The 57,671-nt window shown below is 68.5% G+C and carries 38 protein-coding genes, 29 pseudogenes and 1 riboswitch (1 of these 68 running past the window's edge); of the genes and pseudogenes, 28 read left to right on the top strand and 39 right to left on the bottom strand.

The annotated features are described in order from the left end of the window. Positions 1–91 carry part of the coding region annotated (locus UG55_RS37565) for a tetratricopeptide repeat protein (RefSeq protein WP_242424493.1) on the top strand (this coding region is incomplete at its 5' end). The annotated region extends 405 nt beyond the left edge of the window, so 91 of the 496 annotated nt are shown. 322 nt (positions 92–413) lie between these two features. On the opposite strand, the pseudogene UG55_RS37560 reads toward UG55_RS37565, so the two are convergent. The 5 genes and pseudogenes from UG55_RS37560 to fxsA all read right to left on the bottom strand — a co-directional run. After that, a pseudogene (locus tag UG55_RS37560) lies at positions 414–853 on the bottom strand (HEXXH motif domain-containing protein); the annotation flags it as partial. A gap of 1 nt (position 854) precedes the next feature. Then, positions 855–1,122: pseudogene (locus tag UG55_RS37555) on the bottom strand (aKG-HExxH-type peptide beta-hydroxylase); the annotation flags it as partial. A gap of 1 nt (position 1,123) precedes the next feature. Continuing rightward, a pseudogene (locus UG55_RS37550) lies at positions 1,124–1,942 on the bottom strand (HEXXH motif domain-containing protein); the annotation flags it as partial. Further along, on the bottom strand, positions 1,939–3,177 hold the full coding sequence (locus UG55_RS15395) for an FxsB family cyclophane-forming radical SAM/SPASM peptide maturase (RefSeq protein ID WP_066068950.1): 1,239 nt from the start codon (positions 3,175–3,177) through the stop codon (positions 1,939–1,941). The gene UG55_RS15395 and the pseudogene UG55_RS37550, both read right to left, overlap by 4 nt. Positions 3,178–3,207: 30 nt before the next feature. Beyond that, the gene (fxsA, locus tag UG55_RS15390) at positions 3,208–3,378 is read right to left on the bottom strand and encodes an FxSxx-COOH cyclophane-containing RiPP peptide (protein WP_066068947.1); all 171 of its coding nucleotides are present in this window, start codon (positions 3,376–3,378) and stop codon (positions 3,208–3,210) included. Between the two features lie 302 nt (positions 3,379–3,680). On the opposite strand from fxsA, the pseudogene UG55_RS37545 reads away from it, so the two are divergent. The 7 genes and pseudogenes from UG55_RS37545 to fxsT (UG55_RS37520) form a co-directional block, all read left to right on the top strand. Next, positions 3,681–4,280 (top strand): annotated as a pseudogene (locus tag UG55_RS37545) (TIR-like protein FxsC); the annotation flags it as partial. 1 nt (position 4,281) lies between these two features. Then, a partial coding sequence (gene fsxC / locus UG55_RS15385) for an FxsC protein (RefSeq protein WP_242424492.1) occupies positions 4,282–5,246 on the top strand: 965 nt, incomplete at its 5' end. Further along, positions 5,246–5,452: pseudogene (locus tag UG55_RS37540) on the top strand (AAA family ATPase); the annotation flags it as partial. The gene fsxC and the pseudogene UG55_RS37540, both read left to right, overlap by 1 nt. 1 nt (position 5,453) lies before the next feature. Next, a pseudogene (locus UG55_RS37535) lies at positions 5,454–6,842 on the top strand (TIR domain-containing protein); the annotation flags it as partial. 1 nt (position 6,843) lies between these two features. Next, positions 6,844–7,530, top strand: a pseudogene (fxsT, locus tag UG55_RS37530) (FxSxx-COOH system tetratricopeptide repeat protein); the annotation flags it as partial. A gap of 1 nt (position 7,531) precedes the next feature. After that, positions 7,532–7,634 (top strand): annotated as a pseudogene (locus tag UG55_RS37525) (hypothetical protein); the annotation flags it as partial. A gap of 1 nt (position 7,635) precedes the next feature. Then, positions 7,636–9,178, top strand: a 1,543-nt coding sequence (gene fxsT / locus UG55_RS37520) for an FxSxx-COOH system tetratricopeptide repeat protein (protein ID WP_242424491.1), incomplete at its 5' end; no start/stop codon positions are given. Between the two features lie 30 nt (positions 9,179–9,208). Here the strand turns inward: fxsT (UG55_RS37520) and UG55_RS15375 are convergent. From UG55_RS15375 to UG55_RS15355, 6 genes and pseudogenes are all read right to left on the bottom strand, one after another. Further along, complete coding sequence (locus UG55_RS15375; protein WP_157901517.1) at positions 9,209–9,475, bottom strand: hypothetical protein; 267 nt, start codon at positions 9,473–9,475, stop codon at positions 9,209–9,211. A 193-nt stretch (positions 9,476–9,668) separates the two neighbouring features. Beyond that, positions 9,669–9,855, bottom strand: a pseudogene (locus UG55_RS37515) (alkaline phosphatase PhoX); the annotation flags it as partial. A 1-nt stretch (position 9,856) separates the two neighbouring features. Next, a partial coding sequence (locus UG55_RS15370; protein ID WP_242424545.1) for an alkaline phosphatase PhoX occupies positions 9,857–11,051 on the bottom strand: 1,195 nt, incomplete at its 3' end. A gap of 264 nt (positions 11,052–11,315) precedes the next feature. Then, positions 11,316–13,472, bottom strand: coding sequence for an RNA polymerase recycling motor ATPase HelR (helR, locus tag UG55_RS15365; protein WP_066068935.1), 2,157 nt, complete (start codon positions 13,470–13,472; stop codon positions 11,316–11,318). Positions 13,473–14,162: 690 nt separating this feature from the next. Next, on the bottom strand, positions 14,163–14,753 hold a 591-nt coding region (locus tag UG55_RS15360), incomplete at its 3' end, for a class I SAM-dependent methyltransferase (RefSeq protein WP_242424489.1). Between the two features lie 46 nt (positions 14,754–14,799). After that, positions 14,800–15,309 (bottom strand): dihydrofolate reductase family protein, encoded by a 510-nt coding sequence (locus UG55_RS15355; protein ID WP_066069119.1) that lies wholly within the window; start codon positions 15,307–15,309, stop codon positions 14,800–14,802. Between the two features lie 217 nt (positions 15,310–15,526). Here UG55_RS15355 and UG55_RS29490 point away from each other — a divergent pair, with 217 nt between their 5' ends. The 6 genes and pseudogenes from UG55_RS29490 to UG55_RS15325 all read left to right on the top strand — a co-directional run. Next, a complete protein-coding gene (locus tag UG55_RS29490; protein ID WP_199865143.1) occupies positions 15,527–16,204 on the top strand; it encodes a DUF2637 domain-containing protein in 678 nt (225 codons plus the stop codon). Beyond that, positions 16,201–16,542, top strand: coding sequence for a hypothetical protein (locus UG55_RS15345; protein WP_066068929.1), 342 nt, complete (start codon positions 16,201–16,203; stop codon positions 16,540–16,542). Before UG55_RS29490 ends, UG55_RS15345 begins: the two co-directional genes overlap by 4 nt. A 96-nt stretch (positions 16,543–16,638) precedes the next feature. Then, a pseudogene (locus UG55_RS47335) lies at positions 16,639–16,866 on the top strand (hypothetical protein); the annotation flags it as partial. A 1-nt stretch (position 16,867) separates the two neighbouring features. Next, positions 16,868–17,341, top strand: a pseudogene (locus UG55_RS47330) (hypothetical protein); the annotation flags it as partial. A 3,031-nt stretch (positions 17,342–20,372) separates the two neighbouring features. Next, positions 20,373–20,452, top strand: a pseudogene (locus tag UG55_RS37495) (hypothetical protein); the annotation flags it as partial. Between the two features lies 1 nt (position 20,453). Beyond that, a partial coding sequence (locus UG55_RS15325) for a transcriptional regulator (protein WP_242424484.1) occupies positions 20,454–21,506 on the top strand: 1,053 nt, incomplete at its 5' end. Positions 21,507–22,708: 1,202 nt separating this feature from the next. On the opposite strand, the gene UG55_RS47325 is transcribed toward UG55_RS15325, so the two are convergent. The 7 genes and pseudogenes from UG55_RS47325 to UG55_RS46270 all read right to left on the bottom strand — a co-directional run. Then, a complete protein-coding gene (locus UG55_RS47325) occupies positions 22,709–23,125 on the bottom strand; it encodes an HNH endonuclease (protein WP_128423004.1) in 417 nt (138 codons plus the stop codon). Between the two features lie 3,810 nt (positions 23,126–26,935). Beyond that, the coding region (locus UG55_RS30065; RefSeq protein WP_206779376.1) for a hypothetical protein at positions 26,936–27,193 on the bottom strand (258 nt) is incomplete at its 3' end. 108 nt (positions 27,194–27,301) lie between these two features. Continuing rightward, a partial coding sequence (locus UG55_RS30060; RefSeq protein WP_242424543.1) for a bifunctional DNA primase/polymerase occupies positions 27,302–27,919 on the bottom strand: 618 nt, incomplete at its 3' end. 317 nt (positions 27,920–28,236) lie between these two features. Beyond that, the coding region (locus UG55_RS15310) for a hypothetical protein (RefSeq protein WP_206779374.1) at positions 28,237–28,464 on the bottom strand (228 nt) is incomplete at its 3' end. 533 nt (positions 28,465–28,997) lie between these two features. Further along, a partial coding sequence (locus tag UG55_RS47320; protein ID WP_396230919.1) for a recombinase family protein occupies positions 28,998–30,471 on the bottom strand: 1,474 nt, incomplete at its 3' end. Between the two features lie 26 nt (positions 30,472–30,497). After that, a pseudogene (locus UG55_RS47315) lies at positions 30,498–30,563 on the bottom strand (deaminase); the annotation flags it as partial. 1 nt (position 30,564) lies between these two features. Then, a pseudogene (locus UG55_RS46270) lies at positions 30,565–30,656 on the bottom strand (deaminase); the annotation flags it as partial. A gap of 310 nt (positions 30,657–30,966) precedes the next feature. Continuing rightward, a riboswitch (SAM riboswitch) is annotated at positions 30,967–31,083 on the top strand. Between UG55_RS46270 and UG55_RS37490 the strand changes: the two are divergent. From UG55_RS37490 to UG55_RS15280, 5 genes and pseudogenes are all read left to right on the top strand, one after another. Then, positions 31,058–31,338 (top strand): annotated as a pseudogene (locus tag UG55_RS37490) (aminotransferase); the annotation flags it as partial. (Overlaps the previous riboswitch by 26 nt.) A 1-nt stretch (position 31,339) precedes the next feature. Then, on the top strand, positions 31,340–32,545 hold a 1,206-nt coding region (locus tag UG55_RS15295; RefSeq protein WP_242424481.1), incomplete at its 5' end, for an aminotransferase class V-fold PLP-dependent enzyme. 84 nt (positions 32,546–32,629) lie between these two features. Further along, positions 32,630–33,583 (top strand): TIGR03564 family F420-dependent LLM class oxidoreductase, encoded by a 954-nt coding sequence (locus UG55_RS15290; protein WP_066068901.1) that lies wholly within the window; start codon positions 32,630–32,632, stop codon positions 33,581–33,583. 396 nt (positions 33,584–33,979) lie between these two features. Next, positions 33,980–34,297, top strand: coding sequence for a PH domain-containing protein (locus UG55_RS37485; protein ID WP_255360487.1), 318 nt, complete (start codon positions 33,980–33,982; stop codon positions 34,295–34,297). Between the two features lie 309 nt (positions 34,298–34,606). Further along, positions 34,607–35,470, top strand: coding sequence for an acyl-CoA thioesterase II (locus UG55_RS15280; RefSeq protein WP_066068893.1), 864 nt, complete (start codon positions 34,607–34,609; stop codon positions 35,468–35,470). Between the two features lie 13 nt (positions 35,471–35,483). Here UG55_RS15280 and UG55_RS15275 read toward each other — a convergent pair whose 3' ends face one another. The 7 genes and pseudogenes from UG55_RS15275 to UG55_RS15255 all read right to left on the bottom strand — a co-directional run bounded on the left by UG55_RS15275 (position 35,484) and on the right by UG55_RS15255 (position 39,491). Next, positions 35,484–35,981, bottom strand: a complete 498-nt coding sequence (locus tag UG55_RS15275) for a hypothetical protein (RefSeq protein ID WP_066068889.1) — start codon at positions 35,979–35,981, stop codon at positions 35,484–35,486. Beyond that, positions 35,978–36,500: pseudogene (locus UG55_RS37480) on the bottom strand (mechanosensitive ion channel family protein); the annotation flags it as partial. The gene UG55_RS15275 and the pseudogene UG55_RS37480, both read right to left, overlap by 4 nt. Before the next feature lies 1 nt (position 36,501). Beyond that, positions 36,502–36,859: pseudogene (locus UG55_RS37475) on the bottom strand (mechanosensitive ion channel family protein); the annotation flags it as partial. Positions 36,860–37,053: 194 nt separating this feature from the next. Continuing rightward, the gene (locus UG55_RS15265; protein WP_242424479.1) at positions 37,054–38,139 is read right to left on the bottom strand and encodes a GDSL-type esterase/lipase family protein; all 1,086 of its coding nucleotides are present in this window, start codon (positions 38,137–38,139) and stop codon (positions 37,054–37,056) included. A gap of 200 nt (positions 38,140–38,339) precedes the next feature. After that, a pseudogene (locus UG55_RS37470) lies at positions 38,340–38,499 on the bottom strand (NUDIX hydrolase); the annotation flags it as partial. A gap of 1 nt (position 38,500) precedes the next feature. Then, the coding region (locus tag UG55_RS15260) for an NUDIX hydrolase (RefSeq protein ID WP_242424476.1) at positions 38,501–38,834 on the bottom strand (334 nt) is incomplete at its 3' end. 102 nt (positions 38,835–38,936) lie between these two features. After that, complete coding sequence (locus UG55_RS15255; protein WP_066068879.1) at positions 38,937–39,491, bottom strand: type 1 glutamine amidotransferase domain-containing protein; 555 nt, start codon at positions 39,489–39,491, stop codon at positions 38,937–38,939. A gap of 267 nt (positions 39,492–39,758) precedes the next feature. Here UG55_RS15255 and UG55_RS15250 point away from each other — a divergent pair. Further along, the coding region (locus UG55_RS15250) for an NAD-dependent epimerase/dehydratase family protein (RefSeq protein WP_396230918.1) at positions 39,759–40,824 on the top strand (1,066 nt) is incomplete at its 5' end. A 5-nt stretch (positions 40,825–40,829) separates the two neighbouring features. Here UG55_RS15250 and UG55_RS15245 read toward each other — a convergent pair. The 4 genes and pseudogenes from UG55_RS15245 to UG55_RS15230 all read right to left on the bottom strand — a co-directional run. Beyond that, positions 40,830–42,413, bottom strand: a pseudogene (locus UG55_RS15245) (protein kinase); the annotation flags it as partial. Between the two features lie 245 nt (positions 42,414–42,658). After that, the gene (locus tag UG55_RS15240; RefSeq protein WP_066068876.1) at positions 42,659–44,287 is read right to left on the bottom strand and encodes a GGDEF domain-containing protein; all 1,629 of its coding nucleotides are present in this window, start codon (positions 44,285–44,287) and stop codon (positions 42,659–42,661) included. 564 nt (positions 44,288–44,851) lie between these two features. After that, complete coding sequence (locus tag UG55_RS15235; protein ID WP_066068873.1) at positions 44,852–45,070, bottom strand: hypothetical protein; 219 nt, start codon at positions 45,068–45,070, stop codon at positions 44,852–44,854. Positions 45,071–45,232: 162 nt separating this feature from the next. Next, positions 45,233–45,969, bottom strand: a 737-nt coding sequence (locus tag UG55_RS15230; RefSeq protein WP_242424474.1) for an SDR family NAD(P)-dependent oxidoreductase, incomplete at its 3' end; no start/stop codon positions are given. A 232-nt stretch (positions 45,970–46,201) separates the two neighbouring features. Between UG55_RS15230 and UG55_RS15225 the strand changes: the two genes are divergently transcribed. From UG55_RS15225 to UG55_RS15215, 4 genes and pseudogenes are all read left to right on the top strand, one after another. Next, positions 46,202–46,828: a peroxiredoxin gene (locus tag UG55_RS15225; protein WP_066068868.1), complete on the top strand. Its 627-nt coding sequence runs from the start codon at positions 46,202–46,204 to the stop codon at positions 46,826–46,828. Positions 46,829–46,954: 126 nt separating this feature from the next. Continuing rightward, positions 46,955–47,556: pseudogene (locus tag UG55_RS15220) on the top strand (response regulator transcription factor); the annotation flags it as partial. 1 nt (position 47,557) lies between these two features. Continuing rightward, positions 47,558–47,650 (top strand): annotated as a pseudogene (locus UG55_RS37465) (response regulator transcription factor); the annotation flags it as partial. Then, entirely contained in the window at positions 47,643–48,764 is a 1,122-nt protein-coding gene (locus UG55_RS15215) for a HAMP domain-containing sensor histidine kinase (RefSeq protein WP_066068863.1), read from the top strand. The pseudogene UG55_RS37465 and the gene UG55_RS15215, both read left to right, overlap by 8 nt. 101 nt (positions 48,765–48,865) lie before the next feature. Here the strand turns inward: UG55_RS15215 and vanX are convergent, their stop codons facing one another. From vanX to UG55_RS15200, 3 genes are read right to left on the bottom strand one after another with little or no spacing between them, the layout of a single operon-like run. Beyond that, on the bottom strand, positions 48,866–49,501 hold the full coding sequence (gene vanX / locus UG55_RS15210) for a D-Ala-D-Ala dipeptidase VanX (protein WP_066068860.1): 636 nt from the start codon (positions 49,499–49,501) through the stop codon (positions 48,866–48,868). Further along, positions 49,498–50,538 (bottom strand): D-alanine--(R)-lactate ligase, encoded by a 1,041-nt coding sequence (vanA, locus tag UG55_RS15205; RefSeq protein ID WP_066068857.1) that lies wholly within the window; start codon positions 50,536–50,538, stop codon positions 49,498–49,500. The genes vanX and vanA overlap by 4 nt, the downstream gene beginning before the upstream one ends. After that, positions 50,531–51,499, bottom strand: a complete 969-nt coding sequence (locus tag UG55_RS15200; RefSeq protein WP_066069102.1) for a D-isomer specific 2-hydroxyacid dehydrogenase family protein — start codon at positions 51,497–51,499, stop codon at positions 50,531–50,533. Before UG55_RS15200 ends, vanA begins: the two co-directional genes overlap by 8 nt. 533 nt (positions 51,500–52,032) lie before the next feature. Between UG55_RS15200 and UG55_RS37460 the strand changes: the two are divergent. From UG55_RS37460 to UG55_RS37445, 4 genes and pseudogenes are all read left to right on the top strand, one after another. Then, positions 52,033–52,192, top strand: a pseudogene (locus UG55_RS37460) (catalase); the annotation flags it as partial. 1 nt (position 52,193) lies between these two features. Further along, a pseudogene (locus UG55_RS37455) lies at positions 52,194–52,368 on the top strand (catalase); the annotation flags it as partial. A gap of 1 nt (position 52,369) precedes the next feature. Next, positions 52,370–52,591 (top strand): annotated as a pseudogene (locus UG55_RS37450) (catalase); the annotation flags it as partial. Position 52,592: 1 nt separating this feature from the next. Next, positions 52,593–53,556, top strand: a 964-nt coding sequence (locus tag UG55_RS37445) for a catalase (protein ID WP_242424469.1), incomplete at its 5' end; no start/stop codon positions are given. Between the two features lie 228 nt (positions 53,557–53,784). Here the strand turns inward: UG55_RS37445 and UG55_RS37440 are convergent. The 7 genes and pseudogenes from UG55_RS37440 to UG55_RS37425 form a co-directional block, all read right to left on the bottom strand. Beyond that, positions 53,785–53,910: pseudogene (locus tag UG55_RS37440) on the bottom strand (hypothetical protein); the annotation flags it as partial. A 1-nt stretch (position 53,911) separates the two neighbouring features. Further along, the coding region (locus UG55_RS15190; RefSeq protein ID WP_242424468.1) for an MSMEG_6728 family protein at positions 53,912–54,234 on the bottom strand (323 nt) is incomplete at its 3' end. Positions 54,235–54,378: 144 nt separating this feature from the next. After that, complete coding sequence (locus tag UG55_RS15185) at positions 54,379–55,257, bottom strand: neutral zinc metallopeptidase (RefSeq protein WP_066068852.1); 879 nt, start codon at positions 55,255–55,257, stop codon at positions 54,379–54,381. 130 nt (positions 55,258–55,387) lie between these two features. Then, positions 55,388–56,021, bottom strand: a pseudogene (locus tag UG55_RS15180) (SDR family oxidoreductase); the annotation flags it as partial. A gap of 9 nt (positions 56,022–56,030) precedes the next feature. Further along, positions 56,031–56,203 (bottom strand): annotated as a pseudogene (locus tag UG55_RS37435) (SDR family mycofactocin-dependent oxidoreductase); the annotation flags it as partial. 47 nt (positions 56,204–56,250) lie between these two features. Beyond that, a pseudogene (locus UG55_RS37430) lies at positions 56,251–56,791 on the bottom strand (cytochrome P450); the annotation flags it as partial. Position 56,792: 1 nt separating this feature from the next. After that, positions 56,793–57,444 (bottom strand): annotated as a pseudogene (locus UG55_RS37425) (cytochrome P450); the annotation flags it as partial. Between the last annotated feature and the right edge of the window lie 227 nt (positions 57,445–57,671).

The following is a 57,671-nucleotide window of genomic DNA, read 5'->3' as shown; positions in this document are numbered from 1 at the left end:
CCGTCGAGTACTGGGCCCGGGCCATCCCGACGTACAGGCGGGCGAGCGTGGCGAGCGACTCGACTTCGACTTCGAGCCGCCGCCGCTGTAGGGCGGCTCCCCCGTCCCCGTCGGGCCGCCGGAGCCGCTAACTGGTCGTCGCCGACAGCCACGCGGCGAGTGCCTCCGGGTCCGCCGGGCTGCCGGCCAGTTCCTTCACCTGCCGATACAGGTGAAACACCACCTCAGGGCGGGCGGTCAGGACGTCGGCCCCGGGCCGGCCGCTGTCACGGCGGCAGAGGACGAGCCCGGCCCAGGCGTCGAGCCGTTCCGGGTCGTCCGTCAGATCCTCCTTGTAGTGGCTGGCCGCCGAGCCGAGGTCGCCGAAGGCGAGGGCCTGGTCCGCCAGGCCGACGGAGTCGTCGAGGACGTGNGGGACGCCCTGCCGCGCGGCCTCGAAGCGCTTCGGGTCTGTCAGGCGCAGCTGCGTGAGGGCGAGCCGCTGGTTGTGCACGAGCCCGCGGCCGCTGGGGCGCGGATGCGAGATCACCGCCTCCGGTGGCGGCGGTTCCCGGCCCATCCAGGCCTGCGCCAGCGCGGTCACCTGTGCCCGCGCCGGCCGCAGGTTCCGCAGCCGCCAGGAGATCCAGGTGTCGGCGGTGGTGAGCTCGGCGAGTGCCTGTGGCCCGGCCGGCACCGGCGCCTGCCGGTGCCGCGCGACGGCGGCTCGCATGCCGTCGAGGAAACGCAGGCCCAGCGGGGTCATCGCGCCGGAGAGCCGCAGTGTGCTCAGCACCCGCCACACCTCCTCGCGCCAACGGGCGAACTCGAAGTGCGCGTAGCCGGCTCCCTGTTCCTCCTGGCGGCGAGAACCNCAGAGGGCGGTCAGCCCGAGGTAGGCATACGCACCTTGGAGAAGGCCGGCAACCGGCCGTGGATCACTGCGCCACGGGGCGTAGTAGAGCCGGCTGTGGGTGGGGTCCGTCAGCGACACGAGATCGATCAGTGCGGAGAGCTTCGTGTGCTGGAACTCGTGCACGAGAGCCGACGCGAAGGAGAGCCCGTCCTTCGGAAGGGTCAGTGCCACGGCGCCGAACGCCTCCCCGGACGATGCGCTCAGCTCCGCCGCCTGCTCGGTCGGCCNCAGTGGGTAGACCGCGCGCAGGCCGGTCGCGACAGCGCCCGCGGTGGCCAGGTCGTAGTCGCAGAGGATGCGCCAGCCCTCGTCGAGACGGTGCTGCCAGGTGTCGATCTCCTCCTCGCCGACCCCGGCCGACATCGGGAGATCGAGCAGCCCGCGAGCGGGATCGGTGTCGTCGAGTGCCAGGTGGATCCGCTGACCCCAGCTTGAGCTCGTCAGGACGCGCAGCGGGTGCCACCGGCGGCCGCACTGCCCGGGTCCGGCCGTCGGGATGGTCGCCGCGGCTCGCGACGCGGACAGTTCGCCGTCGCGGCGGATGGTCACGCCCCCCGCTTCGACCCGGGCGACGGCCCACCCCTCCCGGCCCGTCCGGATGCGCCCCAGTGAGGGCACGACAAGGTCGCCGGCCGGCAGGAACACCCGGATCTCCATGTCCAGGCCGGTCCGCAGGGCGGCCGCGACCGCGAACGCGGCCAGCAGACTCAGATCCTGCGCCAGCGGCCCGGGAGGCTCCGCTGCTCCGCGCAGGCGGCGCAGGCAGTGCATCGCCCACAGCCCGAGCCCGGGTGTGAGCAGCAGGTGCTCGAGCTGGCCGGGATCCCTGTGCTGCGCGGCGGAAAGGGCTTTGTACGCCTCGGCGAGCCCACTGCTGGAAAAGGCGTCCGGGGCCTGTCGCGCGGCGTCTTCGAGAACAGCGCGCAGCGCGAGCAGGCGTTTACTGAGCTGCGTTCGCCGGAGGTAGCGGACGAGATCCGCCCGCCCGCCGCCGGCGGCCAGTTCGTCGAAATCGGCCAGGGCCAGCCGATGGAAATCCACGTTCACGCCGGGTGCCGGACCCCGCCGACATCCGCCCGTATCCGCCGCTCGATCATCGTGATCAGCGCGAACAGATCTGGACAGTACACGGATCTGTTCTTGAAACCGCTACCGGCGCGGTACCGGTGGGGGTAGTAGCCGCCGCCGCAGACACGGTGCACCGGGCAGGCGGAGCACTCGGGGCCGAGCGCCGCGGCACCGATCTGGCGGGCGCGGATGCCCGGGTGGCGGAATGCCTCGTCGAAGTCGTCCCGCAGGACGGTGAGGCCGGTGGCGGCCGCGCCGGCATAGGCCGACTTCAGCGCGTCGACCTGCTCGATCGCGCCGTCCGTCTCGATGACGAGAACGGCCGACGGGGAGAGCCCGATCGTCTCCACCTGGCTGCTGCCGCCGAGGAGAAGAACGAGGATCTCCAGGAACAGGCGGATGTCCGTCTCGTGCTCGGGCGCGGAGTACCAGCGTTCGAAGAGGGCGCCCAGCCAGTCGCCGTAGGGCGTCGAGCGCTCGTCGGCGTCCCGACCGGGAGGGCGGGAGGTCCAGTTCCCATGGGGGAGGAGAAAATCCATCGAGGGTGGTCGCCAGGCCAGCAGGTTCTCGTAGATCGTGCGTGGGTCGCCGGCGAGGTCCACCACACAGAGCAGGCCGGAGAGCAGCGGCCGGAACTGTTCGGAGGTGAGCAGGCGGAGACCGGCCTCGACGCTGGCGTGACTCCCGCCCCCGTCGTGTCGGACGCGCCGCCGATCATTGTCGGCGGCGCCGCCGTCCACGCTCACGCCGACCTTCATTCCGACCTCCGCGCACAGGTCGAGGAAGGCCGGTGTCAGGAGCGTGCCGTTCGTCTGCACCGTGAACTCGACGGCGGTGCCGGGATCGACCGCGGAACGGACCTGCCTGGCGACGTGGCCCAGGAAGCCCGCGCCGGCCAGCAGGGGCTCCCCGCCGTGGAGGATGACCTCGACCCGGGTGAGCCCGTGCCGTTCCGCGTGCCTCGCTATTCCGCGCGCCGTCGCCGCGACGATCTCCGGGCTCATGGTGACGGGCTGCCGGCGCCAGCTTTGATCCGCCAGGTGATAAACGTAGCAGTACGTGCAGGAGAGATTGCACCTGCTGTTCACCTTGAGGACGAACTGGCGAAAGGGGACCGGCTGCCATTCCCGGCCGATCAGCCGGGCACGTGTGAGCTCGCTGCCCGGCCATTCGCCCGCATGCCAACCGGGACCCCCGGTGTGGGCGGTATTCAATTTGCTGTCACCGTCCGGTCGCTGCCCGGGTCAGCCGGAGGACTGAAACCCGGCCGTGGTCGAATCCAGTCGGGCGGCCTCCCGCGCGAGCCGGCGTCGCACCTGCTGGAGGATCCTGTTCCCGGACCCGTCCAGCTCGTCGAGGTAACAGCCGCCGACATCAGGTAGGCGTGTCTCGATCTCGGGCGATGACCGGTCCATCTGCTACCGCCTCCTCCACCTCGGATCCTCCAATCTAGCCGGTTAGGGCGGCCGGCGCCTCGACCGTGTATGACTCCGTCGCCGCGCGCCGCTTCCGCGCTTGTGCGTTCGTGGGTGATCCCGTCGTTTGCTGGTTTCGTGAGAACCTTCACCGTATTCACGGTCCCGCGGCGCGCGCTGGGCTCCCACGGGAACCGCAGGTACGGGCCGATGTCCTCCGCACGTGTGCGGAGGACATCGTAGAATCTGTTCCCACCCCTCGGGGCGGTCGACTCGGCTCAGGAGGACCCACCTGAGCCTGTGTGCGCGGTACGGCGGGACGACACCGCGGGAGAGGGGCCAATCGATGCCGGGGGAGCGCGTCGGGCGGCAGGCTGTCCTGTGCTTATCCGGAGCACGGCGAATGCCCGGGTGGCGAGCCTGTCCGGAGATCCACATCAGGCCGGGCGGCGCCGGTGCCCGCAGGCGTGTCTGACGGGCCCGCAGCCCAGCCGCTTTACTTCTTCCTCAGCTACGCGCGGGCGGACAGCGGCGACGACCCCTATCTCGAGAAGTTCTATCGGGAGCTGAGTGTTGAGGTGCGGGCGCGTGCGGGCGCCCTGGACGCCCGCACGGTGGGATTTTTCGACCTTCGCACCATCGAGCCGGGCCAGTCGTGGTCTACGGAGATCGGCGCGGCCCTGGCCCGCTGCCGGACGTTCATTGCGATGTGTTCTCCAACCTTCTTCACGAGCGAATACTGCGGCCGTGAGTGGGCCGCGTTCGACGAGCGTCTCCGCGCCGCGGCGGATGGTGGGCACGACAGCCCCGCCGCGCTGCTGCCGGTCATCTGGACGCCCTTACCGGAAACCCCGCAGGTGCTCGCCCGGTTGCAGTACGATCACGGCGAGTTGGGAAAGGTCNACGCCGGGAACGGCCTCCGGTACCTCATGCAGCTGGACCGCAACCGGGATGAGTACCAGGATTTCCTGGTGGCCCTGTCGACGCGAATCGTCCAGCTCGCGCACGGATCACCGTTGCTCCCACGCAAGGAAATCCTCAGTCTTGAGCAGGCGCCCAACGCGTTTCGCGTCGTGACCACGGTTCCGCCCGTACTCCCGGCCCCGCCGGAGCGGCCGGCGCTGCCGACGTCCTCGCCGGCCGGCGGCGCGGCATGGCCGGCCCGGCGGGATCTGCCCGAGTTCCCCGCGCGGCCAGCGCCGCCCGGTCCGCCCACGCCGCCGGAATCGACCGGTGAGGCGGCGGCGGAAGCGGCGACGGAGTCGCAGGGCGGGCCCCGCCGCGTGACGTTCGTCCTCGCCGCGGCCTCCGCCGGGGAGATCGCCGCGCTGCGGCAGCAGCTGGACTTCTATGGAGACGACTTCGACGAATGGACTCCCTATCGCCCGCATCACCGCGACCGGGTGTGCGTGATCGCCCAGATGGTCGCCGCCCAGCAGGGCATGACCTCGAGGATCAAGCGGTTGGACGGCGGCATCTCCGATCTGCTGGAAAGTTCGACCGCCCGAAACGAGATCGTCGTCCTCCTGGTCGACATGTGGGCGGCCAAGCTGGACGAGTTCCGCCTCGCGCTGTCGGCGTACGACCGGCGAAACGAGCCGACGTCCGGCGTGCTCGTGCCCTTCAATCCCGACGACGCCGAGACACATGACAACGTCCAACACCTGCGGGAGACGCTGGCGGAGGCGCTCCGGAAGAACTTCACCCGCCGGGACAAGCTGTTCCGGATGGACGTGCGCACCCGGGAGGAGTTCGATCGGGCGCTCGTCCAGATCATCGTCGACTCCCAGGCGCGAATCTTCGATCTCCAGCGGGTCTTCCGGCCACTGGGGGAAACCCGCCGCCCACCACGTCTGTACGGGCCGTGATGCCGATGTCCGAAGCGATGCCGGGTACGGTCGTCACTTTCTACTCGTACAAGGGTGGAACCGGGCGCTCGATGGCGCTCGCCAACACCGCGTGGCTGTTGGCGAGCAACGGATTCCGGGTGCTCGTCGTGGACTGGGACCTCGAGGCCCCCGGCCTGCACCGTTACTTCCATCCTTTTCTGCACGACCCCGACCTCCGCTCCACCNGCGGGATCATGGACATGATCTGGGACTTCTCGATCGCCGTGATGTCGCCGCTCGGTCCCGGCGACGAGGGGTGGTTCGGCCGGGCGACCGCGATCACGCGGTACGCGGTGTCGCTGACCTGGTCATTCGCGTCGGGTGGGACCATCGACTTCGTCTGCTCGGGTCGCCATGACGCCGCCTACGCCCAGCGAGTGAACACCTTCGACTGGAACTCCTTCTACGCCGAGAAGGGGGGCGGTGAGTTCATCGACGCGCTGCGGGCCGACATGCGCGCGTCCTACGACTGGATCCTCGTCGACAGCAGGACGGGGCTGAGCGACACCGCCGGTATCTGTACGGTGCAGCTTCCGGACGTGGTGGTGAACTGTTTCACCCTGAGTACCCAGAGCATCGAGGGCGCCGAATCGGTGGCGCGGTCCATCGACACGCAGGCGGAGGGCCGGCGTATTCGGCTGATGCCGGTGGTCATGCGGGCGGACGACGGTGAGCAGCGCCGGCTGGAACTGGGCCGGGACGTGGCGCGGGCTGCCTTCAACTCCTTCCTCGGGGGTATGGACGATCTGGCGAGGGAGCGCTACTGGGGTGACGTCGAGGTCCCCTACAAGCCGTACTACGCCTATGAGGAGATCCTGGCCGTCTTCGGTGACCGCCCGCATCAGGAGGGCACGTTGCTCGCGGCCTACGAGCGGCTGGTCTCGCACCTCACCGACGGGGTGGTGAGCGAGCTCCCGCCGCAGGACGAGCAGCGGCGACGGGAGACGCTCCGGATTTTCGAACGAGCCCGGGTGACCATTCCCACGGAGGTGGTGCTCAGTTATGCCGCCGTCGACCGTCCGTGGGCGGACTGGATTGCTGCGGAACTGCGGAACGCCGGCTTCCGGGTAATCCTGGATTCAGTCGGGTTCACCGCCGCGACCGCTGGGGCCGAGGCCGGCCCCAGCGCCGAGGCCGGTGGGCGGCGCCGCATGGTCGCGGTCCTGTCCCGAGCCTTCCTGCGTGAACCCGAGGCGCTGGAGCGGTGGCGGCGGATGCTCTCGCTGGATCCGGACGGAGCGCAGCGACTGCTGATCCCCGTGCGGGTCGAGGAGATGTGGCTGCCGCCGGAGACCGCCGGCCGGGAGGTGGTGGACCTCGTCGGTCTGGACGCCGCCGGCGCCCGCCGGGCGCTGTCGGTGGCCGCCGACAGGCCGACCCACCCGACCGCCACGTTGCCGCCGGCCCTCGGTGAGGAGTTCCGCTTTCCAGGGTCGCCGCCGCGGATCTGGGAGGGTGTGCCGGCGCGCAACCCGGCCTTCATCGGCCGGGAGGCGCTTCTCGCGAGCCTGCGTGACCGCTTCGTCGGCCAGGACGGAACACCGGTCCACTGCCAGGTGCTACAGGGCCTCGCCGNGGTCGGCAAGACCCAGCTGGCGGCCGAGTACGTCTTCCGGTTCGGCTCCTCCTACGACCTCGTCTACTGGATCGGGTGCGACCAGATGGCGCTCGTCCGCAGTGGGCTGAACCGGCTGGCGGCCGACCTGCGGCTGCCCTCCAGGCCGGGGCGGGAGGGCAGCGCGGATGTCGTCGACGCGCTGCGCCGCGGGGAGCCCTATCGGCGTTGGCTGCTGGTCTTCGACAACGCCGAGATGCCCGGCGAGATCATGCCGCTGATACCTCCCGGGCCCGGGCACGTGATCGTCACCTCTCGCAGTCGGGACTGGGGGCAGCAGCTTCTCCGGGAAATCGACGTGTTCAGCCGGCAGGAGAGCGTCGACCTGCTCCTGCGGCGTGCCCCCGGGCTGACGGAGGCGACCGCGGCGCGGCTCGCCGACGTCCTGGGCGATCTGCCGCTGGCGCTGGAGCACGCGGGGGCGTGGCATTCCAAGACCGGCATGCCGGCCGAGCGGTACCTGCAGCTTCTTGAGGACAGCCCGGGGCCGCTGTTGCTGGACGAGGGGGCGCCCGTCTACCCGCCGAGGGTGTTCCGCACGTGGTTGCTCTCGATGCGGCGCCTGCGCGAGCGGGCCCCCGCCGCGGCGAGACTGGCGCAGCTGTGTGCGTTCTTCGGGCCCGAACCGATCAGCCTTGACCTTTTCGCNGGTGAAGGGCTCGCCGTCCTCCCCGACCCGGGTGACCAGCGCTTCCGCAGCGACATCATGTTGGGGGATGCCGTCCGGCTGCTGACGGAGTATGCACTCGCGCNGGTCGACTCGCCGCGGCGGACGCTGGTGATGCACCGCCTCGTCCAGACGGTCATCCGCGAGGACCTGGCGTCCGAGGACAGGAAGCTGATTCGCGAGCGAGTTCACGCCCTGTTGGCGGCCGCCGATCCCGATGACCCCGACGACCCCGACACCTGGCCTCGCTACGCCCAGATCAGGCCGCACCTGGAACCCGCGGGCCTGATCGCGTCCCGCGACGACGCCGCCGCCCGCCTGGTCCGCAACCAGGTCCGCTGTCTGTACACGCAGCGTGACCACAGCGGTTGTCGAGATCTGGCCCGGCGGGCGCTGGCGGTCTGGCGGACGCAGTTCGGCGAGGACGATGCCCGCACGCTGGAACTCTGTCTGGACCTGGCGGACAGCCACCGGGCGCTCGGCGAGGCGGAGCAGGCGCACGAGCTCGACCGGCAGGCACGCGACCGGCTCGACCGCCGTTTCGGCCCGAGCGACCCACTGGCGTTGCGGGCCGCGATGGCGCTGGGTGGCGACCTCCGTGGGAAGGGCAACTACCAGGAAGCCCGCGAACTCGACGAGGTCACCTATCACCGCTATCACCAGATCTCCGGCCTTGACACCCGGGAGAAAATCAAGACCGCGAACAACCTCGCGGTTTCACTGCGTTTCGTCGGTGATTTCAAGCACGCGCTCGTGACCGGTCGCGAAGCCTACGACCGGCAGCGCAACACGTATGGGGATGATGACATCCTCACGCTTCAGTACGCGGACAGTCATGCGAGAGATCTGCGGGAGTTCGGCCGGTACCGGGAGTCGGCGGAACTTCTGGAGAGAATCTTCGCGGACTGCTGCCGGGTTCTCGGCGAGGACCATCCGGACTCTCTGCGCACCCTGGCCAATCATGCGGTCTCGCTGCGCTGGCTGGGGCAGAGCGGGCGCGCTCGGAGTCTGGCGGAGGAGGCTTTCGGGAGCCTTCGCCGATCTGTCGGGGAGAACCAGCCGGTCACCCTGGCAGCCGCGGTCGGGCTGGTGAACTCCCGTTGCCTCGCGGGAGACGCCGCGCAGGCCCGCGACCTGGCCGCCGACACGGTTCGACGTGCCGACGACCGGCTCGGGGTGCGCGACCTCTCCGCTCTCGCGGCGGCCAACGGCCTCGTCGTCGCGACCCGGTTGTGCGGGGATCCCCAGACCGCCTTCGACCTGGCACGGCGGATGAGCCGGCGAATCCGGGCGTCCCTGACGGGGAACCACCCGTTCGCGGTCGCGTGTTCCGCGAACCTGGCGAACTGCCTGTTCGACCTCGGCCAGTTCGCCGCCGCGAGAAAGATCGACGAGGAGGCGGTGCGGGAACTCGGCGCGCAGCTCGGCGAGGAGTCCCCGGCGGCTCTGCTGGTGTCCGCCAATCTGGCGGCCGACCTGCAGGCACTCGGTGACGAGGCCGGTGCCCGCGCGTTGCGTTCGGCGGTGCTCGCCGAACTGGAGACGATCTTCGAGCAGGATCATCCCCTGCTGGTGGCCCTGCGGACGAACGGCCGTGCCGACCTCGGCATCGACCCACCGCCGCCCTGACGGTTGTCAGCACCCGGGCCCGCGGACGCGTTATGCGCTCGACGCGAAGCCGGCCACCGCTCCGTCGGGGTTACGGGCCGCCGCGCGAAGCCGGTCCAGCCCTCGGGCCAGGACGGGACTGCCCGCGTTGTCACCCGGCAGGGTGCCAAGGGAGGCGAGATCGAGATCGGTCAGGTCCGGCAAGGCCGACTCGATCTCGATCTCGATCGCCGCGTCGCCCATGGCCTGCTCGCTTCCGTCCGTCCCGGCATGGTCTGGCAGGTTCCGCGTCTGGTTCGTGGTGCCCCCCTGCGCCAAGGTGAAGCCTACGGCGGCGGGTCAGCCGGCCCGCCCATCTGGTGCGGTTCGTGCGGTCGAGGGGGCGCGGCGCTGGACGCGGTGGTGCCGGACGTGCGGGTGCCGGACGTGCGGGTGCCGGACGCGTGGGCGGGCCAGCCGTGGTCTCGGGCTGGCCCGCTTTCAGGTACCGACGTGACTGGTGGGGTGACGGCTACCGGTGGCCGTGGTCGTCGGGCCGACCCCACGGGCCGGTGATGGCGAGAACGTAGCCGGGGGTCTGGATGTTGGCGAAGAGGATCTTCCCGTCGGCGCTGAAGGTCGGCCCGGTGAACTCGCTGTCGTTGAGGTCGTTACGAGCCAGCGAGTAGGCATTGCCCCGCTCGGTGACGCCGACGAGGNGGCTGACGCCCTCGCCGTCCTCGGCCAGGATCAGCCCGCCGTGCGGCGACACGGTGATGTTGTCCGGGCCGTCGTAGTTGTCGGCGTCCTGCTCGGGGTCGGGGTTCACGCCGAACTGCGTCTTGAGGGTGATGGTCTCCGACCGCGGGTCGTAGAACCACACCTGGCCGTCGTGCTCGTTCACACTGCCGTCGCTCACCCGCGCGTAGCTGGCGACGAAGTACACGCCGCCGTCGCCCCACCAGGTGCCCTCCAGCTTGCGGCTGCGGGTCACCTTGTCGTCGGTGAGCTGCCTGCGGACGGACACGGTGGCGGCGTCCCGGTCGGGCACGTCCACCCAGCTCACCTTGTACCGGGTGCCGACCGTGGTCGCCTCGCTCAGGTTGGCGATGTGCCGGGTGCCCTTGTGGCAGCTCATCGCCTGCAGGGTGCCGGCGGTGGCGCCGCCCTGGCTGATCGCGAGCGCCCGCAGCGCGCCCTTGCCGGCGCGGAACTTCTTCGGCGGCACCCAGCGGTAGAACAGCCCGAGCGGGCTGCCGGCGTCCTCGGTCTCGTAGATCACCGAGGTGTGCGGGTCGACGGAGACAGCCTCGTGGGCGAACCGGCCGAGGAACTTCAGCGGCACCGGGTTCCTGTTCGCGGCCCGGTCCACCGGGTCGACCTCGAAGACGTACCCGTGGTCGAACTGGAATGCCCCACCGGCACGCTGCTCGGTCTCCTCGCAGGTCAGCCACGTCCCCCACGGGGTGAACCCGCCGGCACAGTTGGTGAGGGTCCCGGCGAGGCTGACGTACTCGCGGACCCGCCGGCCGTTGTTGTCGACCTCGATGTTGGTGGTGCCGCCGCGGGCACCCGGGTCGTAGGTCAGACCAGGCAGGGTGGGCACCGGGTACGTGGCGCTGCCACCGATCTCGTGGTTGTTGACCAGCACAGAACCGTTCCGGGTACGGAACGCGGCGGTGCCGTCGGCGCTGGCCGGGGTGGGCTCACCGGTCTCCAGCTTCGTCACGCCCGCCTGGGCGACGATCTTGTAGGAGAAGCCCTTCGGCAGCGCGAGCAGGCCCGCCGGGTCGGCGACGAGATCACCGTAGCCGACCGCCGAACGGCCGCCGCCCGCCTGCGCGGCGGTACCTCCGAGGACGTCCACACTGCCGGCGACGACAAGACCGAGGCCACCCACCGCGCTGGTGCGCATCAGACTGCGGCGGGAAACGGGAGAACTCACAGCGCGGCCTCCAAGGCGTTATCAACTAGGACGCCCTGCACACAATCGAGTCGACCTGACCCCCCGATAGTCGGCGTATGACCAGGCGGCCAACAGCCGAGAAACGCTTGTGACCTGGGGCGGGCGCCAGTCGCACCCGGCGCCTGCCCCAGGCCGTGCGGCGTTCCGGGCGGCTGTCGGCCCACCGGCGCCGGCAGCCCGCCGGCAGCCCGCCAGGAACTCGTCAGGAACTCGTCAGGAACTCGTCAGGATGACGAGTTGCCGGGTCGCCCGGGTCATCGCGACGTAGCGGTCGACCGCGCCTTCGACACCCGTTCCGAATGCCTCCGGATCGACGAGGACGACGAGGTCGAACTCGAGGCCCTTCGACAGCTCCGGCGGCAGCGACTGCACGCGGGACGTGGCCGCGAACGTGCGATCGCCGATGACAGCGGCGGTTCCCTCGGCGTGCGCGGCGAGCCAGCTGGTGAGGATGGAATCCAGGTCGGCGGTCGATCCATGGACCACGGGAATGCCACTGGCGCGGATCGAGGTCGGCACGTTCGCGTCCGGCAGCGCGGCCCGGATGACCGGCTCGGCTGCCGCCATGACCTCCTCGGGCGTCCGGTAGTTGACGCTCAGGGAGGTCAGCCTGATCTGGTCGAGGCCGATCCGGGCCAGCCGTTCCCGCCACGACTCCGTGAAGCCGTGCCGGGCCTGGGCGCGGTCCCCGACGATGGTGAAACTACGGGACGGGCAGCGCAGCAGCAGCATCTGCCACTCGGCGTCGGTCAGTTCCTGCGCCTCGTCGACGACGATGTGCGCGAACGGGCCGGCGAGCCGGTCCAGGTCGGTGCCGGGCAGGGCGGCCTCGTCGACCAGGGCCTCCCGCAGGTCCTGCCCGTGCAGCATCGTCAGCACGCCTTCCCCGTCGTCGTGGACGGCGGAGGCGATCAGGTTGTCGACGACCCCGCTCATGCGCTCGCGTTCGGCCGCCACGGCGACCTTCTGCCGGCGCCTGATCCGGGACGTCTCCGGGTCGCCGAGCCGCTGGCGGGCCGCGTCCAGGAGCGGCAGGTCGGACACCGTCCAGGCCCTGGGGTCCGTTCGCTGTAGCCGGCGGAGTTCGTCGGCGCTGAGCCAGGGCGCGCATCTGCGCAGGTAGGCGGGTACCGACCACAGGTCGGCGACCAGATCCGCCGCCTCGATCAGCGGCCAGGCGTGGTTGAGGGCGGTGAGCAGCTCCCTGTTCCGCAGCAGTGACCTGCGCAGCAGCGGCTCCGGCGCGTCGTCTCCGCCGTGCTTCTCCACGATGATCCTGACCAGCTGTTCCAGGACCGCCCCGCGCGCCTCGTTGTGCGGGACGCCGGGTTCGGCCGCCTCGAACGCCTCGGCCCACTCCTCGGCACTCAGCCAGACGTCGGACCAGTGGGTGGTGATTGTCATCCCCTTGCCGGGCGGTTCCTCGTAGAAGCCGACGGCCGCCTCGATCGCCGTCACCAGCTTCGCCGACGCCTTCAGGCGGGCGACTTCCGGGTCGGTCTCGGTCGCCGCCGTGGCTCCCTCGGCGACGAGGTCCCGCAGGGTGCAGGTCTGGACGCCCTCCTCGCCGAGGCTGGGCAGGACGTCGGCGACGTAGTTCAGATAGGGCCGGTGCGGGCCGACGAAGAGCACACCTCCCCGGCGGTGGCCGAGTCGCGAGTCGGCGTAGAGAAGGTAGGCGGTGCGGTGCAGGGCGACGACGGTCTTCCCGGTGCCCGGGCCGCCGTCGACGACGAGCGGGCCGCCGGACCCGGCGCGGACGATCGCGTCCTGGTCGGCCTGGATGGTGCCGAGCACGTCGCGCATCCGGGACGTCCGGCTGCCGCCCAGGCTGGCGATGAAGGCGGACTGGTCGTCGAGCGCGGCGTGGCCCTCGAAGCCGGCGGCGGTGAAGACCTCGTCCCAGTAGTCGCTGATCCGGCCGCGGGTCCAGCGGTACCGGCGGCGGCTCGCCAGACCCATCGGGTTGGCGTGGGTCGCGCCGAAGAACGGCTCGGCCGCCGGGGAGCGCCAGTCGATCAGCAGCCGGCGGCCGCTGCTGTCCGCCAGGCCGAGCCGCCCGATGTACACGGGCTCGGGGTCTTCCAGACTGACGATGTGCCCGAGGCACAGGTCCAGGCCGAAGCGGCGCAGGGCGCGTAGGCGGGAGGTGAGCCGGTGGATCTCCAGGTCGCGGTCCATCGCGGCCTGGCCGGCGCCCCCGGGGGCCCGGCGTTCGGCGTCGAGGCGGTCGGTCAGGTCGGCGATCGACCGCGCGAGGCTCTCCGCGATGGCGGCGAAGTGCCGCTCATCGCCGCCGACCAGCGCCGGGTCGGCCTTGGCGGCCAGCCGGTCGGGGAGATCGAAAACGCTGATGGTGGGGGAGTTCACGCTGTTTCTTCCGGTCTGAGGTTGGCGACCTCCGCGCGTGGGCAGTGCTTCGACAACAGGACGCGCATCTGGTGACTCCCGATTCGGCAGGTCTGGCACTGGCCAGCGATTCTGCGGCACGACCCAGGTCTTGCGGCAAGCCCCCCAGTGTGCTATATGTTAAAAGCGGCGGGAAGCTGCCTGTACTCGCGTGTCCCGATTTGCCGCGAGGGTGGCTCGGGGGTGTGCCGGCCGCCAGCGCTTGGTGCCGGCGCCGGCCTTCAGGCGCCGATCTCCTCGCCACACAGCTCCGGCTCGACGACGAAGTAGCCGTCCCCCGAAGCGTTGACCTGGACGAATGAGTAACACCTGGCCGGCCAACCGGCCCCGTCCCGGAAACTGATTACCGCGCCGGGTTCGTCACCGCGCCGGGTTCGTCGCTGTCACGAGCCAGGTGGCCGCCGTGAATCTGACAGCCCCGTCCACGAGATGGCGGCGCAGCTCCGCGCGGACGTCATCGAGCAGCGCCGACCAGCCGGCGGGGCCCAGCCGCGGCTCCAGCTGCTGTTGGGCGAACCGGCCGGTGGAGGTGCTCAGGATGCTGGCGATCCGCTCCTCCACCCCGTCACCGTTGCCAGCGCCGTTGCCAGCGCCGTCGCCAGCGCCGTAGTCGCACTCGAAGTCGAGCGCGCTGATGTCGACCTCGCTCCNCCCCGCCGCGCCCAGCAGGGTGGCCAGCCGGTCGGGGTCGGCGAGAGCGGTGGGACCGGGCGCGTCGGGTGCCCGGTCCTCCGGCCTGGGATCGAGCCGGTCGACGAGCACGCTGGAGCCGAGGGTGAACATCGGGTTCTCGGCCCGTCCACGCCAGCAGGCGAAGGCCAGCCGGGCTCCCGGCGCCGCGGCACCGCGGAGGTTGGCGAAGGCGGCGGTCGGGTTCTCGAAGAACATGACGCCGAACCGGGAGATCACCCGGTCGAAGGGGCGGCCGGGTGCCGCCGTCGCCAGGTCGAGGGACTGCGCGTCACCGACGACGACGGTGGCCGCCGGCACCCGGCCGCGCGCCGCCCGCGCCATCCCGGGGGAGATGTCGACGCCGACGACGGTCGCCCCCGCGGCGGCCCCGGCGGAGAGCAGGGTTCCGGAACCGCAGCCCACGTCCAGGACCCGCTGGCCGGGAGCGATCTGCGCGGCCCGGAGGATCGCGGCCGTCGCCGGCGCGAACAGCGCGTCGAAGAGTGCCTCGTTCTCCACCCAGCGGGATGCCTTGTCGGCCCAGTCCTTTCGCATCCCGTCGTTCGGCACGAGCCCGACGATAGTGGGTGGCGGTGGTTGTCGCGGGTCGTCCGGTTCAGTGGACGACGTCGAACACCTGCTTCTGGATGCCGTTGGAGTAGGTCTCGTGCTCGGTCAGCCTCAGCATGGTCTTGTCCTTGTCGGCCTCGCTGAACAGCCGCTTCCCCGCGCCGAGCAGCAGCGGGAAGACCAGCAGGTGGTAACGGTCCACCAGCCCGGCGTCGGCCAGGCTCCTGCCCAGCGTGGCGCTGCCGTGTACGGCGATCGGGCCGCCGTCGGTCTCCTTCAGCGCGGCGACGTCGTCGACGGAACGCAGGATCGTCGCCGGCCACCGGGGGTCGGCCTCGGTGAGCGTGCTGGACACGACGTACCGGGGCATCGCGTTGTAGCCGGCGAAATCCTCCATCGTCGGCCAGATGGGGGCGAATGCCTGGTAGCTGACCCGGCCCAGCAGCAGCGCGGTGGTCTCAACCAACCTCCGGGGTTCCAAACGAATGCACCCCCGGAGGTTCACGGCCACCGGGGGTGCGGAGCGACCGCCGGAGGTCACCCACATGATCAGCAGTGTACGACGCGCGGGCCCTGAAACGCCTGAGCTAGCAGAGGTTCCGCCCCCGTCGACTGTCCGCCCGCCCGACCCGTTGAAGCGGCTCCGTCGCCTCCGGTGGGGAGTCCGGGCGTCCCTCACCCTAGGCGTGCTGGCGAGTCTCGCCGCGAACGTCCTCCACGCGGAACCGTCCCTGGTCGGACGCTGCATCGCTGGTTGGCCTCCTGTAGCCCTCTTGGTCACTGTCGAACTCATCTCGCGGGTGCCGGTGCACCACGTCTTGCTGAGCATCGCCCGGTGGGTCTCGACATCAGCAGTGGCCGGTATCGCGGCGATCATCAGCTACCAGCACATGTCCGGGGTCGCAGCAAGGTACGGCGAGTCCGCCATGTCGTCCGCCCTCGTCCCGATCTCCGTTGACGGCCTGGTGGTCGTGGCGTCGGTCTGCCTGGTCGAAGTGGGCGGCCGGATCCGCGCGTTGGAAGAGTCTGCGCCGGTGAGTCTGCCCGTTGTCGAGGACAGCCCGGTGGTTCCCGCCCCGGTTGACGAGGTCGCTCCCGTACCCGCTCCCGTGACTGTGGACGTCGTCGAGACTGCGCCGGAGCAAGCACCTGAACCCGCGCCGAAGCAAGCCGCCACGAGCACGCAGAGGACCACCCGGAAGGCCGGAACGGCTCACTCCCGCAAGCCCAGGACTAGCAAGAAAGAGGCTCTGACGGCTTACCTCGACGCGATCGGTCCGGACGACACCAGGACGGACGCCGAACTGATCAGGACGTACGCGCCGTTGGTGGGGCTCCACGAGAACACCGCGCGCCGCTACCTGGCGTCCTGGCGTGCTGCTCAGGCTGACGTGTCCGCTGACGCTCCGTCCGTCGAGTCCGCTGACGCTCCCGTGGCGGTGGCAGCGTGAGCGCGCTCGTCTCCCCACGCCCGACGATCCGTCCGGCCATCCGCCCGCAGGCCCGTATCTGGTGGGCGTGGGACCTGGACCCCCGGACAGCGTCCGCGTGGATCGACGGACGGGGCACCGTGAACATCCCGGTGGGCTCCGACGTCGCCCCCCTGGTCGGTATCGAGGGCTACCCGACCGGTAACGGCCGGTGCAAGCGTCGGTGTCTCCTGGCGAACGTTCCGGAGCTGCTCCGCCCCCTGGTCGATGTCGCCCTTGAGCAGTGGATCACCCACTCTGACGATCACCCGGACCGCAACCGGCCGCTGATCAGTTACCAGGCCGTCACCAGGTCCTGAAACGAGAACGGCCCGGGGGGCGAACCTCCCGGGCCTTCCCGAACGCCCGTTCGTAGCAGGCGATCACTTACCCAGACCTCAAAGGATAGCCCTGCCATGTCCAGAACCATGCGGCGGTCCGCCGTGTCCGCACTCTTTTCGTACGTACGTTCGATCCCGCTAGAACCTGTGCTCGTGGGCAAGACGCTGGTGTCCTCCCGGATCCTCCGTGACGTCCTGGCCGCTGTAGCCCACAACATCGACGCGGTGACGTGGGCCGGCTCCTGGCCCTCGATGGAAACCATCGCGGCCCGCGCGGAGTGCTCCGTGTCCTCAGCCCGCCGGNGGGTGCGCGGACTGGAGAAGCTGGGGATCCTCGTGACGGTCATCGGGGGTGGCCGGAAGTCCAACGACTACCGACTCGTTCGGCCTGTCGAGGTCGCCGACGACGATGCCGATGACATCCGGATCGTTGAGGAACGACCGGTCAGCCCGGTCATCACGACCGACGACTCCACGTCCTTGACCCAAGAGAGCTTTAAGCGGCTTGGCACTGACTGTCACCAGGGCGCGGGGCCGGTGCGAGAGCGGGCCGCGTACATCCATCGGATTCGGACGATTCCGGCTGACCTCGTCGATCTGGCGGACGCACTTGCCCATAAGAAGCTCCGCGCAACGTTCTCCCTGACCCCTGAGCAGGTGGACGTGGTCCGCCAGGTGCTCGCGCGGGTTGGGGTTCCCGCGATGGTGCGGGCCGCTGATAACGCACACCGTGCGAACGATCCGGCGCGGTGGTGGTCTGCGTGGCTGGACCTCTGGCNGGGGCTCCACGTGCCTTCTAGGCAGCCGGGACGCACCGCCAGGACCACGACGAGTCNGCTCTCGTCTCCCCTCTCGTCAGCCCCCATCGAAGTACCGGAGTGGGCACTCCGTTTGGCGAAAGAGCAGATGGCAGGGAAGCACTCGACGCCATCGATGATCGCTGCCGTTGCTCGGAACATCGTTCGGAACGGGGTGGCGGCGTGACCGAGAACCTGGAGAACNTGGCCGTGGGTGACGTCGTCGAGGGCCCGTGGGCGGTCCCTGTGAAGGCCGTTCCGAGGCCCGTCGAGTCCGACCAGGGTGCAGAGAACGACCGCGCGAACGAGCACCAGGACCACGAGCACGACCGGCCCCCCGTTCCTGTCGACACCGGTGCAGCGGATGTCGAGGGGCACCCGTGGGAGTCAGGGTCCGATCGTCGTCCGGTCGTGGCTCCATGGGTTCGTGATGCTCGGGAACTCCGTCGAGCGGCCCTGTGGGCGGTAGAGGAAGCTCTGCACCCCGTTGCCTTCCACGCGGCCCGTACGCCCCTCTACGCGGCGAGGCTTACCGCAGGCTCACCCCGGGGGTTCCTCCGCGCTGTGGCCGCTCTGGGCCGGTGGACAGGCGACGTCGAGGGCAGGCAGCGAATCCGGGGGCTCGACGTCAAGGACACCGNGGCGTACCTGGCGATGTCGCAGCAGCGCGACGGACGGGTGAAGCGACGAGTGCCCGTGGCCGGTGTCGGACTCGTCGGGAGCGGGATCGGCGAAGCGGTTCTGTACGCCAGCGAGCCCACCGTGTTCGGGATGACCACCGCGGCTGGAGTCCTGGCCCTGGGAGCGGTAGGGAGGCACCGTGACCGGCCCCTCCTGGACTCACCTACCACCGCCGGATCCCGCGCTCCCAAGCTGACGAGTGACGTCGTCGAGCGGGCCCTAGCCCACTGTGGGCTACCGGCGTCCATTTCCACGCAGATCGTCAATAAGGGCCTTGAATGGGTCGCCCCGATCATGGTGGATGGTCCGGGATGGCGTGCGGAATTCGACCTCCNGTACGGGGTGACCGTGGCTGAAGTCGCGGAGAAACGTGACAAGCTTGCTTCCGGCCTACGTCGTCCACTCGGAGCTGTGTGGCCGGAACCCGAAACGGATTCGCACCCCGGAAGAATGGTCCTGTGGGTGGGCCGTGACACGCTGGCGAAGAGCAAGGCCCCGGAGTGGCCGCTTCTCAATAAGGGCACCGCGAACATTTTCGAGCCCCTGCCGTTCGGGTTTGATCAGAGGTTGCGGCCGGTGTCGATTCCGCTGATTTTCGATAACGTTCTTATCGGGTCGATGCCCCGATACGGGAAANCGATGTCCTTGCGCGTGCTGCTTTTGGGTGCAGCCCTCGATCCCTTTGTGAAAATGTACATTTACGAATTGAAAGGGACCGGTGACCTGTCCAGCCCTGGTGAGCAGGTAGCGCACCGGTACGCTTCAGGTGCTGGGGCACAGGCACTTCAGGCGTGCATGGAGGGGCTCCNGGAGGTCCATGCCGAACTGGAGAGACGGGCCGACGTCATCCGCTCCCTCCCGAAATCGGTGTGTCCTGAGAACAAGGTAACCCCCGAACTCTCGCGAAAGATCGGTGACCTTCAACCCGTAGTCCTGGCTATCGACGAGTGCCAGGAACTGTTTTCGAATAAAGAACTCCGCGAGGAAGCTACGGAACTTTCCGTCGCCATCATTAAACGGGGCCCGGCCCTGGGAATCATGCTACTTCTGGCGACACAGCGCCCGAATAAGGATTCCCTACCNCTCGACGTTTCCGCTAATGCTGGTATTCGTATCGCATTGAGGGTCGCGGGTCATATCGAAAACAATGCAATTCTCGGAACGGGAATGTCGGCCCGTGGGGTTCAGGCTTATACATTCACCCGGAAAGATAAAGGAATCGCATTCATTGCCGGTGTCGACGATGACCCGTTCGTGGCGCGTGGTGCTTATGTCGATGCTCCGGCCGCAGAGCGGGTAGCGGACCGCGCTCGTGTCCTCCGGCTAGCGGCAGGGACGCTGTCCGGACAGGCGGCCGGNGAAGTCGTCGAGGTTGACGAGCACGGTCCGGTCGTCTTCCTGNGGCACGTCTTGGAGGTCACGCGGGAGGACAAGGCCCACCTTGCCGNCCTCGCGGTCCGTCTCGCGGAGCTGCACCCCGACCGGTACGCCGGAGCGGACGGGGCCCCGTGGACAGCTCAGCAGGTCGGAGCCCACCTACGCGGCGCCGGTGTCGAGGTCGATGACCAGGTGTGGGCCACGGGGGTCAAGGGACGGGCCACGAACGCTGTCGGGGTGACTCGCGATGCCCTCAGACAGGCCGTAGCCACGAGGGCGTGACGACCTAGGTCTAGGTCTGCGCCTAGGCCAGGAACCCCTGCAACGACAGGCATCTAGGCCGCTAGGGCACCCTCCCGCCGGATCTCCCGACGTAGCTGTCAGGGGGGTCCGGCGGGCGTCGTTCGGGCCTAGCAACGGGCGTCACTCTATGTAGTCCACTGATTAGGTGGGAAACCCTGGTCAGACGGAAACCACGCCGCCGGTGTCTGNTAGCGAGTGCCCGTTGCCATCCTCGATCCTCACCCGCTCTGCCCCCGGCAGCATCCGCACCAGGCGTGAGGCAAGCTCCGACAGGTCCGCGTGCCGGAGGACTTCAGGGCTGACCACGGTGCTCGTGGAGTCGCGATCGTTCACGTAGCACAGGACGATCAACATGTGGCGTCGTCACTGGGCAGGCCGGACGCTCCGAGGATGGCACGGCGGCGTACCGCACTACCGGCGGTCGGTCTCTCCTGGAACAGGATGCCCGGTGGGCCCGCTGACCTCGTGACTTTGACGTACGGCATCGTCGCCCCCTTCAGGGCCCCCGGGCGTACCGGCGTCGACGGCAGCAGCACACCCGGGGGCGTTCTGGTGAGCGCACCGACCCCCTGACTCCCCGATGCGCCTAGACACAGCCTGATCACGCACCGCACCTACCGGGAGTGGCACCTGTAGGGGCAGACTGGTCGTGTGCCCGTAGGAGAACTGATTCGCGAGCTACGTTCGGCCCGTGGCTGGTCACAGGGCCGGCTAGCTGACGAGCTGGTCAANGTGAGCAACCGCGACACCATCACGCGGGAAACCGTGTCGAGGTGGGAGCGCGGGGCGATCCGGTGCCCCGATCCGTTCTGGTTGCGTCACCTGGCCGGAGTCCTACAGGTCCCGCTAGAGATCATGGAGCATGCATCCGTGGATCGTCGCCGCTTCACCTCGATAGCCGCCGTGGCTACGGGCATCGCCCCCGTCATCGCGTCTGACCTCATTCACAGCGGGTTCTCGGCAGCTCTCGCGGGTGCGGGCCCGGACGTTGACGAGTGGGGCGAGACCCTCGTCTCCTACGGTCGGGATTACATGTCCCTGGGGGCAGGGGAGATCCAAAAGCGGCTGACCGGTGACATGCTTGTCATACAGCAACAGCTTGATAACCCGCAACGGTGGGGCGTGGCGTCGAGGTTGGCGACCCTGTACGCGAAGACGTACCCAGGCTCCGACGGAGTGAAGGCCGTGACCTGGTACCGGACGGCTGTGGAAGCAGCCGACAGGTCCGGGGATCCCGAGACGAGGGTGTGGGTACGAGGTCGCGCGGCTATCGCTCTCGGCTACGAGGGGGCGGCGTTGGGGGTGGCTGAAACCCTTGCTCGGCAGGCGGAAGCGATCGACGAACGGCCCTCACTCGGCAGGCTCAACGCTGTCATGGGGCGTGCTCACGTCGCCGCGATCCGGGGTGACGAGGGAACCGCGGTCGACCTCCTAGACCAGGGGCGCCGGATCTTCGACGCTGCCGGCAGTGAAGACCAGGAGTCGGACTACGCGGTGCCCTACTGGCGGATGAACGTCTTCACGTCCTTGCTCCTGGCCCGTCTCGGAGACGAGGAAGGGGCCCTGAAGGCTCAGGAGGCGGCGGCGGAAACCCTGCCCGCGAGTCTCCCGAGGTTCCGCACGCACCTCGAAATGCACCGGGGCCTGATGCTCGCCCGTGCTGGTGACAAGGCAGGGGGCATCGCCTACGCGCGTGGGGCTCTGGACGCTCTACCGCCGGAGAAGCACAGCCTGACTCTGCGGATGCTCATGGAAGAGGTAGAGGCACCGGCCCCGTCGGTCTGACTGCACTGTTGACACTGTGTGAATAGTTCTGTGGGAAAAGTGCGCGAGATGCCTGGCACATGATCTTGAGGTCAAGATCGTTAAGGGTACCCCCCTTCGCTACAGAAAGTGACGACGGTCGGGGGCTCATGATCGCGGGACGATGTGTCGTTCATCACGTGACGACCGTCGAGCGGGGGGCGTGGTGTCGAGGGCTGACGCACCCTAGTGTTATCGATCATCGTGACGTTCAACCTCGACGGACAGGACCTCGACGCCGGAGCCCTGACGCACCGACCTGTTATCGATCATCAATGCGCGTGCGTGCGTCGAGCCGTGAACATCATTTACAAATGATGTTGTTCGCCCCGACCCCGTTGCCCTGACGGGGGTCATCCTGATATTGAGCATGATGTCAATCGTTCATGTGTATGACGTGGGCAACACTTCAGGCATACATACCATGAGTAGTTAAGTGCGTACTTCCGGTGAACGCCCGGTAACTTTCAATTCCCGGGCGTCAGAACGATAGTGCGGATGCACGTGCAGATGGATCATGAATGCGATATTACAAATCGTGATGATGTGACTACATGTCTCCCGAGTAGGTAGGTACCCCCGGCAACGAGCACGGCCAGGCGCATGACCACCAGGCCGATGACACTGCCNTCGTTCACCAGGCCGGAATCGTGCTTCCCATGCCCGTACTGAGACGAGGGAACGCGGCCGGGAAGTTGGTAGGGCTACGCNGGTACGGGGCTCCGCGAATGTGTACTCAGACGAGGAAACCCCGAACCCTTGTTGCTATGGGTCCGGGGCTGTCGAGCTGTGCTGTCGAGCTGTGCTGTCGAGCTGTGTGAACGGCGCCGCGTGCTGTGGCTCTGTGAGGCTCAGTACCCCATGTAGAAGGGCTGAACAGGCGGTGTGGCTACGTAGTCGGGTGTCCTCGCGCTACGACCATCGGGAAGGACCTTCACCGGTGTCTCGTGGATCCCGTAGTACACATCGCTCAGTGCTTTACGGTCCTGGTAGGTAGTTCTTTCAGCTTGACCCCGATTCTGTACGACCTTTTTAAACTTTCCGTCGGTCATTCCCTCGACGAGGTCAGCATTCATTGAACGGGTAGCGTACATTTGTTTCCTCACTAGTAGTGAGCCCCCGAAATGTAGCCCCGATTAATGGGCACGAATCATTTCGGGGGCGGTATCATTTATTTGGGAACGTCACGTATGAGTAGGTCTACGTCCGGTAGGTATGTGGTCGGTAGGGTCCTTGTCTTCCCCGCTTAGTCGGGCAAGTTCTCTACCGACTGCATCATTGGAAAGTAGCCCCCGGCATACCCGCGTCCAATCCCATTCTGTCAGCAGCTTGTTTCCCCGGCTTCTATTACACCGGCCACAGCTAGCTACGATTCCAGAGACCTCGTCAGGACCCCCGCGTGATAGCGGGAACAGATGATCTGTTTCATCGGCCGGAGCTGAGCACCATACGCAATTACTACTTTCACGGATAGCCTTTTTCTCTGCTTTCGTGACCCCCGAACCCCCGTTCTGGCGGATCCACTTTTTCCGTGCTTCCTTTTTCGCTTTCTCCCGTTCCCTTTTTACGTCGAGGGGGGAGAGCGGCGTAGCGGCAGGCATCACATGTATGTGACCACGCTTTATTTTCCTTCCNGCACTCGATACAGGGACGGGTGAGCGTTGCCGTGGTCATTTCAGGAAGTTCCTTACGCCCGCAGAATATGGGCCGCTACCGCTCTGTGCACCGACAGGCCATGAGCAACCAAAATTGCTGCAACGCTTCCACCCGATGGTTTGGCGAGGGTCTTTTCCCATCCTTTGTACAGGGCCGGTGAGTCCGTTCTCTGCGATGCCTTGACCCGCGCTGCCGGAACTCCAGACCTCCGACCCGCAGACCGGGCACACCTCGTGCTCTGCGGGCTCCTGTGCGTTCTGTAGGGCTGTCTGCTGCGCCCGCTCCCTCTTCATCCCCAAGACCCCGATCTCTGCGGCCCGTGCTACCCACGCTGCCTCTGTAGCTGCTTCTAGGGCTTCCTGCTCACGTTGCTGTGCTGCTACTTTCGAGGCCCAGAACCCCGACGGTGAATTAATACCTGTATCCATACGAATATCCTTTGTTGTATCAACTATTGTCGGGTCATCCTGCGACCCGAAATCATTTATTTGCAGGCGGNTCGATGAAATGTGCCCGCGTGTGAAGTTCCGCCTTACAGAACTAGCCATCTCAACATGTGAGACGGCTAATTCCGTTTTGAGCTGCAACCCGGGTTGGTCGGTGTAACAACTACAGCTCGCGAATCCCGCTTTTGTCCGGGCCGGATGGCTTATTCTCAGCGGGTGGTTTCGGTGATGCTCCGGCTGTCGTGGTGACTTTTGGTTTCGGCGCGGCCTGTGGCTCTGACTTCGGCTTCGGTGCGCGGGCTGGTTTCGGTGCTGTCGATGCTTTCGGTTCCTTCCTGAGCCCGTCCTTCAATTCCCCGAATTGGTCCTCATTAATGTTCGGCTGCCCGCGTGACATCAGACGACTGTGGAAGTCGGCTATGTAGGCATTTGCGTTTTCGATATAGCCCATTTCAGCGGTCCCAATTCATGGAGGCTGTGTTCCTGAAGTTGCGGTTCCGTGAGCGTGACCCCGGGGTGGGGTCCTGGAGCCCGTCAACCTGTTCCCGTGGAGCTGCCGTCACAGCATCCTTTCCGAACTGTGACGAGAGGATGTTGCCCCNGCCCACGATGGAAGCCTGATACCTCTGTGCGGGTACTGAACGGGTATCAACCTGCTGTGCTTCGATAAAGGGCCCTGTGTGGCCGCTGACGCCCTTCTCTGCCCCCGCGACGTCGGTAGGCCGGATGTTCGGGTTGTAGGCATCCCAAGGGTAATTGGCTACGCCGCCTTTTACGGGGGCTGGTGAACCCGTGGGTGTCTTCAGACGACCGTTATCGACGTGAAGCGGGAGTGTCCTGTCCGGTACGAGGGGAACCCGTGTCTTTTTGCGTGGTGGCATTACTTTTCCTTTCGCGTGGGCCCGCGTTTTCGAGGGCCTGAATAAATAGTTGCACGAAAGAGAAAGGTAATGCTAATTGGCTTTACTATCGAGAGAAAGAAGCTAATTACCAGGGAGTCTCTGTTAATGACGACGTATGAAAGCATAGCGAAGCGGCCACAAACGCGACCGCGGCCTTACGGGGCCTATGCAAAGCAAGTGGCCTTCGACATTACTGCTGACCAGTACAGGTTCCTGAAGGCCGTACAGACACGCTCAGGCTCGACGATGGCGGAAACATTGCGCGCGGCTGTGGAGCTGTGGATGACCAGTGTCTCGGCCACAGGGAAAGAGTGATGTGGGGCCGGAGGAACGTAGCCCAGGAATTCAGTCGGGACCTCCCGGGGTCCTGGCGTAGGCAAGACGACCCGCTACCGAGGTTTCCAGGCCGGAACACCACCGCGGCCCCGTATCAGGTCGTAGAGGACTTTGAGCCCNTCGACGACGGAGAAGACGCTACAGACGACCGCCAGGAAGTGAGCCTGAGCCTGCCGGCCGCCGTAGTCGAGTGGCTAGAAGAGAAGTCGGCAGACCTCGACCTGACGCTGTCAGAGGTTGTGACGCTGGCGGTAGAACTCCAGATGCCGGCCGGAGCACGGGTTCCGTGAAAAGCCAGGGGGTTACTGTGCGTGAGCAGAAAAAGACTCCAGTTACCCCGGCGCTGGGACGTCTCAGATACCCCGGTTACCCCGGCTGTCCGCCGGGGTATTCACGTGAAAAAGCCAGAGGATGAGGTTTTACCGGAAGACATCTTTAATTAATTATACTGTCAGTGATAATCTATCCCTCTGGCTTTACTCTCTGTAATGAACGGGCCCCCGGAACGCGCCATGTGCGACGAATACCCCGGCTGTCCGCCGGGGTAACCGGGGTATTCGCTACCACGACAGCCGGGGTCACCGGGCTATGATTTCAGTGACAGATAGTGAGTAAGTCTCCGTCTGCTATTCAGCCGTTCCACCCGCTTGATGTGCTCGCGCTCTTCCAACAGAGTCAGCGCACGATCGAGGTAGATGCGCTGTTTTCTACTCAGACTGTCCCGGAGTTCACCGTAGGTGACCTCTTCGACACTGAGCTTTTCCAGCACTGCGGACGCTGTCTCTTCGACGTTCTCGCGTTCGGACGCATCAACCGATGCGATCGCCTCTCGACGGTCCCTCTCATTCTTTACTGTGGCACTGGCTTTTACCTGCTCGATCGTGGATAGCGCGTGTTCCTGCGTCCTGGCAGACACGTACATGACGACTTCCGCAAGTTCCCAGTCTTCGACCGTGACATCTATCCGTCCCGCGAGGAACGCCAGAGCCGCAGCCGCCCGCAGTCGAAGAATTGAGGAATGGGAATTAAGCTCGTCCTTTTCGTCTGGTTCTACCCAGAGTCCTAGCGCCTTGGCATCCTGTTCGTCTTCAATCTCACGGATGACCTCTTTGGCGACGGATACAATCACCCTCTCAGGTGTGGCCGTGAAATCTTCCGTGTATTCGGGCGCGAACTCGGCTTTCCCATAGAGCGGGTTCTCAACCTGCCCTGGATTCTTCCNGCGCATGATGTCCNGGTGCAGACGTACCTTCAGTGGTTCGCCTCGCATTGGTCGGGCNTCGCGAGACACAGGATCCTTGGTCGCCGGCACCCATAGGAATCGTTGAGGCAGCCCCGCGTCAGCGTCTTTAAGGAGGATGCCCGCCTTTTTGGTCTGCGCGGTCGCCAGGACGCAGAAGCGGTAAGTGTGGGCGCGTATATCAAGGTCCACGTTCGTGTTCTTGTACTTCGGCCCCGTGGCCTCACCCATGAACATCTGTAGCAGCGTGGACATTGTGATACTGGCCTGCTGGTTGGTGTGTGCTGCGAGACTCGAAATCTCCCCGAACGTTCCTATCGCCGAGCTGCGGAGAATCTTCATGCCCGTTTCGAGGTCGATGCCTACGGGTGCGCCGTCTCCCCTCCCTTGTTTCGCGGGTTCGACGAAGAGCCCGGCGGCACCTTGCCCTGTCCCGAACTCCCTCGTGTAGATGTCCTCGCAGCCCACGTATTCGATGATTTCACGGGCGATGACCTGTGACGAGGATTTCCCTACTCCGCTTGCTGCCATGGCGACCACGTACAGGTTGAGCGACCCATACCCGCCGATGATAGGAGGAAGAACGACATTCGGCGGGACCTGCGATATCACGTGCGCGAGCACGCCTCCCAACACTGCCCAGGGTGCACCACGTCGTGCCAGACTTTCCCTGTAGATATGCGTCAGCTCCGGCCGGGCGTACCAGAACGCCCCCATGAGCCTTTCCATCGTTTCGGGGCTCTGGGTACGGTCATCCCAATACAGGGGCTCTAGCTTGTCCTCAGACGCACTGAGAGCACTTTCAATGCCCCGGTACCCGTGGTGCTTCCNTCTTGTCCACCCCTCGTCTACAGCCGCGTGCATGCGCTCCCGCAGTACCTCCGGGTCCAACTGTGCCGAGAGGACAAACCGGCGGAAGAAGAACGTCACCCTGTTGGTTTCCGAGCTTCCCGGACCATCCACCGGGAGCGCGCTAATGTAATTCGCTTCGGCGTCCAGATAGCGCAGGACAGAAGGGTTGCTATCCGTGTCCTCTTGCAGTATTGGGTGAAGGCGCATCCGCTTGTAACGGTCGAGCGTGCGCCCCACCTCCGACAAGGGTTCCTTACGTTCCTCGCGCGGCCCACGGTTCTTCCAATTGTCGACCGGGGTCTGACTGGCGCGNGGGGTTGATAGAGCTGCCTCCCGGTCAACGANGGCCTGATGAATCCACGACGGTGCTTCGGGAAGCTCAGAAGCACGAGGGATATCGGTCGGGCCGCTGAAACTATCCCATTGATACCTTCTCCCCTCGGAACCCTTGATGATCGTTGGTGGAAGGAAGGCGCCCGCGTCGCTATCTGCCTTGATGTCGATCCCGGCCGCGATCCCTGACCTTTCTTTCCCTGGTTTCCCGTTGATGCGTGGTCCGTTCTCCGGCTGCCGGTAGTACAGGTGCTTACCGCCCGATGGCGTGGTCACAGTGAATGGGGTAGGGGCGGCTCCATACCGCTGCTGTAGCTCTTCCCACTCGGCGACACCGTCCTTACCGTTCTTGGTGTCCAGGTCGATAAGAACCACGTTTGAGGTTTCGCAGTTCGCCATGATCCCTGTGCCGGCATGCTCGCCAGTTTCGGGATTGAACCATCGCGATAGCTTCCGGCGGCTACCCGTGGCGTCATCCTTCCAGGACACGCCCCTGAGTGACCGGAACTCTTTCTCGTCCCGGTGTTCGCCCTGGTAAAGGTCAGCCGGAGCGATCATCCAGCCGTGGCCACCGTAGACTCTCGCCCAGTGGTCTATTTCACGTGCGTAGTCTTCTGCTACGCTGTTCATGTCTGACAAGGTTGTATCGTCTCTGTGTAATGGCGCCCGGCTCCCACCGGGCGCTTCTTTTATGACAAGCTCATGCTCTCGCAAAGCGGCGTTCACATGGGATACAAGACCAGTCAGTCTCGTATCTAAGGAGTGACCGGGCATGCGCACTGTCCCGGCCCTCGACTACATACCGGGGGTCACTGTCACAGAAAAAGAAAACCCCCGCCCGAAAGTGAACGGGGGTGTGATGCCAGGGCTCAGCTATCGGCTGCTCGGATCGGCTCTCCCGTGCCCACGTCATAAGTGGACTCGCCGCCGTCGTACTTGCCGCTGTNGGCGATTACGACGGCTTCCACCGGGGCGTGCCAATCGGTGTCAGTGTCGACGTTCCGGGCGGCACGTAGAAGCCACTTGGTGTCCGGGATCGGGTACCGCTCCGTGGGCGGCATCGGCGGGTCGACCGCACAGAGGGCGTCGAACCTGGCCGTCAGATCGTCCGCGCACTTCCGCGCGGCTTCCTCGGTGGTGAAGTACGCCCAGTGGGTGTATGGCTCTGTGTTCAACCGTGATCCTTGGTGTGCGTGGTGGCCCGACCAGCCCCCCTCAAAGCTGGTCGGAGGAATTGATTAATCGCGGGTTTCTACGCGGCTATCACTGTCTCCTGTGCCCCCGCGCCGGTACCCGCACACGGAATCGCACCGAGGATACGGTTTACCTCTGCCATGACTTCTCGCGTCGGCGGAGCCCANGACGCTACTAGCTCAGCTCGATAAGACTCAATCTCCTCGTCATTCCACTTTTTAGGCGCGTTAATAGCCCGTGGCACTGTTTTCCTTTCAAGGACACGGGTGGTGTCGTGCTGTGTTGTTGTCCCTCCAAGGACGGGTATTACTCCGGTGCAGCGAAGGACAGAGCCTGCGAAAGGCAGAGCCTGCGCACACGGGCCTTGCGGTGGTCCTGGTGTTTCTCCTGGCGTTAGTGGGTGAGCGATGGTGTCGGAGTCCAGCTAACAGGCCAGAGACCAGGCGGCGCAATGGTACTTTTGAGGGTATTCCCCGCGTTCCCGTACGCGATCAGTCACGCTCCGGTTATTATNCCTCCGGGGTGCGTGACCCTCGTCTCGGTTCGACGACCTTCCTCGGCGTGATCTCCACTAGCGTGGGGTCGAACCCGTGCCTGCGGTTCGCCGAGTGAATCTTGATCGTGAACAGGGTCCTGATCAGCTCCTTACGCTTGAGTAGCGTCAGGCTCTTCCAGTGTTCCGGTATGTCGCTCACGCCGACCAGACCGGCCAGAGCCGAAGTCTCGGCATACTGCGACCGGCGCACCAACAGTTTGTCTAGCTCTGCCTGTAGACGCTCACGCCCCGCGCGGAACATCCGGCGGTTAAGGTCGTTGGTGAGGTCGGGGAACTCTTCTGTCAGAGCAACCATGCGATCCTCGACGTGGCGGATGTCATCTTCTAGTCGCGCGAACATACGGGCATCCGGGATCGCCTCGGAAATGAGCTTTTCGCGGACGTCTTCCCGCGAGAGGTAGGCCAGGGAAACTGCCGTCACGTGCGCGTCCACCTGAGCCATGTCCTGGCACGACTTCTTACATCCAGGCTTGCGGCACGCGATGTACTTATATTCTTTCCCGCTCTTCGGGTCTCTCTGCGTCTTGCTGTACATGGCAGAGTCGCACTCGCCACACCGGGCCGTGCCGGAGAGAAGGTGCCGCGCAATGTTGGCAGGGGTCGTCTTGACGTTCTTCTTCAGTCGCTCCTGAAGGGTGTACCACGTCGCCTCGTCAATGATCGGGCCGTGGTTCGCGGGGCCGACGTCCTTACCGTGGCGTGTCCGCCGGCCGATGAGCGCGGGTGAGGCCAGGAGCCGTGCCACTGTCTTCCGCTCCCACTGCGCGGCCCCGGACGGGGGTTTGATGCCCTGTTCGTCAAGCCAGCGGGCGGCGGCGGTGACGTTGATGCCGTCCCTGTCTTGGTCGCCGAGAACGAGGTCGACAACGGCCCGGATCGCGTCGGCTTCCTCTTCGATGATCTGTTTCCCTACCGCCGTGAACCCGAACTGTCGGGGCCCGCCGTGGGGTCGCCCCTTCTCTGCCCTGTCCTCTGCCGCCCGCGCGACCCGTTCCGCGATCCTCTCGGCTTCCGCCGCATCACCAGCCATGATCAGGTCGGCGACGTACCGGCCGTCGGCGGAGGAGAAGTCGTACCCGGGGCCCTTGACTGCGACCAGGCGGACGCCGTGCTCCCGGAACAGGCTGATGATCCGGGCCCGCTCTTCCCGTAGGCGCAGGAATCGTGACGATGTGTAAACGACTACTACCTGTATCTGTCCCTGTTCAACTTCTCTGAGTAGCCGTTCGAAGGCGGGGCGTACCTCACCCGACGTGGCGCTCTTGTCGTTGTCCTCGAAGAACGGTTCGTGGAGTGTCCAGTCCGGGTGCTTGCCGACCAGCTCACGGCAGTCTGCACGCTGGCGGTCGACGCCCTCTTCCTCTAGGGCCCGGTCCTGAGAGATCCGCAGGTAGACGGCTACCCGGATGGTCCGACGTGTGGTGACTCGCATGCGTTACAGTCTAGGGAGCCCTGGACAGAGGTCTCCGCCTGCTCCCGGCCCTTGATCTCGTAGGCGGCCGGGTCGAAGTCGATGTCCTGGAANGTCCAGCCGGCGTTCCGGTAGCCCGTCTCCCCGCCCGGTGCCTCCATCACACCGTCGACGGAGACGAAGGCGGTCACGATCAGAGTGCGCATTCCGGACGCTCCTTGGCTTTGTCCTGGGTGCTCGCGGAGCCCATGTTCGCGGGTTCCGGCGGCCTGCTGGGTGTTCACCTGGTCTGACCGAAGCGTGTCCCGGAACTCATCGGTGCGCGGTCGACCGGACTGCCGGCGAGCGCGGGGCGTGTGCGGACGGGAGCTGAGGGGTGGTTGTCGACCGGCTCGGTCGGCGGGGTAGTCTTTCTGTGCCGCCATGGGTCGCCCTGCGTGACTCGCGCGGTGGCGCTGTGGATCCGCGCTGTGGATCCCGCACCGTGGAGGTGCAGCGCCGCACTGTGTTCGACCAGGTCAAGAGCGCCAGCGTCAAGTCCGGGCTTGCTGGCCGGCAACCCTCCTCCGCGGCGGGGTGCCCCCGGTTGTGACCAGGCCGCGTCCGGATGAGCCGGAGCGGCAAGTGCGGACCCTCACCGGGGTCCGATGGACCCGAAGGAGTCCTGGCCGTGCCCTCTGCTCAGCCTGCCCTCAGCCAGCCCGCGACGACCGGACCGGGCCGGAACGCGCTGCTGCCGGTCGTCGGAGCGGACCTGCCGGTGCCGCTGGTCGGCGGTGGCCGCGCCCGCCACGTCAACCTCGACTACGCGGCGAGCGCGCCGAGCCTCGTCACCGTGGCCGAGGAGGTCGCCCGGCTGCTGCCCTACTCGGCGAGCGTGCACCGCGGNGCCGGTTTCGGCTCGCAGGTGTGCACGACCGTGTACGAGGCGGCCCGGGACGAGGTGGGTCGGTTCCTCGGCGTCCGGCCGGACGACACCGTGGTGTTCACGCGCAACACCACCGACGCGGTGAACCTGCTCGCGCACTGCGTCGCGCACGCGGTCGGCCCGTCGGCCCGGGTGGTGGTTCTCGACCTGGAACATCACGCGAACCTGCTGCCGTGGTCGGCGCTGCGGCGCACGGTGGTGGCCACCCGCCCGACGGCTCAGGAGACCCTCGACGCGCTGGCCGCCGCGCTGTGTGCCGAGCCGACCGCGCTGCTCGCGGTGACGGGCGCGTCCAACGTGACCGGCGAGCGGCTGCCGCTGGCCCGGCTGGCCGATCTCGCGCACGAGGCCGGTGCCCGGCTGTTCGTCGACGCGGCCCAGCTGGCGCCGCACCGCCCGATCGACCTGGCTGGCCTGGGCATCGACTACCTGGCCCTGTCAGGCCACAAGCTCTATGCCCCGTTCGGGGCCGGGGCGCTCCTCGGCCGGCGTGACTGGCTGGACGTGGCGCCGCCCTACCTGGCCGGTGGCGGTGCCGTCCGCGAGGTCACGCTGACCTCCGTCGACTGGGCCGACGCCCCCGCGCGGCACGAGGCGGGAACGCCGAACCTTCCGGGCGTGGCGGCGCTCGCGGCCGCCTGCCGCGCGCTGGCGGCGCTGCCGGTGGGCGCCCTCGCCGCGCATGACGAGGAGCTCAAGGGCCGGCTGGTACGCGGCCTCGCCGACCTGCCCGGTGTGCGTGTGCTCTCCCTGTGGCCCGACGCCGGCCCGGACCCGGCACCTGCCGCCGGTGCCCCGGTGACCGACAGTGGGCCGGTCGGCGTCGTCACCTTCACCCTCACCGGCCACCACCCGGACGCCGCCGCCTATCTCGCCGCCGAGCGCGGCATCAGCCTGCGGGCCGGCCGGTTCTGCGCGCATCCGCTGCTCCACCGGCTGGGGGCACCCGCCGGGGCGCTGCGGGCCAGCGTCGGCGTGGGTTCCACCGCCGCCGACGTCGACGAGCTCCTCGACGCACTGCGCAGCTACCTGACCCGCGGCCCTGGCTGGCGCTACCTGCCCGGCCCCGGCGGCTGGGTCCCGACCCCGGACGACCGGTTGCTGCCCGACTGGGCCGCGGCCGTCCCGACGGCGCCGACTCCCGCCGCGTCGCCCTGCGACACCTGACCGAGCACCTGACCGGCCGCTGTCCGATCATCGGAAGCGGCCCTACCGCGTCCGGGCGTCGTGAACGATCAGGATGGAGAAGGCATGCGGATCGGAACAACGCTCTCGGACAGCGCCGGACCGGACGCGCTGGAGCGGCTGCGGGACCAGCTCGCCCAGGCCGCCGCCGACGGCCTGCACTCCGCGTGGCTGTCGAACATCTTCGGCCTGGACGCGCTGACCGCGCTCGCCCTCGCGGGAAGCCAGGTGCCCGGCATCGAGGTCGGCTCGGCCGTGGTGCCGACCTACCCGCGCCATCCGGTGATGCTGGCGCAGCAGGCGCTCACCACGGCGCTGGCGCTCGGCGGGCGGTTCACGCTGGGCATCGGGCTGTCTCACCGCATGGTGATCGAGGACATGCTCGGCTACAGCTTCGACCGGCCGCTGCGGCACCTCTCCGAGTACCTGGACGTCCTGCTTCCGCTGCTCGACGGGCAGCCGGTGGATGTGCGGGGGGAGACGGTGCGCGCCGCGGCCGCGCTGAGCACACCGCGGTTGGGACGTCTTCCGGTGCTGGTCGCGGCACTCGGGCCGAAGATGCTGCGGCTCGCCGGCGAACGGGTGGACGGCACCGTGCTGTGGATGACCGGCCCGCGCACGATCCGAGAGCACATCGTGCCGACGATCCAGGCCGCGGCGACGGCCGCCGGCCGGCCGGCGGCGCGGGTGGTGGCGGTCCTGCCGGTGGCCGTCACCGACGACGCGGACGCCGCGCGCGACCGGGCGGCCCGCGAGTTCAAGATCTACGGCAGGTTGCCCTCCTACCGGGCGATGCTCGACCGGGAGGGCGCCGCCGGGCCGGCCGACGTGGCGCTGATCGGCGACGAGGAGGCGGTGCGGGGCCGGATCGCGGAGTTGGCCGGCGCGGGTGTCACCGACTTCGTCGCGGCCCGCTTCTCCGCTCCGGACGCGGCGCGCACCCGGGCCCTGCTGCGCGATCTCGCCGGCAATAACGATACAGAGACCGCAAAGGCAGCGGAGGCGACGAAAGGCGCATAAACCGGCGGCGGGCTCGGCGGACCTGTCGCGCGCGTCCTGCTGATCCCACTGTTTTTCGGGATTGGTGGTCTGCGCCCCGGGCGGCCGTTCCGGTGTTATCGCGCGGGGGTGGGAATCCGGAATGCCCCACGGGGTATGGTCAGATCCCCGGGAAACATGAGATTATGCGCCGAGCGAACGCGGGGGGCGAGGCTCGGTATGGGCAATGCCAGGTTCTTGGCTGCCAATGAACAGACAATTGTCCGGATCCGGCCGCACTGGGTGGTGCTGGCACGGGTGGTTCTTGAAACGGGCGCGGTCCTGGCCGGGGTCACTGCGCTCTCCATCTACGCAGCGCTCCATGACAGTGGCGCGGATTTCCTCGTCACGCTGCTGTGGTGGGCGGCGCTGGCCGNGGTGCTGCGGCTGCTGTGGCGCCTGCTCGACTGGCGCTGCACCTCCGTTATGATCACGAGCTCGCGGCTGGTCAGGAGATCCGGCATCATCACCGTCCGGGTCCAGAGCATCCCGATGTCGAAGATCACCGACCTCTCCTACGATCTGGATCCCACCGGCCGGGTTCTCGGCTACGGCTCCTTCACCCTGGAGACCGAGGGAGACCACACCAGCGAGCTGGAGAAGATCGATCACGTACCTCGGCCGGACCGGTTCTACCTGCTGTTCTGCAACAGCATCTTCGGCGGCGCCCCGGAGACGAGCGCGGCTGGCGACTGACGTGGCTCGTCCGGGTCGGGGCTGATCCGCTCGTCGGGGCCGTCGGGGCCGTCGGGGCCGTCGGGGCCGTCGGGGCCGTCGGGGCGGTCGGGGCGGTCGGGGCGCGGCGAGTGGTGGGAACGGACCCCGGGTCGAGTCGGCGGCGGTGAGTACGGCGTAGCCTCGCACGGTGGTCCTGATCCCGCCGTTTCGGCTGGTAGTCGCCCCGCCGGTGCAGCCGGCCGTCGAGCCGGGTGCCAAGCAGGGGTCCGTCGGCCGCGGGTGGCGGCTGCCCGTGGCCGCCGGCCCGGTACCCGCCGGCGGGTCTCGATGACCGAGCGGAAACCCGACTTCGCGGACCTGCTGACGCTGGAGTCCGTCGACCGCGACATCTTCCGGGGCCAGTGCCACGACGGCGCTCCGATGCGGGCCTTCGGTGGGCAGGTCGCGGCCCAGGCCCAGATCGCCGCCGGCCGTACCGTCGAACCGGACCGGCGGATGCACTCGCTGCACGGCTACTTCCTCCGCCCCGGCCGCACCGACGCGCCGATCGTGTATCTCGTCGAGCGGATCCGTGACGGCCGCTCGTTCACCACCCGCCGGGTGAGCGCGGTGCAGGACGGGGAGACCATTTTCTCGATGTCCGCGTCGTTCCAGCGGCCGCGCGACACCGGCGAGACGCACCAGCTCCAGGCCCCCGACGTCGCCGGTCCCGAGACGCATCGCCGGTGGTGGGGGCCGATCGACGAGGCCCCCGAGTACCAGCCGTTCCTGCTGGTCGACATCCGCTCGACGCCGATTTCCACCGCGGGCACCGAGCCCCGGCCGGCTACGGCCGCGGGGGCGGGCGGGCCGTCCGACGGGATGCCCCGGCAGCACGTCTGGGTCCGGGTCGACCAGGCGCTGCCGGACGACCCGCTACTGCACGTCTGCGCGCTGACCTACCTTTCCGACCTGACCCTGGCCAGCACGGCGAGCCTGCCCTACGCGGGCCTGCCCGGGCTGCTCGACCTGGTCTCCCTCGACCACGCGATGTGGTTCCACCGCCCGTTCCGGGCGGATGACTGGCTGCTGTTCGTGCAGGACAGCCCGAGCGCCGGTGGGGCCCGGGGACTCTCCCGGGGCATGTTCTTCACCCGGGACGGCACTCTCGTCGCGTCCGCCATCCAGGAGGCGGGCATGCTCCGCCGCTGAGCCGGCCGGGCGGTCAGCGCGCGGTCGGGGTGCCGGTCGCGGTCGGGGTCGGAATGCTCGGCTGCGCGGGGCCCGCCGTGCGGGCGAGGGACGCGAACGGGTCCAGCGAGCCGTTGGCGGACCCGTCGGGTGTCGGAGTGGGGGTACCGGGAACCGGCGGGGACGGGGCGAGGCTCGGGTCGGTCGACACCTCGGGCGTCGGGCTCGGCTCCTCCACGCCGGTGGATGGGGCCGCCGGCGTCGGCGCTGGCGACCTGCCGGTGCCGGCGCCGGCGCCGGTAGAGGTGGTGGGCGTGGCGGACGCCCGTGCCTCCTGCTCCTTACGAATCTCGCTCTTGGCCTGTTCGACCGCCGCGCTGTAGGAGCGCGACGCCGGCAGCGACTGCGGCCGCACCAGGATGTACAGGACGAACACGCCGGCGAGCGCGACGCTGAGGAGCACGGTCGAGCGCCGCATCGGCAGGCGCGTCGGCCGGTGGGCCAGCCACCCGGCGCGGATCAGCCGTCTCATGACGCCGTCGGCGGGGCGGTGTCGAGGACGGCCGGGATGTGGATGCCGGCCCGGAGCAGGGCGCCGCTGATCCGGGCCCGCAGCGCCCGCCCGACCTCGAACTGCTTGCCCGGCAGGGTTCGCGCCACGATCTGGACCTTGAACTGGTCGAGATCGAGGCTCTCCACTCCCAGCACCGTCGGCGCGTCCAGCAGCAGATCGTGCAACGAATCGTCGGCGTAGGCCTCGGTACCGACCTGGGTGAGCACCTCGGTCACGGTCGCGACGTCCACACTGAAGGGAACCGGGACGTCGATGACGGCCCTGGCCCAGTCCCGGGAGAGGTTGACGACCTGGATGATCTGGCCGTTGGGGGTGATCACCACCTCGCCGTTCGAGGTCCGCAGCCGGGTGATGCGCAGCGTGACCTCCTCCACCGTCCCGGTGATCGCGTTCGGTGAACCGGTGATGACCAGGCGAACGAGGTCGCCGAAGCCGTACTGCCGTTCGGCGACCATGAAGAAGCCGGCGAGGACGTCCNGCACCAGCCGTTGCGCGCCGAAGCCGAGCGCCACGCCGAGCACGGTCGCGGGCGCCACGACCCCGGTCAGCGGCACTCCGAGCCGTTTCAGCACGAGAACGACAGCCACGCAGTAGACGAGCGTCAGTGACACCCAGGTGAGGACCTGGACGACCGCGTGGCGGTGCTTGGTGGACTCGGAGCGCACCACCGCGTCGGTCTGCTGTGCCCGGGTGTCGATGCGCCGCTCGACCCGGCCACCCACCCAGTTCGCGAGCCGGGTCAGCAGGACGGCGCCGATCAGGATCATGACGATCTCGAGGCCGCTGCCGCGGGCCCACTCGGAGATGTCCGTCAGCGGAGCGGCTGTCTCGATCATGAAGGGCGGCCGGGGGTGGCGACACTCCGGCGCGGTGCGCGGGTGCGGACACGGGCGGGCAGGAGCCGGGCCGGATATGTCCTCACCTGTCCGAACCTACCCGCGCGCCGAGGGCCTCGCGGCGGTCGGAGGGCGGCGCTCGGCGCGTGGCGGTCAGCGTGCGGCGGTCAGCGCGTGCGGTCAGCGTGCGGTTGTCAGAGTGCGGTGGCCTGGCCGGACGGCCCGGCCTGCCCGGTCATGTTGCCCTTGACCGGCACGACACGGTACTGGGTGGTCAGCCCGGCCGGCAGGGTGCCCGTCGTCCAGGAGTTCGTCCCGGCCGTCGCCGCCAGCGGGTAGGGCAGGCGGTAGAAGTTCTGCTCGCCGTAGGAGAGCACCCGCTGCTCGATCAGGTAGGCGGTGGCGCCCGGCGTGGCCGCCCAGCTCAGCGTGTGCCGGCCGGCCTGGGCGACGGCGGTGACCGCGCGGCCGGTGCCCGGCCACGGCACGGCGCCGTACAGCGGGCCGAAGGACGAGCCGATCCCGAGCTGGGCCAGGGCGTTGGCCACCGCCCGGGCGATCACGAAGTCGCCGGTCGGGTTCGGGTGCGAGCCGTCCCAGGTGTGCAGGTTCGGGTTCCACTCCGCGTAGTCGCGGGCGACGACGACCCGGGACGTCGCCGTCTGCCAGCCGGCGACCTGCTGGTCGAGCAGCGTGTTGTAGGCGGTCGCCTGCTGTTGCAGGGCCCGTCCGCCGATGTAGTCGGAGCGGTCGAGGACCTGGGCGACCACGACGTCGATGCCGGGGTTGACCCGGCGGGCGTTGTTGATGAGCGCCAGCATGTCGTCGGCGGCGGTCTGCGGTGTGGACCAGTAGGTGAGGTCGTTCGCGCCCAGCGCCACGACCAGGACATCCGCGGGGTTCGCGCGCAGCAGGCCCTCGACCGCGTCCCGCTCGACGCGCGTCGCGTCCCCCCAGACGGCGTGGTGGTCCCGGTCGAACCAGGCGTCGATGTAGTCGTTCGAGCCGGGCGCGTTCGCGGTGTTGTCCCAGACGTCGATGCGGTCACCGACGAAGTCGACGGCGCCCGGCGCGGAGAGGTTCAGGTGCTGGGCGAGCCGGTAGCGCCAGGTGTAGTCGCCGGCGGTCTGGTGCGTCACCGAGTCACCGATGACCATCACCCTGGTCATCGGGGCGGCGACCGCGCTTGGGCCGGCCACCATTCCGGCGGCGCTCACGCCGCCGGTCAGCACGATCGTCGTCCCCGCCACCCCGGCTGCCCGGCGGACCGGTGCACGCATCCGCGCCGCCGGCCCGGGTCTGACAAGGCGGTGCCTACCCATGATCGTCTCGCCGCCCTTCCCGGACCTGACCGACCAGCCGAGACGGATCGTGGCACTTCGGTGCCCTCGCGTTCCCGCCTGGACCGGTCCCCCGGGCCACGGGACGGCCACAGTTCACCGGAAAGTGTGGTTCGTCAGCCGAGGCCGCGCCGGCCGTNGGCGCCGCGGAAGCGGTCCACCACCTCGCGGTCCAGGTCGTAGCTGAGCAGTCCGGACGCGGCGCTGAGCGGTACCCAGCGCAGCTCGTCGACCTCGTCGTTCGGGACGAACGCGCCGCCGGTCACCCGCAGCGCCCAGTAGTGCACGATCTTGGTGGCCNGGCTCCCGTGGTGGTCCACCAGGTAGGTCACGTCGCCGAGCGGCTCGCCGACCTCGACCGCGAACCCGGTCTCCTCCTCGATCTCGCGGACGGCGGCTGCCAGCCACGTCTCCCCGTCGTCGAGCTTGCCCTTCGGCAGTGACCAGTCCTCGTGGCGAGGCCGGTGCACCAGCACGATCTCGACCTCCTCGGCGGCCGGGCGCCACACGACCCCACCCGCCGCCCGCACCGGCGCACCACCCCGTTCCGGTTGCCGCTCCGCTGCCTGCTCCCGGTCCGCGGTCTGCTCCCGGTCCGCTTCCTGCTCCCGGCTCGCTGCCTGCTCCCCGTTCATCGCCCTCGCTCCTGGCCCATGGTCAACCGCCGGTGGCACTGCCTACCGCGATGATCCTGTCATGCCCGGGAGCGCCGTTTCGCCGATGCCGGGTACGGCCGGTCAGGGCACCCGGGGCCGGGCGAAATGTTCCACGATCGCCCGGCAGAAGGCCGCCAGGTCGGCGGGAGATCGACTGGTGACGAACTGTCCGTCGACGACGACCTCCTCGTCGACGACCTCGGCCCCGGCATTGCGCAGGTCGGTGCGGATGCTCGGCCACGAGGTGATCCTCCGCCCGCGGACGACATCCGCCTCGACCAGCATCCAGGGACCGTGGCAGATCGCCGCCACCGGCTTGCCGGCAGCGGTGAACGCGCTGACGAAGGCGACCGCGTCGCGGTTCAGCCGCAGGCTGTCCGGATTGAGCGTGCCGCCCGGCAGGAGCAACGCGTCGTAGTCGTCGACTGCCACGTCGGCGACCAGCCTGTCCACCGGGATGGTCCCCGCGGGAACGCTGTCGAACTGCCGGGCCTGGATCTCGCCGGGGTGGATGGAGATGACCTCGGTGCTCGCGCCGGCGCCGAGGAGGGCACCGCGCGGCTGGTCGAGTTCGACGCGCTCCACTCCGTCCGCGGCCAGAATCGCGATCTTCCGGTTTTCCAGGCTGTGCGTCACAGTGCCACCTCCGCAGGACGGGTTCGAGTTCCGCCCTGAACGTGCGCGCCGCCCGCGCGCCGCAAACCCGCTCCCGGTGCTCCCGGCCCTCCCGGGGCTCCCGGCGGCGGACGAACCCGTCGATTGAGGGCGTGACCTGTGATAACTCTCATCTCCGGCAGGTTTGTCGGTACGTCTCCCCGCGGGGGGTGCCCAGCCGTGGCCACAGGGCCGCCGGCGAGTGGTCCGGCGAACACCGTCAGCAGAGGGAGAGTGGGCACCGGTGGNTGATGTACAGCTGGTGATGGGCGCGAGTGGATACCTCGGGTCACACGTCACGCGGCAGCTGGTTGAGCGCGGCGACGACGTCCGGGTGTGGCTTCGCCCCTCCAGCTCGACCCGGGCCATCGACGACCTGCGGGTCACGCAGCACCGCGGCGAGCTGGCCGACGCCGGCGCGCTGCGGGAGGCGATGAGCGGCGTCGACACGGTGTACTACTGCATCGTCGACACGCGAGCCTGGCTGCGCGACCCGGCTCCGCTGTTCGCGACGAACGTCGAGGGCCTGCGGCACGCGCTTGACGCGGCGGTCGAGACCGGCGTGCGGCGGTTCGTCTTCTGCAGCACCGTGGGCACGATCGGCCTCGCGGACGGCGGTGGGCCGGCGAACGAGGAGATCCCCAACAACTGGCTGCACCTGGGCGGGCCGTACATCCAGGCCCGGGTCGCCGCGGAGGACCTCGTCCTGAGCTACTGCCGCGAGCGTGATCTGCCCGCGGTCGTCATGTGCGTGTCGACGACCTATGGTGCGCCCGACCACGGCTCCCCGCACGGGGTCATGATCGCCGAGGCGGCGCGCGGCCGGCTGCCGTTCTACTTCGCCAACGCGTCCATGGAGGTGGTCGGCATTCAGGACGCCGCCCGCGCGTTCCTGCTGGCCGCGGAGAAGGGCCGGGTCGGCGAGCGGTACATCGTCAGTGAGCGCTTCATGCCCTGGAAGGAACTGGTGACCATCGCGGCCGAGGCCGGCGGCGCCCGGCCGCCCCGCATCGGCATGCCGATCGGGTTGATGAAGCTGATCGGCCGCGCCGGGGATGTGGCCGGCCGGGTGCTGCGCCGTGACGTCGTCATGACGAGTGTCAGCGCGCGGCTCATGCACTTCATGCCGCCGCTCGACCACAGCAAGGCCACGCGGGAGCTCGGCTGGGAACCGTCCCCGACCCCGGACGCCGTCCGCGCCGCGGCGAAGTTCTACCTCGAGCAGCAGCCCGCCAAGGCGGCGAAGCCGGCCAAGGGCGAGAAGGCGCCCAAGGGGGACAAGCCCGCGAAGGGAGAGAAGCCGAAGGCGGCCTGACGTCCTTACTCGGCCGGGACGCGGATGCCGCAGGGGGGCTCCGCGAGGTAGACCTGATCCGGTCCGCCCGCCTGCAGCGTGACCTCGCCGGCGCCGCCGGCCGTGGCGGTCGCGAAGTCGAGCAGCCGCCCGTCGGACATCGCGTGCAGCGAGAGCTCGCAGTCCTCGGCGTCGCCGAAGTCGACCACGGCCACCCGGACGGTCCCCGTGGTCCGGAACACCTCGGTGTCGCCCGAGTACGCCGGATGCGCGAACGGCAGGGCCGCGTCGCCGTTCGTGGGCAGGCCCGCCACCGTGCACCCCGCCGCGCTGACATCGAAGCGGAACTCGCCGGTCCGATAGACCTGGTACTCCTTCGCGCCGTAGAGCTCGCTGAGCGTCTCGTTCTCGCCGGTGGCGGTGTCCGAGACGACGACCGTGCAGCCGCTGCCGTCCTCGGTCTGGTTGTCGACGCTCAGCCGCCACGGTTCGGCGGAGCTGAACGTGCCGGTGGCGGCGGCTCCGCCTTCCGACGAGGAGGAGCCCGATCCGTCGTCACGTGCGGCGAGGACGACGGCGGTGACGGTGGCCGCGACGGCCACCACGGCCGCCGTGGCCAGGAAACCCAAGGTCCGCCGCCGGGGCCGTCGCGCGCGAGCTGATCCGCCGGTGGGGGCCGCCCCCGACTCCGCCGCCGGCGGCCGCGCACCCCCCGGCGTCGCCGCAGACGTCGCCGCAGACGTCGCCGCAGACGTCGCTGCCGACGTCGCGGTCACGGTGGCGGACCAGGGGGGCGTCGGCGGTAGGGCGGCGGAGGCACCGAGGCGACGGGTGGAGTGGTTGGTGTCATCGGCGGGCAGCGGGCCCCCGAGCGCGGTGAGCAGGTCAACCGCGGTGGGCCGGTCGGCGGGTTCGCGGGCCAGCGCGCTCGTGACCAGCCCGTGCAGCGGGGGCGCCAGCTGATCGAGGTCGACCGCGGGCTCGGCGAGCAGCACCCGCTGCAGCACGGCCGGCGCCGGCCCGGTGCCGAACGGGGCCTCGCCGGTGGCGGCGAAGCACATCAGCGCGCCCCAGGCGAACACGTCCGCGCCGGGCGTCGCCTCCTGCCCGGCGACCTGCTCGGGGGAGTGCCAGCCCGGTGTGCCGACGAACTGGCCACTGACGGTCAACGCGGCGGCGTCGGCCGCGGCCGCGATCCCGAAGTCGATGACCTTCGGCCCGGCCGGCGTCCACAGCACGTTCGAGGGCTTGAGGTCGCGGTGGATCAGGCCGGTCCCGTGAATGGACACCAGCGCCTCCGCGAGGCCGGTGGCCAGGACGATCTGCTCGTCCGGCCCCAGCCTGCCGCCCGCGCGCACCTGCACGGCCAGGTTGGGCGCGTCCACGAACTCGGTGGCCAACCACGGCCGGTCGGCGTCGAGCTCGAAGTCGACGAGCCGGACCGTGCGGGAACCACCGACCCGGAAACACGCCTGCACCTCCCGCTGGAACCGGCGGCGGAAGTCGGGGTCGTCGGCGAGCTCCTCGCGGACGAGTTTGACGGCAACCCTGCCGAACGGTCCTTCGGCGAGGTAGACCACGCCCATTCCGCCGCTGCCGAGGCGACCGAGNACGCGGTGGCGCCCCAGCACGGTCGGCTCTCCTGGCCGCGGTGGCTGGACCCGCGTGTCGCTGGTGTCCACGGTTCCTGCGATCCCCCTGATGCCGGGCCGCTCCACGGTCCGCGCACCGAGAACACTGCCGATGTTCCGCCATTCCCGCAAGTCCCGTCGTCACCGCAGAAGCGCGGACGGGGAGCGCAACCACGGAAACGCCGCGCCGTACGGAAACTCTCGGTACGGAAACGGCGCCCGGGTCAACTCGCGACGACGCGGTTGCGGCCGGCGCTCTTGGCCGCGTAGAGCGCGCGGTCGGCGCGGTCGAGCAGGTCGCCGAGCGCCTCGTCGTCGGCGGTCTGGAGGGCCGCGCCGACACTGACGGTCACGTGGAGCGGTCCCCGGGCTGTCCTGAGATCCGTCCGCGCGACCGCTCGGCGGATCCGCTCGGCGAGATCGAGCGCGTCCGCCCCGGCGACCACGGCGATCTCCTCTCCGCCGATACGCCCGACGAGGTCCCCGCCGCGCAGGGCGGACCGGATGGCGGCGGCGACCGCGATCAGCACCCGGTCACCGGTGGCGTGCCCGAACGCGTCGTTGACCTGCTTGAAGCGGTCGATGTCGGCCATCAGCACGGCCATCGGCCGGCCGTCCCGCTGAGCTCGGGTGAACCGCTCCCGCGCCAGTTCCATGAAGCGACGCCGGTTGGGCAGCCCGGTCAGCGCGTCGCTGGCCGCCTGCCTCCTGATCTCCTCGAAGCGGGAGGCGTTGTCGCAGGCGGTGGCGATCTCGGTGAGCAGATCGCGGGTCTCCGCCTCCAGGCTCGCCCCCAGGGTGGCCACGACGACGCACCGGCCCGGCTGGAGAGCGGTGGGAGCGGTCCGCTCGGACGAACCGGCGGCCTCCGGTTGCGGGGGTGGTCCCGGCCTGCTCGGCGCGATGGCCGCCACAAGTTTCGTGCCCGCCGGTCCCAGCCTCCCGGGGAGCATCCACAACCGCCCGGCGGACGACCCGCGCGGGGCCTGCCCGCCGGTCGACCGGGCGCCGGCGGCGTGCAGCAGTGACTCGGTGACCTCGGCCGCCACAGATGCACCGAGTGCGTCGGCGGGGACGTCTCCCCAGGTGCCGACCACCCGCAGCGCTCCCGACTCCTGACTGCGCAGCACCCACGCCGCCTCGATCGGGAGCATCTGGGCGGCCACACTCATCACCTGGCTCAGCAGGTTGCGCAGGTCGGTGGTCGCGGCGAGCAACGCGGCCCGGTGGAGCCGTCTTCGCAGGGCGTGCCGGCGCCGTTCCGCCAGCATCAGCGCCCGTAAGGCCGTCGGGTCGTCGGAGCAGGACGAGATCGCCAGACCCGCTCGGTCGGCGATCATCAGCTCCCGCTCGGTCTGCGCGGCCACCGAGGAGGCCATCGCCAGCAGCAGCGGGCTCGAGTCCCGCGCCGGGCAGGTGAAATTGACCACGCCGACGACCTCGTCCGAATCCGGGCCGCGGACCGGCGCCGCGCCGCAGGAATACGATTTCCCGCCCGCGGCGTAGTGCTCTCCGCCGTCGATCAGAATCGGGTGCTCGATTGCCAGGGCAGTTCCGATCCCGTTCGTCCCCATGGAAATCTCCGAGAAGTCGAACCCGGGGGTGATCGGGCCGCTGTCCATCAGCTGCCGTTCGAAGGAACGCTCGCCACACGAATGGGAAAGCAGCAGTCCGTTCCTGTCCGCCAGCATTCCGACGACGGCGATTCCACTCATCCGGTCGACGGCGGACCGCAGCACGGGCTGAGCCACCCGCGTCAACGGGCAGTCCGAATCGACCTCCACGTAGCGTGCCTCGGGGAAATCCGCCGGCACGGCGAACCCGCGGGCGCGCTCCCAGGCTCGCTCGATCACGGCGCGAAGAGTGCCGGAGGTCCCGCGGAGCGTCTCCGCCTCGGACGGCGGGGTAGGCGGCGCCTCACGAGCCGGTCGCCCGCCTGGGCTCGTTTCTCTGAGTGGTCGCCGGAATGCCATGACGCCGCCTGCCGGTCTGTGGTCGTTCTCCGTTGGCCTCACGGATTGTGTGGCCGCTTGTGTGGCCGCGGAACATCACCCCGCCGGTTGGGTCGGTTCCGGTCGGGTCGGCGCCCCGATCGCCGCCGGCTGATCAGTACTCTCTGATCGATTCCCGCTGACCGATTTCTCTTGGTAGGGGCTCTTGGTCGCGAGGGCTGTTGATCGTGAACGCTGGGATCGAGCCGGCCGGTCGATGCCCGGCTGGATCAGTTCCGCGGCATGATAGTCACGCTAGCACGGATATCGGACCGGGCAACCTCGCAAATCCGCCATGAAGTAGAAATCCACCATGAAGTAGGTTTCCGGATTCTGCGGCCGGTCTCCACCCGGTTGGTGACCACCGTGCGCGCGGTTCGCGAGCTGGGCTCGGCCTGCCGGCTGAGTGGTCCGCCTGTCGGCTCGCTATCTGAGGCTCGCCCGGCGGCAGCGGGTGGTCGCCGCTTCGATGTCCGCGATCCAGTGGCGTCGGGCGGCTCGCGCGCGGGCCTGGCGCTCGGTCGGCGAGAGCCGGCGGAACGGGTCGATCTCGTGCACCCACCACTCGAAGTCGGCCGGGTCGGCGTCGGTTCGCGTCGGGGTGCGGGAGGTGTCCGCGTGGGCGATGTCTGAGCGAGTGCTCATGCCGCTGCTCCACTCTGGAAGGCGCTGACCTACCGTCATCCTAGCCAAATCGGACTAGTCCTCACAGGTCGCACCCCCCGATGTCGGGCAAAACACNCTTGGGCCTGGTTTCGGGTGGTTCAGAGCGCGGAGCCGCCCGTGACGTCGATGGTCTGGCCGGTNATCCAGCGGGAGTCCGGCGACGCCACGAACGCCACCACGTCCGCGACGTCCCGAGGCTCGCCCACCCGGCCGAAGACGGAGAGGGCGGCGGCCTGTGCCCGCACCTGCTCGCTGCCGCCCAGCCAGGCGGCGTTCACGTCGGTGTCGATGATGCCGGGGTTCACCGAGTTCACCGTGATGCCGCGCTGGCCGAGCTCCTTGGCCAGCGCGAGACTGAAGACGTCGAGGGCACCCTTGGTCATCGCATAGGCGATGATCTCCGGCGTCGCGATGCGGGTGACGCCGGAGGAGATGTTGATGATCCGGCCGCCGTCACGCAGCCGCCCCAGCGCCTGCTGCACGATGAAGAACGGCGCCTGCACGTTGACGGCGAGCAGCCGGTCGAACTCCGCCGGGGTGACCTCCCGGATGTCCCCCGACCGGCCGATGCCCGCGTTGTTGACGATGACATCGACCCCGGCGGGGACGTCCATCGCCGCCAGCCCCGCGTCGAAGGCGGCCCACAGCGCCGCCGCCAGCGCCGCCGCGTCGCCGGGAACGCCCAGCTCGGCGCGGAGCGGGAACGCGTGCCCGCCGGCGGCGGTGATCGCTGCCACGGTCCGCTCCGCGGCGGCGGCATCGGTGCCGAAGTGCACGGCGACCAGCGCACCGTCCGCGGCCAGCCGCAGCGCCACCGCCCGCCCGATGCCGCGGCTGGCCCCGGTGACGAGCGCGGTCCTGCCATCCAGTGCACCCATGACGGGGATCGGCGTACCCGCGGCGGCCGGTCCGCACTCGGGAGAGCCGGCGCTCGCCACCGCGACCGGGCCCGGACCTCGCCGCCGGGACGGGGCCGGGAGATGGGCGTGATGTTGATCGTTTCGCGAGAACCGCAGTACGCGGCCTCGTCTCGGGTAGTTTTTGGCCTACTGTCACGCCTCGGGNCGTGGCAGCGGTTCAGTCTCTGCCAACGACGAAGGGGACGCATCAATGGGCCTCCGGCTGGGCGACATCGCGCCCGACTTCAGCGCCACGACCACCGATGGCGAGATCACCTTCCACGAGTGGAAGCAGGGTTCCTGGGCGGTGCTGTTCAGCCACCCGGCCGACTTCACCCCTGTGTGCACCACCGAGCTCGGCCGCACCGCCGCGCTGCGCGGCGCGTTCGACGAGCGCAACACCAAGGCGATCGCGCTGTCCGTCGACTCGGTCGACGACCACCGCGGCTGGGCTCCCGACATCGGCGAGGTGGGCGGTACCGCGCTCAACTTCCCGATCATCGCGGACCCGGAGCGCAAGGTCGCCGAGCTCTACGACATGATCCACCCCGGCGAGGGTGACACCTCGACCGTGCGCTCGGTGTTCATCATCGACCCGAGCAACAAGATCCGTCTCACGCTCACCTACCCCAAGTCGGTGGGCCGCAACTTCGACGAGATCATCCGGATCATCGACGCGCTGCAGGCAACCGACGCGAACCCGATCGCCACCCCGGCCGACTGGAAGCCCGGCCAGCGTGTGATCGTCTCCCCGGCGCTGTCGACCGAGGACGCCAAGGGCAAGCTCAGCAACGTCGAGGAGGTCAAGCCCTACCTCCGGTACGCCGACGCTCCCTGACCGATCCGGTCTGACCGCGTCCTGCCCAGGCGCCGGCCCCGGTACCGTCCCCCAGGACGGGCCGCGGGCCGGCGCCTCGGTCTTTCGGTATGCGGACGATATACGCCTGCTCATAGCATCGAGCGCGTGCGTGTGTTGGTCGTCGAGGACGAGCCCTATATGGCCGAGGCAATCCGCGATGGGCTGCGCCTGGCGGCGATTGCGGCCGACATCGCCGGTGACGGTGACGCCGCCCTGGAGCTTCTGCACAGCAACACCTACGACGTCGCCGTACTCGACCGGGATATTCCCGGGCCTTCCGGTGACGAGGTCGCCGAAAGTATTGTCGCGGCCGGCAGCGGTATGCCGATCCTGATGCTCACCGCTGCCGACCGGCTCGACGACAAGGCCTCCGGCTTCGAGCTCGGTGCCGACGACTACCTCACCAAGCCGTTCGAACTGCGAGAGCTCGTGCTCAGGCTCCGAGCGCTCGACCGCAGGCGCGGGCACATCAGGCCGCCTGTTCGGGAGATCGCGGGCCTGCGGCTGGATCCGTTTCGCCGCGAGGTCTTCCGGGATGGTCGATATGTCGCGTTGACCAGGAAGCAGTTCGCCGTGCTCGAAGTACTCGTCGCAGCCGAAGGCGGTGTCATCAGCACCGAGGAACTGCTGGAACGAGCGTGGGACGCGAATGCCGACCCGTTCACCAACGCCGTGCGCATCACGGTCTCGGCGCTGCGCAGACGCCTNGGCGAACCCTGGATCATCGCGACCGTGCCGGGCGTCGGGTACCGCATCGACACAGCACCCGGCACCGGGCGGGTGGGCGGGCACCGTGGATAGGGCGCCCGGTCCGAGTGTCCGCCTCAAACTCACGCTGAGCTACGCCGGCCTCCTCATGGTCGCGGGTGTTCTGTTGCTCGCGGTCGTGTGGGTGTTCCTGCTGCGTTACGTACCCGAGACGATCTTCATAGCGCCGCCCGAAACGGGGGCGCGGCCCGGCCGCTCGCTGTTCGTACCCAACCGCTCCGACCTGCTGCGGGCCTTCGCCCCGAAGGTGACCGCAGTGCTGCTGTTCCTGCTGCTGTTCAGCCTGCTGGGGGGATGGATCCTCGCCGGGAGCATGCTCGCGCCCCTGACCCGCATCACCCAGGCGACCCGCCTGGCCGCGAACGGATCGCTCTCCCACCGGATCCAGATGGAAGGGCGCGGTGACGAGTTCCGTGAACTCGCCGACGCCTTCGACACCATGCTGGCCCGGCTCGAGGCACACGACGCCGAGCAGCGGAGATTCGCGGCCAACGCCTCCCACGAACTGCGCACTCCACTGGCGATCACGCAGACCCTGCTCGACGTGGCCCGCAGCGATCCGGGCCACGGCAATGGAGAGCTTGTGGAGCGCCTCCGGCTGGTCAACACCCGAGCGATCGACCTCACCGAAGCACTGCTTCTGCTCAGCCGGGCGAACCAGCGATCCTTCGCCCGAGAACGCGTCGACCTGTCCCTCGCGGCGGAAGAGGCGACCGAAACAATGCTGCCGCTCGCGGAAAAACATGGCGTCACCATCGAGACCTCCGGGGACGTGGCCGTTTCCGTCGGCTCACATGCGCTCCTGCTGCAGATGACCATGAACCTCGTGCACAATGCGATCGTCCACAATCTGCCCGAACGGGGCGCCGTGTGGGTGACGACCGGCGTTCGCTCGAGGGTGGTTGTGCTCGCTGTCGAGAACACCGGTCAGAAGCTCCCCCCGCAAATGGCTGCCACGCTTGTCGAGCCGTTTCAACGCGGCACTGGACGCACCCACACCGACCAGGCGGGTGTCGGTCTCGGCCTGGCCATCGTCAAGAGCATCGCCGAGGCGCACGACGGAACCCTCACCCTCACACCCCGGGATGGCGGCGGGCTCCGCGTCGCGGTGCAGCTACCCGCCGCGCCACCGGACACCGGCAGATAACCGATCAGTGGAGCTCACGTCACTCGGCATGGGATGCCGACGCAGCGCGCCGGTGAAGGTCATCGCGGGCTCGACGTGCCCCGCCGAATGGCCGCCGGCAGCTACTTTCCGGCCGCTGGTTTGCCCGACGACTCGATGGGAAAATCGAAATACGTGTCCGGGTAGGGTTCGTCGGACAGTGTGTAGTGCCACCACTCGTGCTCGTACCGAGAGAAACCGCAGGCCTCCATGACGGAGCACAGGTGTCGTCGGCCTCTCGCGTGGAGCGGCTTGATTCCTTCGGCTCCATGGTGTGAGACCGGATCCAGCAGATCGTGGCGGCCCCCCATGGGGACAAGTTCACCGGTGGCCAGGTGATAGAGCGTGAGGTCGACGGTGCTGCCCCGGCTGTGGCCCGACCTGGCGGCCACATACCCCTTCTCGAACAGTTCGCGCCGGCCGACACGCGGATAGTGCCGCGGCTTCGTCCGACCGTCCTCCGGCAGTTCTGACCACCGCAGGAAGCAGTCCACGGCGCGCTGTGGGCGATACCCGTCCCAGAGAAGCAGGCCGAACCCCAGGGAGACGGCCTTCTCCTGCGCGTCCGCCAGGGCCGCGCACAGGGCCCTCGTGCCGACGATCCGATTCGCCGCGTAGCCGTCGACGGGTCTGCCGGTGAAGTTGTCCCAGGTCGCGTACTTGGCATCCCAGCGTATCCCGGGCAGAAGTTCGTCCACGAAGGCGAAGTCCTCGTTCATCGGGCTTCCTCCGCCAGTGCCGACGACATGATCCGGTCGAGCACCTCGGCGAGCGGCAGCCCGGCGGCCGCCATCATCCTCGGGTAGCGGCTGTACGAGGTCAGGCCGGGCAGTGTGTTGACCTCGTTGAGGACGACTGTTCCATCTTCCTTCAGGAACATGTCCACCCGCGACAGCCCCCTGCACCCCAGAGCGCGGTAGACTGCCCTCGCGGTTTCCAGGACGCGGGCCCGTGACGCTGCCGAGATATCGGCGGGAACGACTGGTGTGGAGTTTTCCGAGCCGCGTTCGGGATCGCTTTCCTGGTGGATCCGGAAGAAGCCGTGCGACAGCGCGACCCGATCCACCTCGCCGGCGATCAGCTCCGGATCGTTCCCCAGCAGGGCACATCCGACCTCGCTGCCGATGACGGCCTCTTCGATCAGCACCCTGGAGTCGTACTTCCTGGCGGTCTCGACCGCGGCCATGAGTTCTTCCTTGCGACCCACCCGGCTGACGCCGAAGGACGACCCCGAGCGGGCCGGTTTAACGAAGACGGGGTAGGTGAGCCGCTCGGCATCCACCATCTCGTCCGCCGTGACGGACCAGAAGTTCGGCGTTTCGATTCCCGCGGCCCGGGCGACGGTGTAGGCGAGGGACTTGTCCATGCACAGGGCGGAACTCTGGACGTCGCAGCCGACGTAGGGGATGCCGGAAAGCTCCAACAGGCCCTGCAGCGCACCGTCCTCGCCGGTCCTGCCGTGCAGCACGGGGAGCACGAGGTCCAGCCTGATCTCTGCGTAGTTCCCCTGTTCCAGGACAAGTAGTCCGTGGACGCTTCTGTCCGGTGACAGCACGGCCCGCCGGCTGCCGCGGCCCTCCCAGCCCGCGGCCGGGCCCGTACAGAGCTTCCACCCGCCGCACCTCGTGATCCCGATCCAGAACGGCTCGAATTTCGCGGTGTCGAGGTTTTTCGCGACCTCCTGTGCGGACCTGACGGAGACGGGGTGTTCTTCGGAGCAGCCGCCGAAGACGACGCCCACCTTCAACCTAGCCACGCCGCCCTCCCGCCGCGAAGTTCAGGCAATTGATGAGACCGTTCTCGACGGTGTCGCGCAGGGCGCGTTCCGTGTAATAGGCGGTGTGCGGACTGACAAGTGCGTTCGGCAGTTGCTGTAGTCGCGACAGCAGTTCGTTCTCAATGGGCTGGTGTCTGTGGTCGGTGTAGAACACTCCCTCCTCGCCCTCGAGGACGTCCAGCGCCGCGCCGCCGAGGCGCCCGCTCTCCAGCGCCGTGACAAGGGCCTCGGTATCAAGGAGTGAACCGCGCCCGGTGTTGACGACGAACGCGCCGTGTTTCATTCGCGCGATACGTTCGCGATTCAGGAGGTGGTATGTGTCCGCGTTGAGTGGTGTATGGAGCGTGATGACGTCGCTCATCCGCAGCAAGGGGTCGAGTGGAACGTGGTCGGCGGTGGCCCCCGGGCGGCTGTCATGGGCCAGCACCCGGCAGCCGAAAGCTCGCAGTCTGGCCATGACCGCCGTGCCGATGCGTCCGGTACCGACCACCCCGATGGTCAGGTCGCGCAGTTCCTTCCCAGCGACCTCACCCAGTCTGTAGTCGTGGCTGGCGGCGCGGAGGACGACGGACTTCGCGTTGCGGACCGCCATCAGTATCAGCATCACCGCGTAGTCGGCGACGCTGTCCGGTGAATAGGAGACATTGCCGACGGTGATGCCGACACTCGCCGCGTACCCGATATCGACATGGTTGCATCCGATGCTTCTTGTGGAGATGTACTCCACGCCGGCCCCGCTGAGGGCGAGAAGGGTGGAGTCGGTGACCCGGCTCCGGTGGCTGACGCTGATGCATCGGTTTCCGAAAACCAGGTGGATGTTGGCTTCGGAAACCGCCTCCCCGGTGATTACTGGGACTACTCCAAAGCGGGGCGCCGTTTCCCGGAACAAAGCTGCTTCGTGCCGGCTGCATCCGTAAGCTGTGATTCCGGTGGTCGGGATGGTCGAGGAGGGCGACGAAGCCGGCGCTCGGGCGGGGGCGACCGCTGTTCGGGCTGGTTCGCTGTAGCTCATGCCGCCAGTCAAGGGAACGTGGTGTTGCCTGCCCGTATGAGGTTTTCGATACGCCGACGATAGGTGGCCGGCAACGTCCCCGGAACCCGCGGGTTCTGCGCACGCGGGACGGCCCGCTCTCCGGGCACAGGTGCGCCGCGGGCCGTGGCCGACCGGATCCGGGTTGGGGTGTGTGTGGCGGCGGAGTGCGGGTAGGGGGCTGGAGCGGCACGATCCGCGGTTCCGTCTGATCTGCGTCGGTGCAGGTCGCGGTCCTGGCTGCCGACGCGGAGGGCGTCGGCGGGTGGGGACCGGCCGGCCTTGTACGGCACGGGGGCGGCGGGACCGCGGGTCTGCCGGACGGACGGATCGCCGGAGAGGGCCGCCGGGCAGGGGGGCGGTGCGGCCGGGGAGTCGGGTGGGCAAGCGGGCGGTGAACTCAACCCGAGAAGCGCAGATCGCAGCAGGATGAGGAGCGTGTGGTGACCACACAGGAGCGTCGTCCGACCACTACCGACGCGGGTATCCCTGTCAGCAGTGATGAGCATTCGCTGAGCGTCGGCCCGGATGGCCCGTTGCTGCTTCAGGATCATTATCTGATCGAGCAGATGGCGAACTTCAACCGGGAGCGCATCCCGGAGCNCCAGCCGCACGCGAAGGGCGGCGGCGCTTTCGGGACGTTCGAGGTGACCCGGGACGTCAGTGCCTTCACCCGGGCGGCGGTGTTCCAGCCCGGGGCGAGCACCGAAGTGCTGATCCGGTTCTCGACCGTGGCGGGGGAGCGCGGCAGCCCGGACACCTGGCGTGACCCGCGCGGGNTCGCGGTGAAGTTCTACACGTCGGAGGGAAATCTGGACATAGTAGGCAACAACACGCCGGTGTTCTTCGTCAGGGATCCGATGAAGTTCCAGCACTTCATCCGGTCGCAGAAGCGCCGGTCGGACAACAACCTGCGTGACCACGACATGCAGTGGGACTTCTGGACGCTTTCTCCCGAATCTGCCCACCAGGTGACCTGGCTGATGGGTGACCGCGGCATCCNGCGGACCTGGCGGCACATGAACGGCTACTCGAGCCACACCTACATGTGGATCAACGCGGCGGGCGAGCGGTTCTGGGTGAAGTACCACTTCAAGACCGATCAGGGGATCGAGTTCTTCACGCAGGACGAGGCCGACCAGATGGCCGCGATCGACACCGACTACCATCAGCGTGACCTGTATGAGCACATCCGGGACGGTGAGTTCCCGAGCTGGACGCTCAAGATGCAGATCATGCCGTTCGACGAGGCGAAGTCCTACCGTTTCAACCCCTTCGACCTGACCAAGGTGTGGCCGCACGGGGACTACCCGTTGCAGGAGGTGGGTCGCCTCACGCTGAACCGCAACATCTCGGATTACCACACCGAGATGGAGCAGGCCGCGTTCGAACCGAACAACCTCGTCGCGGGCACCGGACTGTCGCCGGACAAGATGCTGCTGGCCCGCGGGTTCAGCTACTCCGACGCGCACCGTGCCCGGCTCGGGGTGAACTACAAGCAGATCCCGGTGAACTCGGCGAAGGTGCCCGTCCACAGCTATTCCAAGGACGGGGCGATGCGGGTCCAGAACGTCTCGGACCCGGTGTACGCGCCGAACTCCTATGGCGGCCCGGCGGCCCAGCCGGAGCTGACCGACGACGGCGGGCGCTGGTACGCCGACGGCGAGATGGTCCGGACCGCCTACACACGGCGCCCTGAGGACGACGACTGGGGCCAGGCGGGCACCATGGTCCGCGAGGTTCTCGACGACGCGGCCCGCGCGAGGCTGGCCGACAACATCATCGGCCACCTGCTCAACGGGGTGAGCGAGCCGGTGCTGGTGCGGGCGTTCGAGTACTGGCGCAATGTCGACAAGGACCTCGGCAACCACATCGAGGAGGGTGTGCGCGCCAAGCAGTCCGAACTCGATCCGAAGGCGAAGAAGCAGGCGAACCCGGCTCGCTCCAGCGCCCAGGCGAAGGCCTGAGAGCCTGACGATCGGCTCCCGGCCGTGCACGCTCCCGCTGCGTGAGCAGACTGCGTGCGCGGCCGCGGCCGACGTGCGGGGCTCGGTCAGGCCGAGTCCCGCAGCGTCAGCCCCGTTCTCTCGCGCCGCGTGGAGCGCCTGACCGAAAGAGAACGTGACGTGGTGGTCGCGGTCGCACGGGGGGCCAGTAATGAACCTCCGCATTCGAGGCGATGGCGGCCGCGGTGGTCAAACCGGCCAGAAGTATGGCTGGGCGGGGTCTGCGTCGCTGAACAGCTGGCCGTAGAACTCGGGATCCTTGCGCAGCAGCGCGGACCGGTGGCTTCGGTGCAGGCGTTCGTCGCCGAGCCAGTCNGGCAGATCCCCCTGATCCGCCAGCGCCTGTTGGGAGCGGGGCGGAGCCAGCCCCGCCCGGGCGAGGTCGGCGGTGATGGTGGCCGCGCAGGTGTCGGCGCGGCCCCCAGCCGTCCACGCGGCACAGATCACGAGACCGTAGGCGGCGACCGCGCGCGGGTGCCCCGCCCACATGCGCACGGCCGGATGGTGCTGCCAGCCGTAACCGGCGTAGGTCAGAGCACGCAGGATCTGCAGTGCCTCGACCCGTTGCTTGCCGAGGCGGCGCTCGTCGAGGACCGCCGCCGTCGCGGCGAAGTCCGGGTAGGGCAGAAAGGTCTGCATCAGCTTCCCGGCCCGTCAGCCGTGGACCAGAGACGGTCCGTGGCCGCCGACGGGCAGCGCGTCACCCCCACAGGTTGCGGTACCCGGCCGCGCGGCGCCTGTCACCGGATCGTTGTCCCCGGCCCTCCCGGAGGACCGTGCGGATCAGGCCGGGACGGTGCCGCAGGAACCCGCCGTGGCCCCCTGGTAGCCCGTCAGGAAGGACGCCCGCCGCTGCGCCGCGGACCCGTGGGTCCAGGACTCCGGGTCGACCTCGACGCCCGCGCCGGCCTGGATACGGTCGTCACCGACCGCCTCGGCCGCACCGAGTGCCTCGTCCAGGTCGGCCTCGGTGATCGTCACGTTGCCGCCGCGGTTCGCCAGGGTGCTCCACACCCCGGCGTAGCAGTCCGCCTGCAGCTCGAGCTGCACCGACAGCTCGTTCTCCCGCGCCGGATCCGCCTGCTGCGCGTCCCGCGTCCGCTGCTCGGTACCGGTGATCGTCTGCAGATGGTGGCCGACCTCGTGCGCCACGATGTACGCCTGCGCGTAACGGCCCTGCGCGCCGTACTGCTCCTGCAGCTGCCGCAGGAAGCCCAGATCGATGTAGACGCGCTCGTCCGGCGGGCAGTAGAAGGGCCCGACCTGCGCGGACGCCGTGCCGCAGCCGGTGGAGACGGCGTCGTCGAAGTAGACGAGGGTGGGCAGCTGGTAGCTCTGGCCGGTCTGCTGGAACTGGGCCGCCCAGACCTCGTTGACCTCGTTGAAAACCTTGAGGACGAAGCAGTCGTCATACTCGTCGAGTGCGCCTGCCGTGGCGCAGCGCGCGGCGATGTCGCCGGCCGGCAGCGCGCCCCGCCCCGTGCCGACGTCGGTTCCGGCCGGGTCGCCGCTCCCGCCACCGAGGAGTGCCACCAGCAGATACACGAGCACGCCGACGAGACCGGCCCCGCCACCACCGATCGCCAGGCCGCGGCCGGCTCTCCGCCCCCCACGCCGGTCCTCCAGCTGGGACGTGTCGACCGGCGAGTCGTCGAACCGCATCGGGCGTTGCCTGCCTCTCGGTGGCCGTTCTGTACCGGGCGCACCGAGTATGTCCGCAATCCGATGCGGTTGAACATCGGCGTGGGCGGGCGGGGGCGAGCGCCGCGCGCCGCCCCCTGCCCGCGTTGGGCTACCGCTTGTTCAGCAGACCGGCGTCCACGGGGACGACCGTGCCGGTGACGTAGCGGGCGTCGTCCGACACCAGCCAGGCGATGGCGTTGGAGATGTCCTCCGGCTCCACCAGGTCGACGGGCATGGCGTTGGTGAGCGCGTTGGCGAGCTGCGGGGCCCGCTCCAGGATCTCGGCGAGGTTCCCGTCGCCGGCCATCGGCGTGCGGACCGCGGTCGGGGCGACGCTGTTCACCCGGATGTTGAACGGCGCGAGGAAGTTCGCCCACGACCGCATCAGGCCGATGACGCCGTGCTTGGCGGCGGTGTAGCCGAGGAAGCCCGCGGTGGGGATTCCGACGCCGACCAGACCGCCGGTGGAGCTGGTCAGCACGATCGCGCCGCCCTTGCCCTGCTGGATCAGCTGCGGGATCGCGACACGGCCGGTGTTCCACACGCCGGTGAGGTTGACGGCGACGACGTCCTCCCACTGCTCCTCGTCCGTCGCCACACCGCCGGCGCCGATCCCGGCGTTGGCGAGCACGATCTCGACCGGGCCCAGCTCCGCGGTACCGGCCTGGAAGGCCTCCTCCAGCGCGGCGTAGTCCCGGACGTCGGCCTGCCGGGCGACGATCCGCCGGCCGAGCGACTCGACCNCCTTGGCNGTCTGCTCCAGGTCCTCGATGGTGGGCATCGGGTACGCGACCGACCGCACCGGACCACACAGGTCCACGGCGATGATGTCGGCCCCATCCTGGGCCAGCCGGAGCGCGTGGCTGCGGCCCTGGCCGCGGGCGGCTCCGGTGATGAAGGCGACCTTGCCGTCAAGCTTTCCCATGGTGCTCTCTCCTGGCTCGGGCTGGATGGTTCCGGTAGGTGGGCTGGTCAGGCGACGGCGACGGGAAGGGTTTCCCAGCCGCGCATCGTCGAGGTCGAGGAAAGGGCGACGTGATCCCAGTCGACGTCCCAGCGGGGGTAGCGCTTCAGGAACTCCTCAAGGGCCACTCGGGCCTCAAGGCGGGCCAGCGCGGCGCCCATGCAGTAATGGGTGCCGAGGCCGAAGGTCCGCAGCTGGCTGATTCTGCGGTGGATGTCGAACCGCTCGGGCTCGGGCCAGCATTTCTCGTCGCGGTTCGCGGAGGCGACGAGGAGCATCATCGCGCTGCCGGCCGGCACGGTCTGGCCGTGCAGCTCGACGTCGGTCGTGACGTACCGGGCCAGCGCGTGGCCGGTGGGCTCGAACCGCAGCGTCTCCTCGATGGTGTTCGGGATCAGCCCGGGGTCGGCCACCACCTCGTCCCGCTGGTCGGGGTACTGGGCGAGCAGCGCGGCCAGCCAGCCGATCAGCCGGGCGGTGGTCTCGTTGCCGGCGCCGGCGAGGACGGTGACGTACGTGAGGATTTCCTGGCGGGTCAGTGTGCGGGTCNCCCCGAGGGTGTCCTCGAACTCGGCGCGGAGCAGCTCGGTCATCAGGTCGTCCGACGGGTGGTCGGCCCGCCAGTCGATGTACTCGGCGAACAGGTCCGTGTCCATGAGCGCCCGGCTGGAGACCTGCATCTGCTGCCCCGGCTCGGTGCGTAACTTCGCGTCGGCGCGTTCCCGGATCGTCGGCTGGTCCGACTCGGGGATGCCGAGCAGCATCCCGATCACGCGCATCGGCACCTCGTTCGCGAACTCCGTCATGAGATCGAAGCTGTCGATGCCGGCGAGCTGGTCGAGGCAGCGGACGCAGAGATCCCGGACCTGCTGCTCCAGCGAGGAGATCCGCCGGGGTGTGAACACCCGGGAGAGGAGCGCGCGGTGGATGTCGTGGGCCGGCGGGTCCTCCATGAGTAACGTGCCCGGCGGGATTTCGATGTTCGCCTTGATGATCTCCAGGATGGGGCCGCGGGCCGAGGAGAAGGTCTTCCAGTCGGTGAGGGCGCGATCGATATCCCCGTGGTGACTCAGCGTGTAGAAGTCATGCGGTTCGTTGTAGTAGAGCGGTGCTTCGGCGCGGAGCCGCTGGTACGTCGGGTAGGGGTCCGCGGCGATGTCGCGGTCGAACGGATCCCAGTAGACCGGACCGTTGTGACTCAAGCGGAGAGCCCCCTTCGACTGGCCCCGCGCACCGCCGGCCTCACCGGGCGGTACGCACGAAATTTTAACAGTCGTTCTAACTTCGTGGGTCGCCGATGTCAACAAGTCCGCGTGGCGGGGAGGTTCGGTCCACGGAACCGGCTCCGGGTTACGGGCGGCCGGGTGACGGTCCGGGGGCGATCGGGTGACGGAGCTGGTGCGGAGTGGACGTCGGGTGGACGTGGGGT

The organism is Frankia sp. EI5c (assembly GCF_001636565.1).
In the GTDB taxonomy this organism is placed as follows: Bacteria; Actinomycetota; Actinomycetes; order Frankiales; family Frankiaceae; genus Parafrankia.
This window is presented reverse-complemented; position numbering and strand designations above follow the sequence as displayed.

Coding starts and splice junctions, on each gene's coding strand:
- fxsA (WP_066068947.1), bottom strand. CDS start 3,378: ATGGACCGGTCATCGCCCGAGATCGAGACACGCCTACCTGATGTCGGC.
- UG55_RS47325 (WP_128423004.1), bottom strand. CDS start 23,125: ATGCCTGCCGCTACGCCGCTCTCCCCCCTCGACGTAAAAAGGGAACGG.
- UG55_RS15290 (WP_066068901.1), top strand. CDS start 32,630: ATGCGGATCGGAACAACGCTCTCGGACAGCGCCGGACCGGACGCGCTG.
- UG55_RS15280 (WP_066068893.1), top strand. CDS start 34,607: ATGACCGAGCGGAAACCCGACTTCGCGGACCTGCTGACGCTGGAGTCC.
- UG55_RS15275 (WP_066068889.1), bottom strand. CDS start 35,981: ATGAGACGGCTGATCCGCGCCGGGTGGCTGGCCCACCGGCCGACGCGC.
- UG55_RS15265 (WP_242424479.1), bottom strand. CDS start 38,139: ATGCGTGCACCGGTCCGCCGGGCAGCCGGGGTGGCGGGGACGACGATC.
- UG55_RS15235 (WP_066068873.1), bottom strand. CDS start 45,070: ATGAGCACTCGCTCAGACATCGCCCACGCGGACACCTCCCGCACCCCG.
- UG55_RS15225 (WP_066068868.1), top strand. CDS start 46,202: ATGGGCCTCCGGCTGGGCGACATCGCGCCCGACTTCAGCGCCACGACC.
- vanX (WP_066068860.1), bottom strand. CDS start 49,501: ATGAACGAGGACTTCGCCTTCGTGGACGAACTTCTGCCCGGGATACGC.
- UG55_RS15185 (WP_066068852.1), bottom strand. CDS start 55,257: ATGCGGTTCGACGACTCGCCGGTCGACACGTCCCAGCTGGAGGACCGG.